Genomic DNA, 57,671 nt, shown 5'->3' with positions numbered 1-57,671 from the left:
TATTCCTGGCAGCAGCGCTGCCCGCAGCGATCCGGCTGACGACGATCCGGATGGCAGAGATACCGCTGAAGTTCCGTCAGGGACTGCTTTTGACCCTTCTGATGCTGATTACATACGCTCACATTTCAAAACTGTGGAGTATAACCGTTCCGAACAGGAGAAACGCCTTGCCAAAGCCCAGCGTGACCTCGCAGCCCTGGGCAAGGTAAACCCGCTGGCTACCGAAGAATACGATGCCCTGCAGACGCGGCACCAGTACCTGAGCCAGCAGCGCAACGATGTTGTTTCCTCCCGTAATGACGTGATGAAACTCATCAGGAGCCTCGATGCAACAATGATCGAAGTTTTCAAGGAGGCGTTTGAAGATACGGCCCGAGCATTTGAAAAAGTGTTTGCCACACTTTTCCCGGGAGGTACAGGGCGTTTAAGGCTTGATGATCCGGAAGACCTCCTGGCTACCGGGGTAATAGTTGAGGCAAGTCCTGCAGGCAAACGGGTCAAACAGCTGACACTGCTGTCCGGAGGGGAACGTTCCCTGACCGCCCTGGCGCTCCTGTTTGCCATCTTTACTGCACGTCCGAGCCCGTTTTACATACTGGATGAAGTCGAGGCCGCCCTTGATGACATCAATCTGACACGGCTGCTCAATGCGCTTAACGATCTGCGTATGCGTTCGCAGCTGATCATCATTACCCATCAGCAGAGGACGATGAGCATTGCGGATGTCCTGTACGGTGTGACTATGCGTTCGGACGGTGTTACTGCGGTAGTTTCACAGAAACTGAAACAGGGCAGTATGCAGCTTGACGGTCCTGCGGACAGCTGATATCCGTTCTTATCTGTCTCTGGATCTCCGTCCTGCTACACGGGTATCAGCGGATACGGATACACGGGAACGCAGTTACCCCTTTTTAGTATTTTTACTGTTTTTGTTTTTATTATTTGCAAAAATAGAACGGATATCGAAATGCCGGATTTTCTGCATCATAGTAAGCAGGGAATATGTCACTTTCCGGATCGGGAAATCGCGTTCAGGTGAAACAGGGGTGATATTTTCGGTGAATTTCGTTTTGAATTCATTCAATCCCATCAGGCTCGGCGCAAAGTCACTGCCAATACCCATAAGGTCGTATTCGGTGATACCCTGTTTGCCCAGCTCGCAGCATTCGGCAAAGAGAAGCCTGTCAGTCACATGCATTTTCCGCGCATCTGAACGCATTGCAGCATAGTATCTTACGGCATGCGTACCGCTGACGGTAATGATGGACCATGCTACCACGGCACCGTCAGCACGCGCTGCAAAGACCCGGCAATGCGCGGGACCCAGGCTTGTTATCATATCAGCATAGTTCTTCATAGGTGCGGGGGCAAAACCATCCCGTGAACCCGTATCTTTCATAACTTCGTAGTAAAGTGTGAAATCTGCAATTGCCAAATCTGTTTCATCTGTGCATACCGCTTCACATTCGCGCAGCGATTTCCTCACGTCACGGCGTCCGCGCCGTTTCATACGTGAAAGGATCTCGTCTTCGCCTCCCGTAACATCAATAATAACAGTCTGATCGTAAGGGACGGTCGAAAGGACAGCATGGCTTTCGGGCAGCTGCCTGCTGGATGCCATGCGCACAAAAACAATATCCGGTGCATGGCGGCGTACAAACTGTGTTACAGCATGGAGGACAGCAGATTCTTGTGCAGCCGCGTCAGTGCTGTCCCTGTTCGCTCCTGCCGCATCCTGTGCAGTCCCGCCGAGGAGGACCGGTCCGTGCGCTGCCCTCAGGAAATGGTATCCGTGGGTAGAATACCTGACAAGGCTTATAAGGGCTACAACAGTATGTCCGTCATTGACAGTAAGGAAATGCCATGGTGATCGCCCTTCGATCGTATCCTGATATCGTGCCCACTCTTCAGTCTGTTCAATAGGCAGGGTAATCCCATTATCTGATGCGGTTTTCCGGAATTGCGCACCTGTGACGGGCGATACTGTAAACATAAGCCTCCTCTGTGTTCGTCAGGACAACTGGTCAATTATACTGCCAGGGTATTATTACAGGCTGTATCTGTACGGTTCACTGTCTGCCGGCAGTATTCTTCTGCGTGTCATTCCGCTGGTTCCAGCGTGAATGGAGGCGCATGGCCGTGTTCCATATCCCGGCGAGCGGGTTGAGTGCGCAGTCGAAGGTCCCGATCCAATATGTAGGCTCATTGACCCACAGAAGCTTGAAGTCGCTTATCCCGTCATTAAGCAGGCCGTTGAGGTCGTATAACCTGCTTCCGCGCTGCTGCGCATCTGTTATAGCCGCCCATTTAAGGGCATAGTTGGCACGCAGTTTTTTGCCTTTATCGCTTACGGCTCCCCATAGCTCAAAAGCGGTACCGGCACTGGCAGCATTCCACAGGAACGCCTCGGTTTTCCCTTCTGCCTGCGCCACAAAGATACTGCTGATGCCGTCAAGGCAGTCGAAAGCATGATAATAGAACTCGTCTGAATGCAAGGCAAAACCGTCGTGGCGCGCGGTATCGTGGTACAGTTTCATAATATCGGGCAGGTCGCTGCGCGTAGCCGGCCTGCAGGATACGCCTTCACGCCCGGCTTTGCGTATGTACTGCCGTGCTTTTTTAGAGTGGATGCCGCGCAGGATATCCTCCTGTGTGCCCGTAAGCGGTATTACGGCGGTTTTGGAGATAAGGACGGTAGGGGAAGGGGACCAGCGGTGCGAAAGGGAAGCCTCTGTTACAGCAGGATCGATTTTTACGCTGACTGCATGGGTGTTTTCCGCGCACCATGAGGCGCAGGCGTCTGCAACAGTGCTGAGCGGTACTGATGGGGAGGTTATAGGCCCACGGGGGATATAGCACATATTGCGGAACGGCCATGGAAGCCTCCGGATAAGTATTTGTGCGGCGCCGATCGCGGATCCTCCCTCGGAGACGGATATCCTGCGGACAGCCCACGGCCCTGTCTCTGATTTAAGCTCTCCCCACTGCCATGACTGCAGGGGATGCCCTTCAAGGCTTCCCCATAAGCTGTCCCACGTATGGCGGTCCGTTATTTCAGTTATCTCTGTCATTTCTCACCTGGCTGTGTTGCGCTGTACTGTATCTGTCAGGATACTCTGGATACCTGGGAATTGCCCGGCAGCCCTTAAAATCCTGTAGAAGTAGGTTTGGGGTAATACCGGCGGAACTTGCGCCACTGGCTTATAGAGGATTCGCAATGGTATATGCGGCGCCTGATTGAATTATCGTTTGGATTGACAACAGGGTCTATACGCCTGCGGTTCCTGATGAGGCCGGCGACTTCGTCGGCAGTTTGCGCATCAGTAATATACCGTTTCAGAAGGCGGTCAGGGATCACAGTGTACAGGACCTTGCCTCGCGCAATACGAGGAGCCCTGCCGGTCCTGGCAGTGCTTTCAGCTTTTCCAGGCGCAGGCTTTTTCTGCTGCAGTGCGCCAAGCCGCTGGACTGTATGGGATGGATCCGCAGAAGAGGGGATAAGGTCACGGATAAGCTCTTCCATAGGGTTTATTCCTGCCCCCACACAGTAGAAGCTGTTGCGTCCGATGCGGGGGTTGACTTCCAGGAAATAAAAGGTCCCGGTATGCGGATCCCGCTTTACATCAAAGTTGGCGAAACCTGTGTAGCCTGTTGACTCCAGGAACCTCTGGGCGGGACCCAATATTTCTGCGACAGGCTGTGTGACCATAGCGCAGGGGTTGCCCAAGGTTGCCGGGTGGTGCTCTTCAAGGAGGACCCGGGCGGAAGCCATAAATGTTACCTGTCCCTCAGTATTGGAATATGCGGTGATTGAGTACATGTAGGTATCATCGCCTTCAATAAGCTGCTGGACAGTGAACTTGCCGCGGTAGCCTGCCGTACGCAGGGCATCCCACAGGCTGTCCAGTTCATCCTGGGTGTCGATGCGGTACACTTTCTGGCGGCCTTCAAACTGGATCTGCTCATACTGTGCGCTTTGCGCAGGTTTGGCAATAAGGGGGAAATGCAGGGTATCGGGTACAGGTTGCGGTTTCCAGCTGCTGCTGCCGGCTTTAGAAAAATCTTCATAGAATGATTCAGGGACGGACATGCCGTTGCTGCGTGCAAGCTGTTCAAAAGATTCCTTATCATTGAGTTTCTCAATAAGATCAAGCTGCGGTACGGGCAGTGTATAGAACTGCTCAAGGCGGCTGCGGTTTTCGGCAATTGTCTGGATACGCCACTCAGTATTGGCCAGAAGGATAAGGGTGCGTCCGGCGTCCTCTCTTTTCAGTTTTTCCCCAAGGGAACACAGCTCCTCTATAAGCGGCTGCGCTTCCGAGGCATTTGCGCAATAGTGGCGGGTCAGGATCGCTGAATCGCGGATCGGCAGGGGGTCGTATTGGGTAACAAGGACAGGTTTAACGCCGTAAGCATCATTGAATTCCCTTGCTATCGCATATGCGCCAATATCGCCACCAAGGATTACCGGGAGGAAATCAGCCATGGAGGAGCCCTTTCATTACGGCATCGTCGCCTTCATAAGGGACGTGCTTATTAAACTGTTTGATCCATCGTTCGTTGCCCTTGCCTATAGCGAGGATGACCGTAGTCTGGCCAGAGGCCTTATGTGCATCGCTGACCGCCGCCCGCAGGGCTTCCTCGCGGTCAATAATAATGCTGTGCTCTACATCTGTATTGGTGATATAGCGCTCCATTTCCTCACAGATATCCTGCACTTTTTCGGTATCTGTATCCTCTGTGGTAAAGATGAAACGGAATATCCTGTCTTGGGCAGCTTCGACAATCTCTCTGCGGCGGTCATAGGCCTTGTTCCCCGCTGAGCCGGTAATGAGGATGATCCGGGGGCTGAGAGATCCGTACGTTTTATCAACGTAATCCAGAAGCGCTGCTGTGCTGACGCCGTTATGCGCATAATCAACTATCCCTACTGTACCGTCAGGGGACGTAAAGGTTTCCATACGTCCGGCAATAGTAACCTTTTCCATTGCATGCAGCGCATTTTGCACAGGAGGGGAGCTGAGGTCCATGCCTGCTGCCCGGACGATGGCTACTGCAGCTGCGGCGTTAGCATAGTTGAAATCCCCTGCAATGCTGAGAATAAAAGACCCTAAAGGCGTGGTACCGGCATTGATCAGGAATGACTGGCCGTCGGATGAAGGATAAGCATATACATCCTTGCTGTTTGCAGAAACAGGCGGCCGGCAAAGCCTGAAACGGGAAAGCTGTGTGCTGCAGCGCAGGGCATCCTCTTCCACCAGCCCGGCATGGTCCAGATCCGCATTGATCACGATATGCGAGCTGTTTGCGGTAATTTGCCTTTTACAATAGAAATAGTCTTCAAAAGTCGGATGCTCAATAGGGCTTATGTGGTCCGGGGAAATATTGAGGAAAGCGCCTGCATCGAAGTGGAGGCCATAGACCCGGTCTACTTTATAGGCCTGGGAGGAAACCTCCATAACAAGGTATTCCATGCCGTTATCGGCTGCTTCACACATAAGGCGGAAAAGGTCAAGCGACTCAGGCGTTGTCAGATCAGATTCCGCAAAAGTATGCCCGTCGGTACAGTTGTCCACCGACGACAGGAGCGCAGCCTTACCCTGGGAATAAGCGTTAAGTATGGAATGGGTGAAATATGCGGTAGTTGTTTTGCCTTTAGTACCCGTGATCCCAATAACCGTGAGCCTGCGGGAAGGATATCCGAAAAAAGCGGCTGACAGCAGGGCCATCGATTTTTTTACATCGTTGACAATGATCCCCGCAGCCCCGGTCGATCCGCTGAAATCTTCCTGGGCAACATAGCAGGGAAGCCCTGAGCTGTTTGCCTCCGTGAGGTAAGAGGCTTCAAACCGGCCCTTGCAGAAGAGCAGGGTCTGGCTGCCGACATCCCGTGAATCATAGGAGATATCGGTAAATACCATATCCCGATACTTCGTGCCCAGGGCATCAGCTGAACGGGCCCATTGCCCATCTGCAATAATCTCTCTGAGCTGACCGTGGGAATCAAGTATGCCGATCGCCTGGGCAAGGCTCAGCGTATGGGAAGACGGGGTAGGGGAAAAGGTATCGGGCGAGGATCCTGCAGCCGTTGTCATAGTAGCCTCAAATTATAGTAAACAGTTATTCTCAACACCATCTACTCTATTTTATTACTGAGACGAGTGGCGGGTCTGCCGGTACATCAGCGGGCGGGATGGTTAAGGCGTGCTATAAAATTATCCATAGACGGCATAGCGAACGGTGAGCATATGAAACAGAAGATGACCCTCCAGGAAACATTAGCCCGGCACACGCATACGCATGAAGAAGACTGGTACCCTGTGTTTAAGGCGCGGTATGGGATGGAAGTAGTGTTCCGTGCGCTGCATGATGTTGTCGGCAGCGGGGATGTCCTCACACAGCTCTATACCTGCATAACAGCTGTTGATCCTATCATTGCCGCGGGCCTGGAACCCAAATACGGGGATATTGATTTCGACAGCCTCTCCCTGGCGGCCCCGCTTCCCATCGGCAATAATACACGGGCTGTAGTTTTTCAGCATACTTTCGGTATTATCGCCCAGGATTCCATGGAGAGGGCTGTAAAAGGCCTTCGCGGGAAAGGGGAAGAAGGTAGTGGAGAAGACAGCGGCAGCAGTTTCACCCTTGTTATGGAGGACTGCGCGCACTGCGCAGGCAGGATGGCGCGGAGCGAAGATGGCGTACCTCTGGCAGACATCACTGTATTCTCTTTTGGCGTTGAAAAAATGCTTGATACCCGTTTCGGAGGCGCTGTCTGGGTAAACCCCCGGCTTGGCAGGATGCGCAGCGACGTAGACAGGGAAATCAGGCTGCGGCTGGGAAGCCTTGGGAAAATAGGCATGCGCCTTAACTGTGTTACCAGGGCATATGTTAATCAGAACCGCATCTTGGGCCGTCTTGGTGCTGCGGGAACCTCCCTGCGTACATGGATGGCTGCTGCAGGGCTGTATGAACCCCCTATAAGCGGTGAGGAAATGCGCGGCAGGCTGCCATATAAGCCGATGCGCCCATCTGAGTGGATGAACAGCAAGGCTGCCGCCCAGATCAGCATGCTGCCGTCAAGTGAAAGTGCGCGCAGTGCAATCGTAGATATTTACAGGGATATGCTGGGCAATAGGGATGGTATCAGGATCCCCGGCCGTGTCCTTGCGGCTGGAAAAGCCTTGCCGTTGCTGCGTTTCCCAATTTTTCTGGACAGCACCCGAAAGGCTGAGGCTGCGCTTCAGGCGGTAAGACGAACAGGTGCCCTTGCAGAAAGATGGTACAGGCCCGAACTTTTCCCCGGTGCTGAGGACGCGTCTATCTACCGTATCCCTGAAAACAGGTCTGGTGTGAAGACCAGTACAAAATGCAGCGCACAGGTTGTATGCCTGCCTACCCAGCTTAGTGCCGGGCGTGCCCGGAATGCCTGCCGGGCCGTGCTTTCCGTACTCAGCGCTGTACAGGGAACCACGAATCCCGAACAGGCGGACGCCCCAGGGATTCCAGATAGGCGTTGAACTGTTCTTTCCAGGTTCCATGGGCGTTGCGCTGCCAATCCATAAGCCCTGCAACAGTAATAACCCCGGCCTGCGGGTATGCTGCGCATATAGGCTCTATAAGGTCTACTGCTGCAACCGTATCAGCAGTGGCATCGTGGAAAGACCCGTGAGGCTGCACGCCGTAATAATATGTGGTGTCGGTGAGGGTCCGCCTGCCGCTGCGTTTGGAAACCGCACGGTCAATAACCAGAGGGTCTGCAACGATCAGCTCCCGCTGTGTCCCTGTTAAGAAATTATCGGTATCAGCGTCATTGATCTCAGTAACAATAGGCGCCCGACCGATGCGCCTGAGGTCGCCGTTGAGCATATCGACATCAAAAGGGGCGTTGTAGGCGAGAAGGGGGATATTCTTCAGCTGGGCCTGGACGATAGTGCCTGCAATTTCAAGGATAGCTGTTTTCTGATCAGCACCATGCGCCTCAAGGAAATCGTCGGTGAATCCGTTAACTTTGGAGGCCAGCGGGTTCATCGGTATCCCCGGCGCTATGATCCATTCTGCCACAGTGTCGCCGGCATAGCCCGTCTGCGGGTCGCGCAGAACCAGGCTTGCAGAAACTATAGCATCTTTTCCGGCATAAGTCCCCGTAGTCTCTGTATCGAAACCCAGAAGCAGGGAGTCTTTCAGCGGAGTATCCGGGCTCTGGATTTCCAGTGTTTTCAGGCGTTCCAAAATTGCTGTAGACATATTTGTATGGTACCTGAGGCAGACGAAAACATCTCTGCAGAAACCAGACATGCGGAGGATGTGGGAAACCCAAAAGTGTGGAAGAATAAAGGGGTGGCACATACTTCAGAAACGATATCAGACAGCGGCCAGGACGGTACAGCTGGCAGCAGGCAGTCTTTTCAGGAGCTGGCAGCCCCGCTTATCGACGGGCTGTACCGGTATGCTATGAAATTGACGAACAGCCCTGAAGATGCCCAGGACCTTGTACAGGATACTTTTGAACGCGGTTTCAAGCATTTTGATTCTTTCAGGCAGGGGACGAATTTTGCTGCATGGATGACAACTATTGAGCGCAACCTTTTTTTCAACCAGTATCAGAAGGCAAAGCGCAGTCCCAAGCGTGCCAATGATGAAACAGGCGAATATAATGACTGGGACATATATTCTGCCTCTGAGCATACGGGGGAAGGTCTGAAATCCGCCGAACAGACGTATATCGATGCCTACGCTCCCCAGGAGATAATGGAGGCTCTGAATAAATTATCCCCCGAACGCAGGGATGTGTTCATTGCAGCTGCTATTGACGGGAAAAGCTACCAGGAAGTCGCAGACGAATTCGGTATTAAAATAGGCACTGTGATGAGCCGGCTGAACCGCGCGCGTACGCAGCTGAAAAAAGAACTGGAATCGTATGCTATGGAAAGAGGATATTCCAAAGTGCATCTCGCCAGAGCGAAGCAGAAGGGGGAGGGGACCAGCAACGGATAGTTTTCACTGACTGAGAAGTATCGGAGAGTATGGGAAGAATAGCGGGCAGCAAAGGTTGACCGTGTAGTAATAAGATTTGGATATATCAGACCGGCAGCGGGATAAGGAACGGTTACGATGACAGTTTATGTACGCAACAGGCGCAAGGTGAAAGTAAAGCAGGGATTCCAGTCCCGCGTAGGATGTGTGCAGCGTGTGCGCGCCCATATTGACAGCTCCCAGTTTTCTTACGAACAGGGTGCTGTTGTACGCCATGCGGTACGCAGTACCACCATCCGCAGCACGGCTGATGTTGCATACATACCTGTGGTATCAGTAATAGAGGAAGTTACATGCGGCTGTTCAGACTGTTTCGGCCCGGAAGACCTGTCAGACATGGCTGAAGCTGCGATGCTCGACTGTATAAAACGGGTGCTTCGCCCGCATACCGTTCCGGAAAGTGTCCATGACTGTTTGTCCCGATGCCTTGAGGAATTATGCTCGGGCAATTGCTGACAGCCTGATAAGGTGTAAGTAACTGTTTTAGATCCAGGGGGATTCCCCCTCCTTGAAAACTGGTTTATCTCCTGCTGCATAGGGATCGTACCGTTCTGAGTTGCAGCCGTATTCCTGAAGGTACGAAATTTTCAGGTCTTTATCCCATACAACGAGCGATACACCGTCAAACCCCTGTTTGGGTCCGCCCTGCATTGTGCACTCGAAAGTCCAGAGCACAATACTTTTGTCGGAATCATGAAAGAACCTCTGGATATCCCATGCCAGAACCGTGCCGCGGCTGTTCCATTCAGAAAACCAGTGCCTGATCTTTTCCAGCCCATGGTATTCGGGGCCCCAGCTTTCTATATATGTTGCATTATGCGTAAACAGGCTGCCGATTCCCGCATCATTTTTCTGAAGCCACATATCGAACCAGCTTCGGATCATTCCTTCTTTGTATTGTGGTTCATTGCCCATTGTTCTGCCTCCTTGTGCGGGACTGTACCTGCTATAAGTGTATCCCTGTACAAGGGCATGTTCTTGCTGTATGTATCAAGGATTGTTATGATCTTTCCCTTTTGTTTTAATGATGCTAAAATTTTCCTGCTATCTGAGTATGGCAGTTCATATTCGTTGTGCCCCAGTATTCTCATCCTGCCCTTTTTGTTGTACAGTAATTTTATACATTCGAATTCTCAAAAGCTATATTAGCTCCGTCAGGCATGTTATGAGTGCGGTGATCGTAAGCTTTTTTTATTTCGCCAATAAGTGTTGAACCGATATCACGGGATATCCAATCGACGCTAAGCATAGTATTCTTTTCTTATTAAAAGGTATAGGTATTGAAGTTTACCAGTTATTTGTTACCATGTGCCTGACTTGATAAGAAGGATTTTTGAGCTCTGAAGCGAAGAACTCAGGATAGTATTTTACAGTGTCACCCGGGCTGATCCAGCGGAGGAATTCCCGATGCCCGTTGTCAGCTGAGCTTGTGCAGACAGGATTGAAACTGTCCGGTACTGCCATATAGAAAAAGAAACCGATCTCGTAGTATTTTTTGCCGCTGTTTGATCCCCAGTCACAGACAAAACGGTTCTCATAGATAAACCCTAATCTGTCTACCTTCAGTTTGTATCCTGTTTCCTCATACACTTCGCGGAGCACAGCTTCCTCAGCAGTCTCACCGAACTTAATCCTGCCGCCTACAGAGTACAGATAATCTGAGCCGGTATTACCAGCCATAAGGAATTGAGGACCTTTCATAAGTATTGCACCGACGCGGATATTGACCATCCCGCTGCCTGCGGGAAGGGTAAGGTCTGGTGCGGAAACCATAATGATGCTCCTTTGTGTTATCAGGGGGGAGAAAAAAGAAAGGTATTAGATAAAAAATGCCCTGTATATCACGTACAGGGCATTAAACATTATTGATTTTTAAGCATTTGGCCTTTTGCCGTGGTTCGCTGCCTTTTTACGGCGCTCACGACGCATACGTCCGCGCTTGCCCATAATAACTCCTTTATACGTTTCAATACCTAGGGTATTATTCCACACTCATACGACTTAAACGCATAGTGCCGGCTGCCTGCGATTGTGCAGTGTATTTGCTTTATGCCCTGCGGGCGCTGTAGTGGATTGTGGTGCTTACCTCTTCCCCTGGGGCAATGGATATAAGGCCGATACCGCTGCGGAACGCATTAGCGTATGCGGTCTGTGGTTCCACGGCTACCCCCTGGGGGCGCGTGCTTTCGGGGAAACCTGTACCGGTGCATACCTGGAAGGAGGTTACAGTTCTGTCGCCGCTCAGCTCAACTGTAATGCCATCCGGGCGGGTGAATACTGCAGTGGCCAGCCCGTCCGCATTGTGCCTGACGTCTGTCCATGCATCATCAAAAGGCCGCCCTTCCAGGGTCGGGCCGTTCCTCAGATCGTATTGTGTGCCGTCAACATTTTCGGTCCCGGTAGGAAGGAGCCTGCCGTCAGCAGTGACATGCGTATCGGCAGGGATAGCCAGACGGCACTGTGCATTGGCTGCATCAATGGCATCGCCATGGGCGTCCGACCCATTAGCCAGCCACGGATGCATGGCGCATGCCCACGGGGCGTTTTTAGCGTCAGCATTATGGGCAGTTACAGTAACATGCAGCCCTTCAGCATCTGCAGTATAAACTGCGCGGACTCTCAGATCGAAAGGATAGCCGCTGAGATAGGGCGTCCGCCAGCTTTGTGTGATGCTGGTTTCTGTAACACTGTCGAGATCCCACATAGCACGGTATCCATAGCCATGTATAGCATTGTTCCGCCCATGCTCATCAATGGGAAGCTCATACCGGACCCCCTCAAAAGTATACTGGCCGTCTTCAATACGGTTGGGGTAGGGGATAAGCAGCTGCCCTGCGCAGCTGTGCGGGATATCATCAGCCGGTGAGGGGGTTACGATATCTATCCCTTCCCATGTCAGAGATTTCAGCGCCGAACCCTGCTGAAAGACAACAGCCCGGTAGCTGCCTGATTCAATAATATACTCATTCCCGCGATGGTGCTGGTGCCGCGGGCGGATAATATCCATAGCGTACTCCGTTGTAATCCTGATAAATGATGATAGTCCTTTTAGTGTTCCGGGGCATCATCCCCTCTAAAAAATCCCCGGCCTGTTTCCGTGTAAGCCGGGGATTTTCACTTTTCCTGCAGCAGCCGGTAAAAGCTGCCGGTATATTCCTGCTACTGTGCCAGTTCTGCGAAGTAGAGGAGGGTACGGATCATATTGCAGGTGAAGCCGTACTCATTATCGTAGAAAGCTACTGTCTGTACCAGCTGATGGTCCTCAGTAGTGTTGACAACAGTCTGGGTCGGGTCAAACACGCCGCCGTGGGTATCGCCGATGATATCGGAGGATACGATCCCGTCAGCATTATAGCCGTAATACTCGCAGTTTTCGTATGCTTCCTTGAACTTTGCGTTGATCTCGTCTGCAGTAGTGCGCTTTTCAAGTTCAACAGTCAGCTCTGTTATGGAACCGTCAGGGACCTGCACGCGCTGGGCATGCCCCTGGAGCTTGCCGTCAACGGAAGGTACCACCTTGCCGATAGCCTTTGCAGCACCGGTGCTGTGCGGGATGGTATTCACAGCAGCAGCACGGTTGTTGCGCTCCTTGGAATAGCGCGGGCCGTCAAGGATCATCTGTGTACCGGTATAGGCGTGGATAGTGGTCATGAAGCCGATCTTCACACCCCAATTGTCGTCAAGGGTCTTGATCATGGCTGCCAGGGAGTTCGTGGTGCAGGAGCCTGCAGACACGATGCTGTCGGATGCCTTGAGGATATCATGGTTGACGCCGTATACGACTGTCGGTGTGGTCTCATCTTTAGCAGGGGCAGAAATAAGGACTTTCTTTGCTCCGGCATCCAGATGCGCCTGGCTCTTCTCGGCAGAAGTATAGAAACCGGTGCATTCAAGGACATACTCGACACCGTTATTGGCGACCCACGGGATATTAGATGCATCTTTTTCGGCATAAACAGGGTATTCTTTCCCTTCAACTATGAGGGCGGTATCGGTTGAAGAAACCTTGACCGGAGTACCGTCAGCGTGGCGGAATGGGCCCTGGCTGCTATCATATTTCAGAAGGTAAGCAAGCATGGAAGGCGTAGTCAGATCGTTGATTGCTGCGACTTCAATGTCATTAGCTTCACCGCCTTTTTCCTGAAGCTCAAAAATGCGGCGGAATGCAAGGCGTCCGATACGGCCGAAACCGTTAATACCAATTTTTACTGTCATATATTTACTTCCTTAGGAAAATACCTCACTGGGCCTGCCAGCGGGATAGGCTTTATTGCCAACGGCTCTATTGTATCTGCGAGACTGTACTGAATCAAGGCGCGCGGGTGGCGAATGTGCCGAGAGAAAAGCCCTGCACGGGCATTCGCGTACAGGGCTTTGTGTTGTGAATTCCGGGGATACGTATATCCGGCAGCGGAGCCTACAGGAGATCAAGGAGCTGGGGATCCGCCAATGCGATAACAGCGGCCCGAGCATCTTTAGCTGTACGCGCATCAAGTGCATAGGCAGCCATCTGCTGGCAGGTAGACAGATCATGCATATGCAGGGCAGCCCGAACGGCATTCACTTTGGTTGCAGCCATGGAAAGCGAGTTGACACCGAGCCCGGTAAGTACCAGGGCCATAAGCGGATCACCCCCTGCCTCGCCGCAGACGCCTACAGGCTTTCCTGTAGCTGCCCCGCCTTCGCAGGCAAATTTGATCATGCGCAGGACTGCGGGCTGCCAGGGCGACAGAAGGCCTGCCAGCTCCCCGTTGAGGCGGTCTGAAGCCATAGTATACTGCGCAAGGTCATTAGTGCCTATAGAGCAGAAATCGACTTCAGACAGGATCTGCGAGGAACGGATTGCAGCTGCAGGGACTTCGACCATAACGCCTATTTTCGGCAGGCCGAATCCGCGGGCTTTCTCCGCGAACCATTCCGCCTCATCAACAGTTGACACCATAGACGCCATGACCCAGAGGTCACCGTGCGTTTTCTGATAAGCGTTCGCCAGCGCCTGCAGCTGGGTATCAAGCAGGTCAGTCCGGCGCATCCCCAGGCGCAGGCCGCGTATCCCTAATGCAGGGTTCTCTTCCTTGTCCTGGTTCGCGAAGGCCAGAGGCTTGTCGGCACCGGCATCAAGCGTGCGCACAACAACATGCCGCCCTCCAAAAGCTTCAAGTACCGCGGTATAAATATCTGTCTGCTCTTCAAGGGCAGGGGCCTCTTCGCGCCCGAGGAAAAGAAATTCTGTGCGGAACAGGCCGGAACCTTCAAGGTCGAATGCGGCTGCGCGTTCTGCATCCCCCTCCTTCCCGATATTGGCGTAAAGCGCCACATGGTGGCCGTCGCGGGTTGCACCTTCCCCTGATGACCCTGCCAGTGCTGCAGCCCGGCGGCGGGAACGTTCCTCAAGCTCTGCAATTTCAGTTTCTGTAGGGGAGACGACCACTTCACCGACACCGCCGTCAAGCGCAACCGTGCCGCCGTCATGGACATGCTCTGTAAGCCCACTTATCTTGACGACGCATGGGATGCCAAGCTGTGCTGCGAGTATGGCTGTATGGCTGGTAGGCCCGCCTTCCTCAGTCAGTATGCCCATGACGAGTTTTGGATCAAGGGTGGCGGCTTCAGCTGGCGCAAGGTCATATGCTGCAATTATTACTGGTTCGGTAATATCAGGCACCCCCGGTGCCGGCAGGCCGCGCAGCCGTGCAATAGTACGGTCCCTGACATCATGCAGGTCAGTGACCCTCTCTGCCATGTATCCTCCGAGTTTTTTCAGCAGCACCGCATAATCTTCGACAGCACTGCAAACTGCGTGGGTGGGCCCTTCCCCTTTTTTGAGTTTTTTATCGACCGATTTGATCAGCCCCTTGTCAGCGGCCAGCTGGGCAGTTGCTGCAAGGACTGCTTTGGGTTTTTCATCGGTTGCCAGGTCACGGCGGTTTCTCAGGTCCTCTGCTACAGCCTGCATAGCTTCGCGTATCCTGGCGCTGCCTGCTTCCCAGTCAGTGCATGGACCCTCGTCCGGATCTGCCTCCGGAGCCGGCATAACGAATGCCACGCGGCCGTGGGATGTCCCTGCATATACGCCGATACCGTTCAATATCTGGTGTCCATCAGACATACAAATCCTTATCCTTTCTGTACTTATACTTATTCCTGACAGTACTTATACTTTGCTTTCCGTTGCCCGGCCCGTACCCAGGCCTTATTCTGCATCCAGGTCACGGGCGAGCAGCTGCGCCAGTTCATCCATTTCAACGCCTTTGGAATCGTCATCGCAGGTGATGGTTACTTCATCACCGCCTTTGACCCCTAAAGTCATTATTTCAAGCGCCGATGCGGCATCTGCCTCTTCACCGTTGAAATGCATTGTAACGTCAATGCCTTTGTCGTCAACCGTTTCGGCGACTAAAGCTGCCGGACGGGCATGAAGGCCTACAGATGCGCCTATTGTTGCTGTACGTGAAATCATGGTATTGTCCTTTCGGTATGGTTTTTATAGGCACTGCAGAGGCTTTTCAAGCCCTCTGCAGAATTTTGTAATTTATTTTTATAGCTTGTGGCTGTACTGTTCTGACAGTACCGGCCCTGACAGTGTTTTCCGATGGTAGCGTCTGTCTGGTCTGCGGTCAGGTACCGTCCGGCTTTTCTGCTGATCCTTTCCCTTCGGCTTCCTGGGCTGCCTGCTTGCGGACCCTGGCAATATGCAGGGTCAGGTATGCAATTTCATCATCCGTTATCGGCCCGTTGAGCCGCAGCTCAAGAAGGGATGCAGTAGTCCTTGCACATTTATATTCATCAGGGTAAGAATCCTGTATTGCTTTCGAGATGGCAAGGGGCTCATTGGTCAGCTGTTTGTTCTGATAGCTGCGGACAAACAGGTACCTTAAATGTGTGATGAAACGCCCTATGCTTACCGTGCTCTGGTCAACACTGATAGCGAATTCATTCTCGATTATTTTCACTATCTGCTGGATAACGCCTGTCATCTGGTAGGTATATGACAGGTCCCCTGTAGAGAACCCCGCATTCACCAGATGCAGTGCAAATGCTACGGCTTCAGCCCCGGGGAGGGCATTATCCAGATGGGCATTAAGATAGCTGAGCAGTGCAGTTGCCTGTGAATATTCGTCAGGGTAGAGGGTTTTGACTTCTGCAATGAGGGGATATTCAACAGGCGTACCGGATTTCAGACGGTTCAGCGCCCCCACAACATGGTCGGCCAATGCCACCGTAAGTATGGGGTTAAGGGCACTCCCTTTCACGGAACTGCCGTTACTTTTAGCGATCCCGCACTCCACCAGCGCGTCGGCAACAAGGATAACGATTTCAGGGGGTATCCCTGCGAGCATCGTGGCAACATGGTCGGGGTCCCTTCCATCCGCAGGGATGAATTTTCTGCCTACCCTGGACTCATCTACATGCTGCCCGGGCTTAGCTTGGAAGCCAATACCGCGTCCGGTAATAATGACTTCCTCACTGCCGTCCCGGACGAGGACCACGTTGTTATTGAAAACCCGCAGGATATCCATGTAACCCTTCCTTAATGGGCAACGTCGATAACGTCGGTACCGGGTTCAGCATCAATATCGGTATGGGGAGTAACTGATGCCATTTTCCTGGTATTCGTTACCGTCATAATCGTTGTGGTACTGTATCCGGCTGATTTTACCGTACTGTAATCCACGTCGGCGAGCTTGTCACCTGCATTGACGCGGTTGCCTTTGGACACAGCCACTGTAAAGCCCCGTCCGTCAAGTTTGACGGTATCAATGCCGATATGGACAAGGATTTCAGTGCCGCCGTCGGTTTTGATGCCGTAAGCGTGGCCGGTTTTTGCGACAGTTTTCAGGATGCCGTCGGCAGGCGCGTAAACTGCACCGTCTGCCTCATCCGGGACGATCCCCACACCGTCCCCGAGCGCATGGGAGGCAAATACCTTATCGCCGGTATCTTCCAGCGGTATTGTATGCCCGCGCAGTGGGGATACAATGTGTTCAGCGGATCCGGAGGCAGCGGTACCAGAACCGCTGGCTTCCTGCGGCACGGACACCGGTGCTGCGGAACCGTGTGCAGGAGCAGATGCCTTGCTTTGCAGCGTTATCGGGCTGCCGGATGTTTGTGCTTTTACTGCGGCTTTCTGCTCAGCGGTACGGTAATCGAAGATGAGGATCATGGCCATGGCGGTGAAGAATGCCACGGCAACGGAGATCGCGTAGACCCACATCTGGCTGAATACCGGGATGGTAAGGAGCGAGGTGAAAGCGAAAACATTCGTTGTGACACCGTGTACGGCCTGCCCTTTGACTATTGAAGGGAAAAGCCAGCCAAGCACTGCTATGGTGACGCCGCCGGCTCCGCACCCAATAAGCATGCGTGAATATATCTTCTTGAAACGCAGATGGATGCCGTACAGCGAAGGTTCGGAAACACCGCCGAGCAGGCCTGCCGCCAGCGCGCCGGCAGCAGTCTCCCGCATGCGTGTATCCTTGTCGCGTATAGACAGGATAAGGACACCGCAGGTAGCCCCGAAGCAGGCGAAGTTCCATGTACCCATAGGTCCCTGGATAAAATCGTAAGTCAGTGTATTAATGTTGGCGAGCATAAGCGCGTTAAGAGGCCAGTGGAGCCCAAGCGGCACAAGGAACGGATAAATGAGCGGTATGGCTATGGCGAATACGAATGGTGCATGCAGGTTGAGCCATCCGAGGACAACGCCCAGGCCGTTGCCGACCCAGATACCCAGTGGGCCGAGCAGGAATGCTGTTACAGGGATCATGATCAGCATCGACAGGAAGGGGACGAAAACGAGCTGCACACTGCTGGGGATGATCTTCTGCAGGCCTTTATAGACAAGCGCAAGTACTGCTACCATGAACAGCGGCACGAAGACATTGGAAGAATAATCATTTAGCTGCAGGGGTATGCCGAATACTATGGTAGAACATGTTTGTGTCCCCACGGAATTTGCAGTACAGTGCAGTGCCGCTTTTGCAGCATTCAGGCCGTCGGAATTGCCGAATATTCCGGCATACCCGTCAGGATTTGACAGTGCCAGGTATTGCGGCGTCATTACCGCAGCCATGATTGCTGTCCCGACCCAGGGGTCGACTTTCAGCTTTTTAGCGCCGTTGTAAGCGATCATAAGGGGAAGGAAGTAGAAGACGCCTTTCCACATGGCCTGGATGAAAACCAGTGTCGGGTTGGCGGTGTCATTGGGGATGACTTTGCATGCTATCAGTACATTGACTATTGCAATGATGAGTGAAGCGCCGAGCAGTACTCCGATGATGGGGCGGAAGGAATCTGAGAGGAAATCGAAAAAGGCGTCCACATAACGGTTCTTCCCCTTCACCTTTGCGCGTTCCTGTGCTTTAACGTCCGCATTGGACAGCCCGGCATCACTGTCTGTGCCGACGGCATCATCATCTTCCCCCATCTTGACGGAAGCCATGGAAGGCAGGGATTCGATATCGTTGTAAACAGACTCGACGCCCCCTCCTATAACGACCTGGTAATTATGCGCACCCTGGGATACTCCAGCGAGCACGCCGTCAATAGCTTCAATCTTATCTGTGTCAACGCGGGAAGCATCTTTCAGAGTGAACCTCAGCCTTGTTGCACAGTGGGTCAGGGATGTGATATTGCCTGGGCCGCCTATCTCATCGATTATAGCCTGGGCGGTTTCTTTGTTACCCATATAGTACCTTTCTCGTCAACGAGTGGTCATTGGTATAGATGCCGGGATGCCGCCCTGCGGTGCCTGCCACTGCAGTGTGCAATAAAAAAGACCTGGGAACGCATGTTAAACAGCATGCGTTCCCAGGTCTTGCCTCGTCAGAGTAACAACCCTGTCATCAATGCTTTCATACTATTGGGTTTTTATGAAAATGGCAAATTACCCGTATATTTACGGCGATTCTTTCTTATGTCTGCAGCATAGATAACTTCCTTCCCTTTCCGTGATTGCCGCCCACAGGCGTAAGCTTATGGGCGGCAACCGCATGCAGGCCAGCGGTATAATTGTAGAAAAGGGCCGTATTGGACCGGGCAGGATCAAGGAGGTGCTGATGCTGACTGTTGCTGTCGTTGAAGATGACACTGCTGCTGCTGAGCGGCTTGAAGCGTGCCTGGATGAATACAGCCAGTCCCGTGGTATCCAGTTCAATACTGTCCTGTTCCAGGATCCGGTCCGTTTCCTTAACCCATACTCGGCACAGTATGACATCGTATTCATGGATATTGAGATGCCGTCCATGGACGGGCTGGAGGCAGCAAAACAGCTGCGCCGGCTGGACCAAGGCGTGGTGCTGGTTTTTGTAACCAACCTTGCACAGTACGCTTCCCGTGGTTACGAAGTAAATGCATTGGATTATATTATCAAGCCGTTCACGTATTCGGATTTTGCGCGCAAGATAAGCCGGGCGGTCAAAGTATGTGAACAGGATTCGCGCAGCGTGGTCATTTCCCAGCGCGGACGGGCGCAGCGGGTACTTCTGCGCAATATCATGTATGTTGAAGTCCGTGGGCATGATCTCCAGTATCATCTGGAAAACCGTACGGTAAATTCTGTGGGCACTATGCAGGAAGCGGAGGAGAGGCTTACTGGATTAGGTTTTATCCGCTCCGGGAGGAAATTCCTGGTCAATTCACGGCATATCAGTGCTGTTGAAAATAATACGGTTGTTTTGTCTGACGGGCACCGGCTTCCTGTGGGCAGGGCTTACAGAAAAAGTTTTGTTGCCCAGCTCGCAAAAATTTTAGGTACCGGCTATGGCTCCTGATCTGCTCCTGGCATTTTTCAACTCTTCAGGGTTTGTTTTTGAGCTCCTGTTTTCTATAGCGCTGTTCACGTCGCAGGTAAGGCGCAGGCGGTATTTTGCTGTAAAAGCCCTGCTTTGTGTAATTGTTATGGTGGCTGTCGCCATAATGTGGGATATTGCAGTCCCCGATGCTTCATGGGCAGCAATGGCCAGGTGCCTTGTTTTCTATCTCTGTTTCTATGCAGGTATCCGGATATGCCTGTATTCGGATCTCAGGAAAACCCTGCTTTATCTGGTCGCCGGTGTCACCGCCCAGCATCTGGTTTACTGCGGAGCCCAGCTGCTGGCTTTCTGTATCGTGCACGGTGCAGGGGGCAGACCGTCTCTGGCCCGATATTCCAGTGTTATCTATGCAGCAGCATTGATTCCGTTTTTTATCTGTGTATATTTTCTGTTTGCGTGCAGGATACGGAGGATGCCTTTTGATGATATTGAAGTGAGCACCCGCATCCTGCTCCTTGTAATTGGCGTTTTTCTCAGTGTTACTGTATTCGCGAGTATTTATAACGGGTATACATCCGGTGAGGGCATACCGGGGCCGGTTTTTGTTACTTTTATTATGACCCGCATGATTACCTGTATTTTCCTTCTTGAGCTTTTGGCTCAAATGGTGGACCGTTTTGCTGCCGTACGGCAGAGTGCTGTTCTCCAGCAGCTGCTCAGCCAGCAGAAAAAACGGCTTGCTGCTGACAGGGAAACAATCGATCTTATCAATATCAAGACCCATGATCTGAAAAAGCAGCTGAGCATGCTCAACGGCAGGATTCCCGGTGATGAGATCAATGGGCTCAGGGACCTTGTAACGATTTACGATTCAACTATCCGTACGGGCAATGATGCGCTGGATGTGCTGCTGACGAACAAGTCCCTGATATGCAGGGAACGTTCCATCCAGCTGGAACGTATGATCGACGGGTCCCAGCTGTCTTTTATGAAACCGCAGGACATATACTCGCTGTTTGGGAATGCTGTGGATAATGCGGTCGAAGCGGTGACGCAGATCAGGGATGCATCCCTGCGGTATATCCGCATGACTGTCCGGGAGAGTAAAGGCATGGTCATTTTCCATATTGAAAACCCCTATACGCAGGAACTGGAGTATGAGGATAGCGGCGAGCATGCTTCGCAGCTGGCGGGCGGCAATCCTGAGAAAAGCCGGGGGCTTCGTGCCGGCAGCCTTGTAACGAGCAAGGCGGATAAGCAGTATCATGGGTTTGGTGTCAAATCTATTGGCCTTGTTGCCCAGCAGTATGGAGGCGCAGTTTCCATTGATACTGACGGAGGGATTTTTTCCCTGGATGTTATGATCCCCTCCCGCCATTAGCCGTACTGAATCTCACGGATCAGGGATGCAGTGAACAGGTATGGCAAAGGGCACGTATGCTGTATGCTTGCATAGTATGAGCAATACAGCAAAGAACCGGTTATATGCATTGACCTGTATAGCCTGCGTGGCATGGCTGGTGCAAAGTATCTATGAATATGTGAAGCAGGGGACCCTCACCAGCTATGGAAGCATTATTTTTATCGTCTGCCTTCTTGCCGTTATCACATATACGGGTATCAATGCCCTGCGCGGCTTTGTAAGGAGTGCTGCCCGGACAGGAGGCGATACTGATGCTGAAGAAAGGCCTGTAGAAGGCAGTGCCGGCAAGGCTGATAAGAGCTTTGCGGATTCTTCTTCGGATACTGGTGATACTTTTACAGAGGGCGTTTCTTCCGCTGCCGGTACACCAGCAGCTGGATAATAACAGACCTCCTATGGCCCGTACAGCTGCAGCAGAAGGTACAGCCTCTGCTGCTGTCTGCGGTTCCTGCAGGCCGGTACCCCTGTTTATTTGTTTTTTCGCGGCCTGCGCACAGGCTGATGTTCTTCCTGAGGCTGGAAGTAGGGGAACCGCTTGACAGCCCGGGAATGGACTGCAGGGATAGCGCCTAAGATGAACCCTGCAAGGAGCGCCCCAATCAGTACCCATGAAGCGATATTCTGATTGGTGAAAATAAGGATGATCACGCCGCCCATTGACACAGTCCCCAGGATAGTGGACAGCCGCTGATGGCTTTGCGTCATCTTCCTGGTATCCATCGGCAGGAAACCGAAAACAAGTCCGGCAGACAGGCCGGCAACCCCTAGGATAACGGTGATGATAATAGTTGCGGTACTCATAATGTGTCACACTTTCTGTTTCTGTTTATATGTTTGCAGTACCTTTCCGGACTCAGGCACCTGCCCCTGCGCGATAAAAGATATGCCGGGCATCTAACCCTGTACTGAGGCTTCGGCATATCTGTCTATCAGTCTCCGGTTAACAGGTGCCTGCCCTTTAAGCCCGTCTTTCTGCTCTGCAGTAAGGCCATTGAAGTCGCTGACGCCGGCTATTCTGGCAATCACTTCCTGATAGGTGGTCTCTGAAGTTTTATAAACACCTGTTATGCGTCCGTGCCGCATAATTGCTATACGGTCGGAAACCGCAAAGACATCCGGAAGTGTATGGCATATAAAAACGACTGATTTCCCTCCGGCCCTCAGGCTTCTGATGTGATTGAGAGTTTCGGCCGTTTGTATAACACTCAGGGATGCGGTAGGTTCATCCAGGAGGACGAGCGACGGGTCATTCAGCAGCATCCTCGCCAGTGCCACAGTCTGCCGCTGTCCGGCGGACAGGGCGGAAATAGGGGAGTAGACAGATATTGAGGAGTTCATGGCATTGAGTACCTTCCTTGCTTCCAGGTGCATCCGCTCATCCTGGCGGATGTTCATCTGTGCTGATATTTCAGTGCCAAGGAATATATTTGCAGCCACATCAAGGTTATCGCAGAATTCTACGTCCTGGAACATGGAAGCTATCCCCATGTCTATAGCATCGTGGATGGAGGGTATACGTGCTGCTTCGCCTTTCCATGTAATAGTCCCGCTGTCCGGCTGAACCAGCCCGGACAGTACTTTGATCAGCGTTGATTTACCCGCGCCGTTGTCTCCGACGATGGCAAGCACTTCATGTTTTTCAATGGTAAACGAAACATCTTTCAGCGCCTGCGAAAACCCGAGGGTAACATTCAGATGCCGGACATCTGCCAACGGTGTCTTATCTATCATGCGGGCCTTCTTTCCTCGCTGTGCCGCTATTAACGTCTTGCGCGGCAATCGAATCAAGTTTTATCCGGGAAATGCTGCTGGCAGATTCCAGCCCTAACAGTACTGCACCGCGCTCAGGCCGGGTAAGTGAAGGGTCTGCCAGGATGATTTTTATGGGTGTCAATACTTCAGGGAAAAGCAGCCGCTGGACGGACTCCTGGAATGAATCAAAAAATGAATCGCGGGCTGCAGCGAGCTTCCCTCCAAGTATGATAACTTCCGGATCTACGCTTATGCACAGATCGGCTACTGCAGTACCGATGCGTAACGCAGCATCCGATATGACCCTCCTACATCCGGCATCCCCGCTGTTTGCCTGCTCTATGAGGTCGTCAAGTGTTGTGATATTCCCATGTGTGACAGCCAGCAGTGATACGAGCCGCTGTTCATTGACGACAGTGTTCAGGCATCCCCGGTTGCCGCAGCTGCATACACCCCCAAGGGGATCAACCTGTATATGCCCGATCTCGCCGGCCATACCTGTTGCCCCGCGCATGATTTGGCCGTTCACAACTATTCCCGAACCGATGCCGTCGCCTGCATTGATAAAGACAAAATCCGCCTCCCTTTCTTCGGGGCTGCTCAGCCGCAGCTGCGCCAGGGCTGCAAGGTTAGCGTCATTGTCGATTGTTGTTTTTACATGGAATATTGAGGAGTAATATCCCGGGATATCTACATCTTCCCAGCCGGGGAGGATCCCTGAAACGCTTATTTTCTGGAGTTTATAATCAACCGGGGCTGATAAGCCTACACCGATGCCTATGAGTTCATCTGCTGAAGCATCAATTGATGTCAGGGTTTCTTTAAGCAGGACAGCGGAACGCTCAAGGGTAGAATCAGCCTGATGGCGGGCGCCAAGAGGCAGGGAATGCTGGGCCAGAAGGGTATTGGCAGAATCGGTTATACACAGGTTCAGTGAGCGTACGCCTATGCAGAACCCGGCTGCTATGCCTTCGCGCCGGCTGATGCTTACTAAAGATGCCCTCCGGCCTGACCTTATTGATGATGAGGTTTCAAAAACGCCGTCATCAACAAGCTGCCGGACGAGGTTTGATACTGTTGCTGTTGACAGCCCTGTATTTTCAGCCAGTTCAACTTGTGTAAGGGATCCGAACTTCTGGATGGTATCGAAAAGCAGCGCCTTATTGGCTTCACGAAGTGAAGACTGCGAGCCGGTAAACGGATTCCTCATAACACCAGTATAATGCAGATTGCAGAAGTATGCACCATGTCCATATAGAAAGCAGCATGATCGGTTAAGAATATAAATAGTGCAGGGTTGCGCTGCTGAGCAGTTATTATTCCCTGAAACCGCTATTTCAGAAAGACTCCAGTAAACGTTAAGAATTTATGATAAAAAGAAAAACGACACGAAACTTGATTATTGAATTGACTTCTTAAATTCAATAAATTAGGATAGTGATAGCAGAAAATTTCTGCACCTATGGATCGTATCCATAGATAACCTGGTATTCCTCAAAGGAGAAGGATAACCATGAAAATTACAAAGAAGCTGGTTGCGCTTATTGCAGGTGTGGCAATGCTTGGGGCTATGGGGGCCTGCGGAGGTTCCCGCAGCGGCGCCGGCGCCGGCAGCACAACGAAACTCGAAAAAGGCGCTACTATCGGTATCTCAATGCCGACTAAAAGCGAGGAAAGATGGAATAAGGACGGTAACGGGCTTAAAGCAAAGCTTGAAAAAGCAGGTTACAAAGTCATCCTTTCTTTTGCAGATGATAAGCCTGCCCAGCAGAATGCCGATATTGAGAATATGGTCAACAACAATGCCAAGATTGTTGTTGTTGCGTCGAAAGACGGCACTGCAGTCGGCCCGGCCGTCGAAAAGGCCAAGGATGCAGGTGCTACAGTTATTGCTTATGATCGCCTGATCATGAATACCAACGCTGTCGATTACTATGCAACTTTCCAGCTCGAACAGGTAGGCGTCCTGGAAGCCAGATATATCATCGATAAGCTCGGGCTTGAAAAGGGAGCTACAGGTCCTTTTAATGTGGAGCTTTTCACGGGTTCTCCCGATGACAATAATGCCAAGTATTTCTTCAAAGGTGCGTGGGATCTGCTGAAACCGTATTTTGAAAAGGGGATACTTGTTTCCCCGTCAAAGCACGGAGGCGGCGTGACCAGCAAATTCACGGTCGGTGACTGGCAGAAGATCTCCGTACAGAGCTGGAAAGCGGAACAGGCGCAGAAAGATATGGAATCAATCCTTGACTCAACGTATTCCCATGGGGAGAAGCTTTCCGCAGTTCTTTCCCCCTATGATGGGATCAGCCAGGGCATTATCAATGCAATAGAATCGAAGCGGCCGGATATGGTGCCGGGCACTGATACTTGGCCGGTTATTACAGGCCAGGATGCTATGGAGCTAGCAATTTCGAATATCGCAAAACAGAAGCAGGCCGAAACGGTGTTCAAGAATGTCAATAAGCTTTCTGATGCCGTATATGACATGATCCTGCAGATCGCAGACGGCAAGGAAGTTACCGGGCTGAACGGCAAGTTCAATAACGGCAAGAAAGATGTACGGTCCAAGCTCCTTGACCCGCAGAATATCACTAAGGATAATCTCAGTGATCTTGTCAAGGCAGGATATGTTACCCAGTCGAAGTTTGACCAGCTGACGGGCAAATGACCTTACCAGGGCAGGGCAGGGGCTGCGGAGTTTTCTGCAGCCCGGGCTCCTGCCCGGCTTATCTAAACCGTATAAATAGAAATATATACGACTATTTAAGAAGCCAGGCAGCATGGCACATGCCGCGATGCGCATGTACCGCTGCACTTCAGATAATGGGGGATTATTATGGCTAATTGTGGGGAAGTGTGATATGTCTGGAACAGATACCCTCCTTCAGATGAAAAATATCACCAAAACATTCGGTCCGGTGAAGGCGCTGACTGATGTCAATCTTGATGTCAAGCGCGGCGAGATACATGCTGTCTGCGGAGAAAACGGTGCCGGGAAATCGACCCTTATGAATGTGCTGTCAGGCGTATATCCTCACGGTACTTATTCGGGCGACATCATTTTTGACGGACAGGCCTGCGAGTTCAGGAATATCAAGGCATCTGAAGAACTTGGGATAGTAATAATACATCAGGAGCTTGCATTAAGCCCGTTCCTGTCGATTGCAGAAAATATCTTTATGGGCAATGAACAGGGTTCTCGCGGTGTGGTCGACTGGAATGCGACACGTTCGCGTGCGCAGGCCCTGCTTAGCCGCGTTGGGCTTGATGAAGACCCTTCACGGCTGATAATGGATATCGGCGTTGGCAAGCAGCAGCTGGTAGAGATCGCTAAAGCACTGTCCAAAGATGTCAAGCTCCTGATCCTTGACGAACCGACTGCGGCGCTTAATGATGAGGACTCGGCGCACCTTCTTCAGCTTATGCGGGAACTGCGCGATGACCATGGCGTAACGAGCATCATTATTACACATAAGCTTAATGAGATCGCTGCGATTGCCGATAATGTCACCGTTATCCGTGATGGGTCCACGGTGGGCAGCATGCATGTAACCGCTGATAATCCTCTCGACCAGGATGAGCTGATCAGGCTTATGGTGGGCCGTCCGCTGCACAACCTGTATCCCAGGCATGAGCCGCATATTGGCCAGGAAGTGCTGGCTGTGAAAGACTGGACAGTCCATCATGCGCTTGATACCGGCCGCATTGTTGTAGACCATGCCAATATTAGCGTCCGTAAAGGTGAGATTGTTGGGCTTGCAGGGCTTATGGGTGCGGGGAGGACTGAGTTTGCCATGAGCGTATTCGGCCATTCCTATGGCTCGGGGATATCCGGGGAAGTGTTTATCCACGGCAGGCCGGTAACGATGAAAACTCCGGAAAGCGCTATCAGTGCGGGGCTGGCATATGCTACGGAAGACAGGAAAGCCTATGGGCTTAACCTTCTTCAGAACATACGCGAGAATGCATCGCTGGCGTCCCTGCGCGAACTGTCAAAATTCGGTGTGATCGACTCCAATGTGGAACGCAAGGAAGTAGAACATTACAGAGGTGCTTTCAATATCAAATCAACAAGTATTGAAGTTCCTGTATCAACGCTTTCCGGCGGAAACCAGCAGAAAGTCGTCCTGTCGAAATGGGTCCTTTCAGATCCGGATATCCTTATACTGGATGAACCGACACGCGGCATAGATGTTGGTGCTAAATTTGAAATATATGAGATCATTGAAGGCCTTGCTGATTCAGGGAAGGCGATCATATTCATTTCTTCAGAGCTTCCTGAGCTTATTGGCGTGTGCGACAGGATATACACGGTAAGCCAGGGAGTGGTCACTGCAAATATTGAGAGGAAAGATTTCTCTCAGGAATACCTTATGAAATTTATGACAAAAGAAAAGGAAAGGAAAGGGGTTTCCCAATGAGCTCCGCAAATGTCAGTGTGGAAAAGAAGGGCAATACATCGCAGCCCGATAGGGGAGGCCGGAAGCATCCGCAGAGAAGGCAGGAGTCGCTTGTAGCATCGATTACAGGCAATCTGCGCCAGTACGGTATTGTCGGCGCCCTTGTTGTTATTGTCATTGCCTTCCAGATCCTTACGGGAGGCGTACTCCTCAAGCCTAACTCGTTCGTATCCCTTATCCAGCAGAATGCTTATGTGATCATACTTGCTATCGGCATGGTGATGGTTATTATTGCCACGCAGATCGATCTGAGCGTGGGGTCGCTTGTTGCCTTTATCGGCGGGGTGTGTGCCATCCTGATGCAGCATATGGGTATGAACTGGATCCTCGCGATTATCATAAGCCTTCTCGTGGGACTGGTAATCGGTGTCTGGCAGGGGTTCTGGATAGCCTTCGTGGGGATCCCGGGATTCATCACGACGCTGGCCGGCATGCTCATGTTCCGCGGCCTGGCAACGGTGATCGTTGGCGAGTCTGTGCCTATTACATCAGACTCTTTCCGTGGGATCGCACGGAACTATCTGCCGAATATCCTCGGGTTCTGGGGCGGGTTCGATGGGCTTACTATCGTCCTGGGGATCCTGTGCTTCGCCCTGTTCGTGTGGAGCCAGCTGCGCAACCGTAAGAAAGTTATCAAAGTGGGGCTTATCCCTGAAGCGATGAGCCTGACGGTCATCAAAATCGTCGTCGCTGCCCTGGTGATAGGGTTCGTAACATATCTGCTGGCATCCTCGGGCAACAGCACTGAAGGCGGGACGCCGATCATGCTTGTTATCGTTGCTGTCCTTGTAGTGGTATACCAGTTCATCCTGAGTAGGACGGTTTTCGGCCGGCATGTCTATGCCCGGGGCGGGAACCGCAGGGCTGCGGAACTGTCCGGTGTCAACACCAAGATGGTTGATTTTATCCTGTATATCCATATGGGCTTCCTTTCTGCCGTAGCCGCTATTGCGATGCTGTCCCGCCTGGCGTCTGCTACTGCGCAGGCAGGTATGGAATTTGAGATGGATGCTATTGCGGCATGCTTCATCGGCGGTACGGCTGTTACCGGCGGTATCGGCACTATACCCGGTGCCGTGATTGGTGCGCTGGTTATGGGTGTTATCAACCAGGGCCTGTCGATCATGGGTGTTGATACGGCTATTGTAAAAACGATCAAAGGCCTTGTCCTGCTCCTCGCAGTTGCCTTCGATCTGCTGAGCAAGAGGAAGAAGGCATAAACAGATAACAGATAAAATATAAAGGCTCTCCTTGAATAAGATTCCGCAATAGGCACAGGTGCACTTCCTTCTGCAGGATGTGCCTGTGCAGGGGCTGCTGTCGGCTGACAGCAGCCCTTTTTTGATGAGAGGGAGCGGCGGAAAAGGGTGTTGCCCGTGCGTGGGGGGGGGGGTCGGGCCATCGATCGCTGGTGGTAAAACACGCAGATACAAAAAATAAAATGTGGAAAACCGCCGAAAATAATTTTGTATCTGCGTGTTTTACCACCAGACTGGGAAATGCAGCAAAAAATGGCTGCGGAAAACTGCCGGCACTGGGCGAGGTATGGATGTGATTCTCGAAAAATGCTAATGGGCCAGATGGCTGGAAACAGCTGTACTCACAGTGCCAAGCGATTTTGCAGGGTCACGCTGTGTAACAACAGTCGGATAGGGGGCTTCGCTGGGATATGTAATAAGCAGCGTCCCGGAAGAAACCTCTATAGAAGACTTGGTATCGCCGACAAATTCGTTACGGGATCCGAAATCGTTGATGCTCTTCACAGTTGCATGGTCCAGCCCGTATTTCAGGCCGGTTACAGATACATCTGTGCATACATCGCTGTATGCGAAAATAGAAACCATCCTGCGCGGAGCCACATAACCGTGAGGGAATTCCATCCTGGCATCGCATATTGCTGTTACTATCGTATGGTCGCCATGGAGGAAAGCGATACCGCCGGACTGTGCAATCAGCGCAAGTATGGTCATGCTGGAGATCGTATGGTCGATCTGCCTGCCGAGTGCCCCGTAAATATCAAACTGGTGCAGGCCTTTATCCCATGCATATTTTACCGCTGCTGAGAGGTCTGTATCATCTTTCTGCGACGGCAGGGTAATAATATCTGTATCTTCTGCCAGTGACCCCGCTGCCGCCGGATTTGCCAGGGAATCATTATCGCCGATAAGGGCATGAGGGGTGGCCCCTGCCGCCAGCGCATAATCAAGCCCTCCGTCTGCAGCTATAACATACGAAGTTTTGTCGAGATAAGGTATTTCCTCGTAGTATTCGCCTGCTGCGAAAATCGCACAGCGCGTGAACACCGGGGAAGATATCCCGCGGTATCCGTGCGGACCACCTGCAGTGGACGGAGAACCGGTCAGTTGTGCCATATATTCAGTATAAAAGGCTTTCAGTATATTCATATGATCATGATCTGCTGCCGATACTGTACAGTTATACCATGCGCACAATTACTTCGGTATTCTTTGATATTGACGGGACTCTGACAAGCTTTGCAACGAATGATGTCCCGCGGTCTGCCCGTGATGCAGTTGAGATATGCAGGCAGAAGGGTATCAAAACAGCGCTTGCAACAGGGCGTTCGCCTCAGGAGCTCCAGGCAGTACAGCGTACGCTTGATATGGATTTTGACGGCTGTGTCTGCATGACAGGCCAGATAGCATACGACGGGAAAGGCACTTACAGGGATGAATATCTGAAACACGAAGAAATAGAGCTGTTCATCGGCTATCTCCAGGACCATCCTAATATCAGCGTGCATTTTTCTGAAAAGGATTACGGATATTTTAACCGTATCGGTGCTGAGGTTACGAAACTGTACAAGGATCTTGGGGGGACCGTCGATAAGGCGGTAATTGATGATCCGATGCGTGCCCTGGATCACAATATTTACCAGTTCAGCATGTTTGTGCCGCTTGATGTCGAAAAGGAGCTGGATACGATGTTTACCCATATCCGTCCTGTCCGGTGGCATCCTGATTTTGCTGATTTTATCCCTGCGGATGGCGGCAAAGATAAGGGGATACAGGCCATGCTTGACGCATGGGGCCTCGGCCGGGAAGGCTGCGTCGTATTTGGGGATGGCGGCAATGATATTGATATGCTTGACTATGCAGGTATCGGCGTAGCAATGGGGAATGCGCATTCCTCTGTTAAATCGCATGCCGATTATGTCACCCAGAGTGTCGATGATGACGGGGTGTACAAGGCACTTAAACATTTCGGCATAGTGTAGGCTGTCTTTGCCCAGGTTTCGCAGGGTTTTGCCTGTGTGCTATACCTGTATGGTATTATTTTGTGGTAAGTAGGATTCAGGTCCCATTGACGGCTATGCGGGCAGTTTCGCCCACCCCGTCTGAGACGACGGGGATACATAAAAACGGAAATGAGCAGTAATAGGGTGCCGGGATATTCCCGCACAGGATTCCAGGAGGTGTGTGATGGCCGAGATACAGAGCGCTCAGGATCTGGCAGGCAATGCAGAGTTAGGCAGCAGTGGCCAGACTGATATGCTGCAGCCGGATACGCATAGTATGCGGGAGGCATGGCGGAGCGATAAAAAGGACCCTTCCCGCACGCTTGTTGAACTGCAGCACGTGGAAAAACATTACGGCTCACTGCATGTCCTGAAAGATATCAATCTTAAAGTCACCAAAGGCGAGGTGCTTGTGGTCCTCGGCCCGTCAGGCTCCGGTAAATCTACTATGTGCCGTACCATTAACAGGCTTGAAACTGTTGATTCCGGTTCCATCCTTATTGACGGTGAGCCGCTTCCGCAGGAGGGTAAGGCCCTCGCTGACCTGCGTGCTGAAGTCGGTATGGTTTTCCAGCAGTTCAACCTGTTTGCGAATAAGAACATCCTTGATAATGTAACGCTCGCCCCTATCAAAGTGCGCCATATGAAGAAAGGTGAAGCGCAGGATGAGGCGATGGAGCTTCTGGCGCGTGTAGGTGTTGATTCGCAGGCCGGTAAAATGCCTTCTCAGCTGTCCGGCGGGCAGCAGCAGCGCGTAGCTATCGCCCGTGCCCTTGCCATGCATCCGAAAGTCATGCTGTTCGATGAGCCGACTTCAGCGCTTGACCCTGAAATGGTCAATGAAGTCCTGGATGTTATGGTAAGCCTTGCTTCTGAAGGGATGACCATGATCTGCGTTACCCATGAGATGGGTTTTGCCCGTAAAGCTGCAGACCGTATTATTTTTATGGCTGATGGGAAGATCCTCGAATCCGGGACCCCCGACCAGTTCTTCGGCAACCCTCAGACAGCCCGTGCACAAGACTTTCTGTCTAAGATCCTTGAGCATTAAGCAGGAAGAAGGTAGTTTTATGATGTGTGGAAATACGGTTGTCCCCGGTGCCGGTGCCTGTGCCGGGCACAGTATGCGCCGCAGCCCGGGGTACGGTAGCAGGGCCGGCAGCGGCAGTACCCGCCGCAGGCGGATCGCAGCACAGATTGCGGCACTGTTTATTGCCATGGCAAGCATAGTATCCCTGGCTGCGTGCGGCAGCACGTCCAGCAGCAGCCATGTGATAAAGATCGGTATCAAGTTCGACCAGCCTGGGGTTGGATACAAGAAAAGGGATTCATACTCCGGTTTTGATGTTGAGGTAGGCCGCTATATCGCGCACAAGCTTGGATATAAGGATTACGAGATCGTATGGGTTGAAGCGCCTTCAAAACAGCGCGAGACTATGCTCCAGAACGGTGATGTCGATATGATCATAGCATCTTATTCCATTACTTCTGACCGTAAAAAGACTATTGATTTCGCCGGCCCGTATCTGGTTGCCGGGCAGGACCTCCTTGTCCGCAAAGACAACACATCTATCCGTGGCCCTCAGGACCTTAACGGGAAACGTCTGTGTTCTGTGACCGGTTCAACATCTGCAACTGTGATCAAAAAACGCTACGCGAGCAAAGTCCAGCTTATGGAACAGCCAAGCTATGCCGAATGCGCTACAGCCCTGTTTTCAGGTATCGTAGATGCAGTCACAACAGATGACATTATCCTCGCCGGGCTGGCTTCCAATGCCCGGGGAAGACTGAAACTGGTCGGGAAGCCCTTTACCCAGGAATACTACGGCATCGGTATACAGAAGAATAAGAACTCCAAAGTTTTCGCGCAAAAGATAGATGCTGCGGTCAATGATATGGTCAAAACCGGTACATGGATGCGGGCAATCAAAAATTCCACTGCAGGTTCAGGATATTCACCGGACCCTCAGTATAACCCGCCGGTCGCCAGGGAAGGTGAATAGCAGATGAGGGATTTTTTCACAGGATTTGTCCAGCTTTTCCAGGAATATAATATCCCTGCGGCGTTCTGGGTCAATATCCAGATCACGCTATGGTCAGCGCTTTTCTCAATGGTTGCTGGAGTGATACTCGTTATGATGCGTATCAGCCCAATATCGTCATTGAGGGGGCTGTCTGCGGCATACACTGAATTCTTCAAAAATATGCCGCTCACTATCATTATGGTGTTCATGGTCCTGGGTTTCTTCGGCCAGCTAAAGCTGAAGTTTTCTGATAACTTTACTGTCAACTTCTTCTGGCTTGCTGTCGTCGGGCTGAGCGCGTATACGGCTGCATTCGTCTCAGAGTCGTTAAGGAGCGGTATCAATACCGTCCCTCTGGGGCAGGCTGAAGCATCCCGTGCTTTGGGGCTCACTTTTATGCAGTCTGCGTCTTCGGTCATCCTTCCGCAGGCCCTGCGCGGATCAGTAGCGCCTCTGGGCAATACGCTTATTGCCCTCCTCAAGAATTCAACGGTTGCGGCAGCGGCATCAGTGACAACAGAGACATCATCATTAATGAGTGAAATGCTTGAGTTCCATCCCAGCCGGATACTCCAGATATTCCTTGTTTTCGCTGTCGGATACCTTATCCTTATCATTCCGATAGGCCTGGTTACAACATACCTGTCCAACAGATTGGCGGTGCGCCGATGAACAATTCCCAGAATTCCCGCGATACGTCATCGCAGCTCCTTTTTGATGCCCCGGGGCCTAAGGGGCGCCGCAGGATCCGCGTTATCAATGCTATTGGTGCGGTACTCATAGCAGCCCTTATTGTGTTCGTCCTTATGAGGCTCCACAATCCTCCTGACGGGGAAAACCAGCTTAGCTGGGAACTGTGGAAGCCTGCACTGGACGGTGAGGCATGGGCCGATTTCTACCTGCCCGGGCTTGTGCAGACGCTGAGCGCATCAGCGGTAGCAATTATAGGGTCTGTGGTTTTCGGCCTTATCTTTGGGGTAGGCAGGCTTATCCCTAATATGCTTGTACGCGCAGTATCAGGGATCGTAGTTGAGTTCTGCCGGGCCGTGCCTGTCCTCCTGATGATGATTTTCATGTGGCGCTGGTTCGCAGCTGCTAATATCCCATCATCAAGCTACTGGGCTGTGACGCTTTCTCTGGTGCTGTATAACGGCTCCGTTGTTGCTGAGCTTGTACGTTCCGGCGTCGGCAGCCTTCCGGGAGGACAGCGCGAAGCGGCCCTGGCGCTGGGGCTTACCAGGACGCGATCCCTTATGACTATCGAAGTCCCGCAGGCGTTATATGCAATGCTCCCTGCGGCGATTACCCAGCTTGTTGTTGTCCTTAAGGATACGGCATTGGGTTCTATCATCCTGTATACGGACCTGCTCCAGCAGTCCAGGCGGCTGGGTTCTATGTATTTCAATATCCTCCAGGCATTGACTATCGCTGCGGTCCTGTATTTCATCATGTGCTTCATTGTTTCCAGGATCTCCGAGTGGCTGCCTGCGCATATTGCAAGCCGTACATCGGGCTCAACGATCCCTGACCCTACGGCGCCTATTGCTATCAATGACCCTTCTAACGTCGTGCGCGTTAAAGTTGCGCGTACGCCGCGCCCGTTTGGCGGTGCACAGCCGGAGCTTCCGGACAGCTATGGTGCTTCAGGCGTCACTCCGCACGGCTGGCGGGGCGATTACCGCGGTTATCTCCATGATGATGAGGAGCAGTACCTCCATGGGCGCGGGCGCTACGGCGACCCTTCGTCTGTGGAAAAGCTGGCTGATATGATCACTCAGGAGATCCGCGTACATACCCCGAAGAAAAAGAGGCCGGTAAGCAAAAAGAGGCCGTCCCGGAAACATCGCTGGCTTCGCAGTTCCATGCGCCGGGTAGATGAATCCCGTTATATCGGGCCTTTGCCTGAGCAGGGCGCCGTCCCGAATGATACGCAAGGTACCAAAGATGGGGATGCTGAGAATACTGGCGGTATTAAAGGCACTGCAGGCACACATAGTCCGGATGGCACCAATACTCCAGGAACGGGCGGCGAGTAAAGCAAATATTCTGTATATGCATATATGTCAAGGGGTATGGTAATCTGTTTAAGGCTTGAGAAATCAAGAAAGTGGATCTCCCACCTGGAAGCTTTCCGCAGCTTCGGGTAAGGCTTATGCCTTGTGGCAGTAATATGCCATATATGTTGCGTGGATCGCAGCAGTTTGCGTATGTCCGGGTGATTCATACGGAACAATATGAAATGGAGTCATCATCAGCGAACAGCGTATAAATGATGAGATTCGTGCTTCTGAAGTGCGTCTCATTGGACCGCAGGGTGAACAGGTCGGTATTGTTAAAACAACGATAGCGCTCAATCTTGCCCGCGAAGCAAACCTTGACCTTGTCGAGGTTTCTCCGCATGCCAAACCGCCGGTAGCAAAGCTTATTGATTACGGCAAATTCAAGTATAACGAGAAGATCAAGGCCCGTGAGGCCCGCCGCAACCAGAGCACAGCTGAGGTAAAAGAAACACGTTTCCGTCTGAAAATTGATGATCATGATTTCGAAGTGAAAAAAAACCAGGTCGCTCGCTTCCTTGAGGGGGGCGATAAGGTCAAAGTCAGTATTATGCTGCGCGGACGCGAGCAGTCGCGCCCTGTTGGCGGTATTGAACTGATGCAGCGTCTTGCGGGCGAGGTAGAGGAATCAGGCACAGTTGAATCTGCTCCCCGCCGTGATGGACGGAATATCATTATGGTGCTTGCGCCTAAAGGTAAGAAAGTCCATAAGCAGTCTGAACAGCGCCGCCGCGGTGCCGGTTTGCGTGAAGAACGCCAGGCCCGTCAGCAGGCCCGTCTGACTGCTAAAAAGGAGGCTCAGAAGGCTGCGGCTGAAGAAGCCCATAAAACCCTTGAGTCTTTGGGCATCGAACCGGTACAGGTACATGCTTCCTCATCCGGCAGGGCAGCATCAGGCGGCAGCAAGCCGCGTGGGACTGGCAGGGCTAGGGCTTCCAGGGAAGGCAGATCCACAGCAGGTTCTTCGAAAACTGCCGGGGAAAACGCTTCCAGGAAGACAGCTTCGAAATCATCTGCAACAGCAAAAGCTTCTGCGAAGAAGACCTCTTCCCGCACTGCAGTGAAGGCAGCGAAGAAGGCATCACCTAAGGAGGGCAATAATGCCAAAGATGAAAAGTAATTCCGCGCTTTCCAAACGTGTCCGCAGGACGCGCACAGGCAAGCTCGTGCATAATGGCAGCGCTATGCGCCATAATCTGGAAAACAAGTCTGCCCGCAGACGCCGCCGTATGTCTGATAATAAGGTACTTGCCAAGGCGCAGACCAAGAAACTCAGCGCCATGCTCAACCGGTAGCGGGCAGCTGCAAGGGCTTAAACAGGCATAACAGGGAAAATATAATAATCTAGACGTCAGGAAAGACGAGGAAATAATTATGGCACGTGTAAAACGCGCAGTGAATGCACATAAGAAGCGTCGTACAGTACTTGAACGTGCGTCCGGCTATCGCGGCCAGCGCTCACGCCTTTACCGCAAGGCTAAGGAACAGCTCCTGCACTCCTTTAACTACAACTTCCGTGACCGCAAGGCGCGCAAAGGGGATTTCCGCAAACTGTGGATCACCCGTATCAATGTAGCTGTCCGTGCGGAAGGAATGACATATAACCGTTTTATCCAGGGGCTTCACCTGGCAGGCATTGAGCTTGACCGCCGTGCCCTGGCCGATATAGCTGTCAATGACTACGATACTTTTGCAGCTATTGTCAAAGAGGCTAAAAAGGCACTTCCGAAAGATGTCAATGCTCCGGTAAAGTAGGACGTCTCGGTAATTTTAGATGATCAATGGGGGAACAGCACTTATGCTGTTCCCCCATTTTCATATGCGGCAGCATCCATTCCCCGTGAAATAGGTCCTTTTTTATTTCTGGTATTCGTTCCTGGTGGTAAAACACGCAGATACAAAAAATGTTTTGCTGGTTTCCCGCAGTTTTCATTTTTTGTATCTGCGTGTTTTAACACCGGAGGGTGTACGCAGTACGGCCATCATTGGTTAAAAATAGGGTGGGGGATGATTAGCCAGCTGTTCCTTTCATAAAAACTTACACAAATATTTGTGCAGATTTATCATAATCGAGCTGATTCAGGAGTACCATAGAAGGTACTACCATAGGGAGTACTACCATAGGAAGTACAGTATGCTAGAGCCGGCAGGCTTAGTGGCATGAAAGTCTCATTGAATGGCGGCATGCCCCAATGGTGGTTCGCCTTCAAAAATAGAAAGGAAACCGATGAGTGATCCGGTTCAGTCAGATAATAAACACGTTGTTGTAGCTTTGGGCGAGCTCTTGTGGGATATGCTTCCCAGCGGCAAGCGGGCAGGCGGCGCCCCTACTAATTTTTGTTACCATGCGATGAAAAACGGTGCCGATGGGTACGCTGTAAGTGCGCTTGGTGAGGATTCCCTTGGCGACGAACTCGAAGGCGAGATCAAAAAGGCCGGGATCAAGCATGTTATCAAGCGTAACGCATACCCGACAGGTACTGTGGAAGTCCATCTCAACGAGGGGATCCCGACGTATGACATCGTTAAAGATGTTGCCTGGGACCATATCCCCTTCACTAAGGACATGGTCGATCTGATCAGGCGGGCTGACGCAGTGTGCTATGGCACGCTGGCATGCCGCGGGCAGGAGTCCCATGATACTATTATGCGTCTTCTTGACTGTGTGAGGCCAGGTACGATGAAGTATTTTGACATTAATCTCCGCGGGGATTTCTATTCAAAGATACTTATTGAAGAGCAGCTTGAATCTGCAACGGTTTTTAAGATCAACGACGAAGAGATCTCGCAGCTGCAGACGATGTTCAGCATTCCCGGGACGGTTGAGGAAGTTGCGAAATGGTTCCTCAAGGAGTATGGCCTGGATTATGTTATCCTCACTGCAGGAGGCGAATATTCCCAGGTATTTGCGGCTGACGGGAGGGAATCAAAAGTTGCGACCCCTCATGTGGAAGTCGCTGATACCGTTGGTGCAGGGGATTCCTTCTCCGGAGTGTTCTGTATTGAGATACTCAAAGGTACCCCGCTTCATGAAGCGCATAAGCGTGCTGTTAATGTGGCTGCTTTTGTCTGCACTAAAGCCGGCGCATGGCCAGAATACCCGGAGGAGTTACCTGATTACGTCGTTGAGCAGGGGCTTGAGTAGCCATCGCGCCAAAAAGTTCCAGAAACAGTAATAGTATACTTTTTTAGAGGAAGGTTTCTTATGACAGAAACGCAGAAAAGAACAACTGCAGCAGTAGTTATCCCTATTTTTATCACGTTCTTTACTATGGGGTTCGTGGATTTTGTGGGGACTGCCGCAAACCAGCTGAAAGATGACCTTGGGCTGTCAGCAGGCCAGGTGAGCCTGTTCACAACTATGGTGTTCTTCTGGTTCTTCATTTTTGCTATTCCCAGCAGCTATTGCATGAACCGTTATGGACGGCGCACTACGGTACTTCTTTCCGTTGCAGTTACTATTGCTGCCTGTATTTTCCCCATTATCGCGTATGCTATCCCGGAGGTCTCTTCAGCGGTCAAGCTGATACTGATGGTTATTTCCTTTATCCTTCTGGGGATCGGGAACGCTATCATGCAGGTTTCCCTCAACCCGCTGATCGCAAACCTGGTTTCTCCAGACAGGTATTCCAGTACGCTTACATCAGGCCAGTTCGTCAAGGCGATCGCATCCTTCTCAGCACCGCTGATTGCATCATGGCTCGGCAGTGCCCTCCATATGTGGTGGCTGACATATGTCCTGTTCCTGGTAATCTCCGTTGTTGCTTATCTTTCATTGCTGGCGGATAAGGTTGAGGAGAAAAAAACAGATGCGCCGAATATGTCGTTCGGGAAAGTCCTGGGGCTTCTTAAAGACAAGATCATCCTCCTATGCTTCATTGGTATTATGTGCCATGTCGGTATGGACGCCGGCGTCAACACCTATGCTCCACGGTTCCTGATCGGTACGCACGCAGGTATGGGAGCAAACCAGGCAGCGTACACAACGAGCCTGTATTTTGTTTTCCGTACCATCGGCCTTGCAGCGGGGATGTATGCTCTGACAAAGCTGTCCAACAGGATCTCTATCATAATCTGCTCCAGTATTGTCGGGCTTTCTGTAGTGGCATTCATTGCATATACGGTTATCCCGGGTGCAGGTGACTGGATCCTCTGGGCAGCTCTTGCGCTGATTGGGTTCGGCAATTCCAATATGTTCGCGATAATGTATTCGATCGCAGGGCTCCATATGCCGGAACGCCAGAATGAGATATCGGGACTTATGATCATGGGCCTGATTGGCGGTGCGATCCTTCCTCCAATCATGGGCGGCGTCTCTGACGCTATAGGAGGGCAGCTTGGTTCTGCGCTTGTCCTTATAGTCCCGGCATGCTACTTCATTTTCCTGGCGTGCAGGCCAAAGCTGCTGTTAGCACAGGGAAAGGCAGCTGCTTAGCCACAGTGGGATAGCCGGGGCAGGCTTGCTGAGTGCTTATACAGAGTTTATAAGTTATAGGCTGCTTGTTGGCAGTATAAGTTAAAAACCGCATTGCAGGACGGTTTCTGTCCCCGCAGGATTAGCTGCTGGGGCAGCCTGTCGCCTGCATGCAGTTTTTGTATGTTTTGGCACAATACGGCATACAATATAACTATTATGACTGCAGGCATCACTACGGATATGGATTTCCCGGAAGGTTTCGCGGGTACAGCCGGACTGTTCCTTGGATATATCTCTATTGAGCGTGGCCTTGCAGCGGCCACCGTCAAGGCTTATGAGTCTGATCTCAGGCGTTACACGGTATGGCTGGGGGAGGAGGGGATACTGTCTCCGCAGAAAATATCGGAGAAGAATGTTGAACAGTTTGTCGCACAGCTTTCGCAGGAGGGGGAATCCCAGCGTTCAATAGCACGCCGGCTGGCTTCCATCCATGAATATCACCGGTACCTGGTATCCAGAGGTGAGGTGCCGGCCGATGTGTCTCAGGGGATCAGGCCTCCCAAAGCAGCATCATCGCTGCCGGACGTCCTCACTGTTGATGAAGTCGCACGTATGCTTGAGAAAACGGCAAATGACAGGGATACGGATCCTGTTGTCCTGCGTGACAGGGCACTCCTGGAATTCCTCTATGCTACGGGTGCGCGTGTTTCTGAGGCCGTCGGTGCCGATATCACTGACCTTGACCTTGAATCACGGTATGTAAGGCTGACAGGGAAAGGCTCCAAGCAGCGTATAGTCCCTGTAGGGTCATTTGCCTGCAGGGCTTTGCAGCGGTACCTTGACGGCCCGAGGGCGCAGCTGCAGGCGAAAGCGAAGAAAAAACAGGAGATGCGCGCAATATTCCTCAATAAACGGGGCGCACGCCTGTCACGACAGTCTGTGTGGGAAATAGTCCAGTCCGCTGCACAGCGTGCCCATATTACTAAGGAAGTCCACCCGCATACGCTCAGGCATTCGTGTGCTACGCATCTTATCCAGGGCGGGGCTGATGTCCGTACTGTACAGGAGCTTCTAGGCCATGCCTCTGTCACGACAACCCAGCTGTATACGCATATATCCCCCCAGGCCCTTATTGAAAGCTATATCAGCGCCCATCCCCGCGCACGGTAGTGTATGAATAATGGCCAATCCCCACAGCTGCATATAAGCCCGGATTCCGTTAACTGCAGCTGTATCCATATAAAAAATGGGGCAATAAGCCGTTAAGCTTATTACCCCATCATGTCAGGTTACCTGTGCCCTTCCTGAAGCTGTCCTGCCTGTTTTACTTCTCCCAACCTATGTTCTCTACGAGAGTGGTCTGGTATCCGGCAGGGCCGTAATTAGCCAGGCCCTTGCTGTAAACACCCATAACAGGGCCATTAGCATACGGGAACTGCCCATAGAGCGCCAGCGCCTTCTTTTCGGCCTTGTTTGCCTGCTTGATCTGGTCGGAGACTTTATCAAGTGATGTAGTCTTCTTGAGTTCTTCATCGACTGACTTCTCGCCTACGAAGGAGTAATTGGACTCAGAATCAGACCCGAAAAGCTGGTATCCGCTGTTGAAGCCATCGGGGGTTGTGCTTGACCAGCCTATTTCCACGATATCCCAGCTTCCGCTGGTAATAGTTTTGGAGAAGTCGGAAGAAGGCTTGTTGTCAATGGACACTTTCAGCCCTGATGCTTTTGCCATTTTCTGGACAGCAAGGCCAAGGGCCTTTGTTTTAGGATCATCGCCAAAAGTAGTGTAGCTGAATGCAAGAGCCTTTCCATCCTTAGCATAATAGCCGTCGGATCCCAGCTTATAGCCGGCCTTTTCGAGTGTTGCCTTAGCGTTCTTCACATTGAATGCAGATTCCTTCGGCATATTGTCCTCGTAGCCTGCCTGGTTCTGATACACAAGCTCTGACCCGGGGACAGTCTCATCCCAGTCCACACCGGAGAATGCAATCTTCGCAAGCTCCTTGCGGTTGATGCTCTGGACGAATGCTTTACGCACCGCTATATCCTTCAGGGTAGCGTTCTTCGTATTGATTTCGAAAACGCGCACCCGGGAAGCCCAGCCGCGGCGGATCGTCGCCCCTGCAACACTTTTCACAGTACGGATATCATCTGCAGAACTCAGCCCTGCCGCGTTGATTTCCCCATTTTTGAAGGCATTGATCTCAGCTTGGTCGGAGAGCACCTTGTAGGTGACTGTCGTCATCTTCGGTTTATCTCCCCACCACTTCGGGTTTGGAGTGAAAGTTATCTGCGAATCACTTCTGGATTTAATAATGTAGGGGCCGGCGCCGAAATCGGTGTCATGAGGGTTGTTTACCCAGCCGTTTGTATACGTCGCTACATTTGCAGCCTTCGGGTGGAGGATATCAATGAATGAATAGGCAGGATAGTAGGGGGTCTTCATGGTGATTACGGCCTGCTTTGCCGAGGTGCCCTGCTTGACGCTTTCCACCTGTTCCCAGCCCGTTGTAGATGCAGGTGTATAATCCTGGTTCTGCCCGCTCTGCACGGTGTAATATGCCTGGACGGCAGTCCAGTCGATATCAGTGCCGTCGTTCCACTTTGCCTTAGGGTTGAAGTTCAGCGTGATGGTCTGTTTTCCGTTGACTGTTGCCACGTTGTAATCGGTAAGGTAATTCTTGTTCGGGGTTACTTTTGAGCCATCCGCATTGTATATCCACAGCTTAGGCATGTAGTAGCTCCACATAGTCTGCATATATGAGGTATTCCCGTTAACGCTCAGATTGTTCCAGTCCGGACCAAGCTCAACAGTGGAGTAGGTGATTGTCCCATTATCTTTAAGCTGGTCGCGGGATTTGGGATTATTATAGACACCTGTTTTATCTGGCATTGGGAGCTTGCCGGAATAGGTGACCGGTATACCTGATGCAGGCTGGGTCTTGTATTGCCCGGAATTAGTGCCGCCTGAATTCCCGCACGCAGCCAGAGCAAGTATGGCGGCCGTTGATGCTGCAACAGCACCGCATTTGACGAGTACAGATGTTTTCCTCATTGCCCGTTCCTTCCATTATGTATAACATTTATGCATACGTATTACTACGGATAAGCGTATCGTTATCCTTTAGTCAACGTCGCAGTAGTTGGTATTCTATATATAAGAACGAATTTGTAAATATCAAAATATAGATTTCGGTTATTTTCTTGTATAAAAATCAGATAAATATTAATCTATTTTGTATATAAATCGATATTATTTCTGAGATTTTCGCATATGATCTGTGTGACCTGGGCGGGACAGAGCAAACCGTACATTGCTTTAATAGATTGGAAAATAAGGGGAAAACGGTTTCTGAAGAGATGATATGGATGACGATAGCTGATCAATGAATAATTTTAAGGATGTTATAAATTGTACTTATAAAGAGTTATAGTATTTGCACGAAATATAATTCCATATTTTGAGACAATGTATAAAGCAGTATGCCGAAACGGATTGAGATTGATACTCTGATCCCCCCCCCCCCCCCAACCAGTGGAAAATGCCCGGGACTGAAGCTTGACAGAAGAGGAAATAAAAAGGCGGGCAGCAAACTTGCTGCCCGCCTTAAGCCGGAACAGTCTTATAGCAAAACTGTCCTTTAGCTTATGGGAAGTTACTTCATCCAGCCCACATCTTCACGGAGGACTGTCAGGTAACGTGCAGGGCCTACGTTAGCAAGCCCTTTCTTATACACACCCATGGTCGGGCCGCTCCATATGGGGAGCTGCCCGTACAGTGCAAGAGCCTTTTTCTCAGCTTTATTGAAGGCACTGAGCTGCTTGCTTGGATCGCTAATAGTAGGCACCTCTTCAAAAGCTGAGTCGATAGAAGCATTACCGGCATGGGAAACATTGCTTTCCGACTGGCTCCCATAAATCTGCTTGCCTCCCACGTACCCGTAAGGGCTTCCCGACTGCCAACTCATGGCTATGATTTCCCAGTTGCCGCTGTTGAGTACAGTGGAAAACTCTGAAGAGCCTTTGATATCAATATTCAGCTTGATACCCGCATTCTTCATCATCTTCTGAACAGCCAGGGCAATTGCTTTTGTTGTCGCAGAATCAGAGAAATCGGTATACGTAATGGACAGGTCTTTACCGTTCTTCTGATAATACCCATTGGATCCCATTGTGTATCCGGCACCTTCAAGTGTTTTCTTAGCGTTTGCAGTGCTGAAACCGGAATCTTTAGGCATATTGTTTTCGTAGCCCTTTCGGTAAGGAGCTACAAGCAGGGACCCCGGAGTGTTTTCAGTCCAGTCAAGCCCGGCATAAACGATCTTCACGAGCTGGCTGCGGTCCAGCGCCTGGTTGAATGCCTTGCGTACAGCGATATCCTTAAGGCTGTCTTTTGTGGTATTCAGCTGGTATGCAGCTGTAGAAGATCCAAAACCTCTGCGGATCTGTGCATCTTTGATAGTGTGGACTGTAGCAAGCTTATCCTTAGACCCTACACTGGCGGCATCGATCTCGCCGTTTTTGAATGCATTGATCTCAGCCTGGTTTTCCAGTATCTTGTAAGTCACTGTTGTCAGCTTAGGTTTGTTGCCCCACCACTTTGGATTGGGCTTAAAAACTACCTGGGAATCAGAACGCGAATCGACAATGTAAGGCCCTGCACCCCACTCGTTATGAGGGTTATCGATCCAGCCCTTGGTGAAAGTATCCACACTTGCAGCCTTCGGGTGGTAGATGTCAACAAAAGTATTAGCCGGGTAATATGGCTTAGCCATCGTGATCACGGCCTGTTTCGCAGATGTGCCCTGCTTGACGCTCTCTACCTGATCCCATCCATCTGTGCTTGATGGAGTGTAGCCGTTCTCTGTGCGTACCTTCCACGCAGCCTCAACTGCAGTCCAGTCGATATCAGTGCCGTCATTCCATTTTGCTTTAGGGCTGAACGTTATGGTGATGGTCTGTTTGCCATCTACGGTCTTTTCATCGTATGAGGTGATATAGTTCGAGTTTGGCGTCAGCTTTGAACCATCGGCATTCGATATCCACAGCTCGGGCATGTAGTAGCGCCACAGAGTATTTATATCTACCGTATTGCCGTTGACACTGAAATAGTTCCAGTCCGGTCCCGCCGAGGAAAGGGAAAAAGTTGCTGAACCGCCGTCCTTCAGTTTCTCACGGGGCTGCGGATTGTTGTAGATACCATTGGCTTCAGGCATAGGGAGCTTGCCTGTGTAAGTGCTTGGAGTCCCGTCAGCAGGCTGAGTTGCATACGAACCGGTACCTGAATTGCTGTTCCCGCATGCAGCCAGAGCAGCAATCATAACTACAGAAGTAGCAACAGCACCTATCCGTGAGATTATTAAATTTTTCTTCATATAATTCATTCCTTCTAGAAAATGATATTACGTCTGAGACATGGCGCAAAAACAGATGGGACTGCAATTGCTGCATGAGACTTGACCTCTTAAGTATACATAATTAATGCAACAACATGGAATACAGGATATATTAAAAAATATAATTATTCGGTATGAAAATTATAAGGATCATTATAAGATCGTTGATATCCTTAGGTTTTCCGTTCCCCGCCTGCACGGGTCAATCAGTTAAATTTATAACGATATGATGGATAAATGTATAACAAGTATTTATAAGACAGGGCTGGCGCATCCCCTGCCCGGGGATGCGCCAGCTTCTGCAGATATTTGATGAATCGAGCCTGCCCTGCTGTGGGGACTACGCCTCTGTATGCTTTTGTGCCAGCCCCAGAGTACTGCTGAAAGATTCAACTTTACGGAGGTTGCCGTCCTCGAAAACATACCGTTCGCGGCTGCGTTCAATAACAGGGTCCGGGATAGGGATGGCCGACAGGAGGGCTTTGGTATACGGATGCTGAGGGTTGCTGAATACATCCTCTGTTTCGCCCTGTTCAACGATCACACCATGGTACATAACAGCAACCCTGTCCGAGATGTGGCGGATGACTGCCAGGTCATGGGCAACGAAAAGGTAAGCGATCTTCAGCTGTGCCTGCAGATCCTCAAGAAGGTTGATAACACCTGCTTGGATGGATACATCAAGCGAGGCAATCGGTTCATCAAGCAGCAACAGCTTTGGGTTTGTTGCCAGGGCACGGGCAATAGCGATGCGCTGGCGCTGCCCGCCGGAGAACTGGGTAGGGAACCGGTCCACATAATCAGGGTTGATCCCTACCATAGTCATCAGCTTGCCGATACGGCTGTTGATATCCTTCTTATTCCAGTGCTGCGCATTAAGCGGTTCTGCAAGGACATCGTATACAGTCATACGTGAGTCAAGCGAACTCAGCGGATCCTGGAAAATTACCTGCACCTCTTTACGAAGGTCTTTGCGTTCTTTGCGCTTAAGGGTAGAAATATCCTTGCCCATAATAGTTATAGAGCCCTCTTCAGGCTTCTTCAGCTCTACGATCTGGGTAAGCGTGGTAGATTTTCCCGATCCTGATTCGCCGACAAGCGCAAGGGTCTCGCCCTCATGGATGTCAAAAGTGGAGTGGTCAACTGCGGCGAGTTTGCCGATGACCCGTCCGAAAGACCCTCCGCTGGTAATAGGGAACGTCTTGGTAAGGTCTTTGACAGACAGGACTACAGGGCGTTCGTTGCGCGGGACATCTGCCCATTTCGCCGGAAGGTCTTCGGGCGCGGGGAACACCTCTTTATATGTAAGATGCTCATTATGGATCTTTTCGATCTTGTGGCATGAAACGAGGTGTCCGGTACCCTCCTCGGCAAGCCTGAGTTCAGGCTCGGTCTGATGGCACTCTTCTGTTGCCAGCGGGCAGCGGGGGGAGAAGGGGCATCCCGCAGGTATGGCTACAAGTGAAGGAGGGTTCCCGTTAATAGGTACAAGACGCTGGCTGGCCGGCATATGCGGTTTGGGGACCGCGCCCAGAAGGCCCATGGTGTATGGCATCGTAGGGTTGGCGAAAATCTTGTCAACGCTTGCACGTTCAACAGCCTTGCCTGCATACATAACGAGGATATCATCTGCAGTGCCGGCAACAACACCAAGATCATGGGTTATAAGGACAACTGCTGCATTGGTTTCACGCTGCGCAACAGCAAGCAGGTCCAGCACCTGCGCCTGGATGGTCACATCAAGGGCTGTAGTAGGTTCATCGGCAATGATCACATCGGGGTTATTAGCAATAGCGATAGCAATCATAACGCGCTGGCGCATACCCCCTGAAAATTCATGCGGGAACGACAGCATGCGTTTCTCCTGGTCATCAATGCCGACAAGCCCGAGGAGTTCTATACAGCGGTCATGCACGGCTTCCTTCGGCATGTCAGGATGATGGATGAGCAAAGCTTCTGCAAGCTGGTCGCCAATAGAAAACATAGGGCTCAGTGCGCTCAGGGGATCCTGGAATATCATGGAAATACGTTCGCCGCGGATCTCCGACATCTCCTGGTCAGTCCTGCCGACCAGCTCTTCCCCGTCAAGCGTTATGGATCCGCTGATGCTGGCATTTTCATCCAGAAGGCCTATAAGGGAAAGGGCTGTGACAGACTTTCCTGAACCGGATTCACCTACGATGCCAAGCGTGCGTCCGCGCCATAAGTCAAAATTAAGTCCCCGTACGGCCCTTACAGCCCCAGCTTCGGAAGCAAAGGATACATTGAGATCGCGTATCTGCATAACAGGGTCACCCTGGGGCGCACCTTTAGGGCCTTCAGCCTCGCGGTACTCGTATTCGAGGGTATCATCGCGGACTATTTCGATCTCATCCGTTTTGCGGAACCCTTCATTGTCAGTCTCCGCATCGATTCCTGAGGGATCCGGATTTATCTCAGTTGCATGTGTCATTGGTATTCACTCCTAAGCCTTAATTACTTTATTTCAATTTCAGACCGATACCTGTCCGGAAGCACCAGAGCGGGGGTCTACCGCATCGCGCAGGGCATCCGAGATCATCATCAGGGTAACGCACAATACTATCAGTGTTAACGATGGGAAACCGACGATCCATGGGGATGTCTGGATAGTCGCCTGTCCGCCTGAAAGAAGGGTACCCAGCGACGTATCAGGCAGCTTGATACCCAGGCCGAGGAAGCTCAAGCCTGTTTCAGACCCGATGGAGCTGATGATCCCCAGGATAAAATTGAGGATAATGATAGAGGCAAGGTTAGGGATAAGATGCCGGATAATAACCGTGAAGGAGTTGACCCCCATGTACTTCGCTGCTTTGACGTAATCGCGTTCGCGAAGGGACAGGGCAACGGTCCGTATAGTACGGGCGAGCCCGATCCAACCAAAAGCCGACATGCCGACAACAAGCCACAGCCAGCCTGCAGACGCATTTGCAGCGCGGACGATAAGGGCGATCAGGAGGAAGCTTGGGATGACCATAAGCGTATCCAGTATCCACATGCCGATTTTTTCAAAGGTACCCCGGAAATATGCGATAGCACAGCCAAAAATAGCAGCAATAACAGTGGTGGCAAGGGCGGACAGCACACCGATAGTCAGGGACCGTCCCAAGCCATGGCACAGCGCAGCAAACATGTCGACACCCGTGGAATCGGTACCGAGCCAGTGGTCAGCGCTCGGAGGTGAAGCTAATGCTGCGAAGTCGGGATCATCGTAGGCATATCTGGCGATTTTGTTTCCAAAAAGGGCGAGGAGGATAAGAAGCACGAAAACTGTAACACCAATAATAGCCCGGGGCTGCCGGAAGAACCGGCGGGCAATAAGTCGCCAGTATCCAATGTGTTTGACTGTACTGCCGCCGTTTTCTGCTTCAATGGCCTGCTCAGCCTTGATCTCTTCGAGGGCATTGACTACCTGCCGGTTGTCGGCTACTTCATCCAGAGAAGCCTGTGCCTCCTGGCCGGAAGGCTGGGTATTCTCAGCCATGGGTTCGTTCCCATCTTTTATAGTATCTGCCATAATTCCTCCTGTCACCTAGCTCATCTGTATCCGGGGGTCGAGAAGCGCAGCCACGATATCCGCAAGGAGTGCCCCGGCCAGTGTGGTTACACCGGCAAAAGCCATATATGCTACCGAGCCGTAGATATCGTTGTTATTCAGCGCATTGATAAAATATTTGCCCATACCTTCTATGCCGAACATCGTTTCAGTAAGTGTGGCCCCTGTAAACACGCCTGCAATAGAGTATGCGATACCCATTGCCGTGGGGATGAATGAAGCCCTCAGTGCATGCTTGCGGATAGCCTGCTTGCGTGTTAGGCCCTTCATACGTGCAGTACGCACGTAATCGGCCCTGATCTCATCAAGGAGATAGGTACGCTGGGAAACGTGGTATCCCACGGAGCCGACGATTGTCAGTACCAGCGTCGGGATAAAGATATGCTGGCAGAAATCTATGAACCATTCGAACGGGTTGTTGCCTGTGTAGGAGGACAGTCCGGTCACGTAAAAAAGGGTATGGCCGGCCCACGTATTGATATTGATGAAGAAAAAGATAAGGAGCAGCGCAAGGACAGGGACAGGGATGCACATCAGTACAGATGCAAGGCCGGTAAATACTGTATCCTGCCATTTATACTGCCGCATTGCAGTATAGACGCCTATTGCAATACCGATAATAATACTGAGCACTGTTGCGAGGGTGACCAGTTCAACGGAAGCAAGGATACGGGGGGCCATAATGCTGTTGATCCGCTGCCCGCTTGGGCTCTGCCCCCAGTCCCAGCGGGTAATGACACCTGTCAGCCAGCGCCAGTACCGTACGAAGATATTGGTCTTGTCGTTAAGGTTTGCATTGTTGAGGGAGGTTTCAATGGATTGCTGGGGAGGGCGCGGTGTACGGCTTTCATAATTGGACCGCGGGTGCATAAACCAGCTTGCGAGGAAAAAGGTCATGGACACAGCCACAAAAAGCATGACGATGTATCTGCCCAGCCTTTTCACAATAAACTTGAACATATTCCATTCCTCAATTTCAAAGGTCCCGCAGTAGTGTTCCGCCGGCCGGCCGCCGGTCAGAATACCTGAAAAAGCGCCGCAGGGCCTTTTAACCTATCTGAGTTTTTAAAGTATGTTCATAATACAATGACCGTGAGTCTTAAAACGGTGAAAATATACAATGATAATGAATATTTTATGTTACGATGATGTATAAACCGCTAAATACCAATAATACAATGTATAATATTAATAAATAATTGATGGAATAAGGCAAGCGTGTCGGAAAACGGTAGAACAGCCTTAGCCATTGCTGGACTGACAGTATCCATGTATACAGCTCAGAAAACTATGTGAACAGACAGTGAAAACAAAAGACAAGAGTTATTGGTACAGTTACAGTATGCCTATAGATATGCTTGGACGCGACTACAACACTTTTCCCGCGCCCGACAGCTTGAAACAGCACGGGCCTGCAAGGGTCGTGGCTATGTGCAATCAGAAAGGCGGAGTAGGTAAAACGACCAGCTCTGTTAATATAGCGGGCGCACTTAGCCAGTATGGGCGCAAAGTCCTTATTGTAGATTTCGATCCTCAGGGGGCGGCAACGGTCGCTTTGGGGATCAACGCGAACCAGATTGAAAATACAATATATACGGCACTGTTTGATCCGGATATGGATGTCCACGATGTAGTAGTCAGTACCCGTTTCCCTAACCTCGATATTATCCCTGCCAATATTGACCTGTCTGCTGCCGAAGTGCAGCTGGTGACTGAAGTCGGACGTGAACAGGTGCTGGCAGGGACTTTGCGGAAGCTGAAGAATGAATACGATGTGATCATTATTGACTGCCAGCCATCGCTGGGGCTGCTTACAGTCAATGCCCTGACCGCAGCAGATGGTGTTATTATCCCCGTGGCTGCTGAGTTCTTTGCGCTGCGCGGGGTAGCCCTGCTGATGCAGTCTATAGAGAAAGTACGCAGCAGGATCAACCCCGACCTGGAGATCTATGGTGTGCTCATAACGATGTATACCAATACTATCCATTCGCAGGAAGTCGTACAGCGTATCTATGAAGCATTCCAGGAAAAAGTTTTCCATTCCGTTGTGTCGCGGTCAATCAAACTGCCTGATGCGACTGTAGCCGCTGCACCTATCACCATGTTCGCCCCTGAGCATCGGACAGCGAAAGAGTACCGTGAAGTTGCCCGTGAGATAATTGCTGAGGGGATCGTTGCGTAACCTGTATTTGCATAACTGTTTGGAAATATATGTATCTTCCGTGATCCGTCTCATATTTTGAGATGATCCTGGGTGGATATGAGCTGTCGAAACTGCCGGGCAGACATGATTATTTTAGCGTTGGAGGACCGTGGCCTTAGAAGAAACTGGGATATCTTCCGGATTTACTGTAAGCCTTGATGCTTATCAGGGGCCGTTTGATGCGCTGCTGAGCCTGCTCGCACAGAAAAAACTGGAGCTGTCAGAAATATCGCTTGCATTGATAACAGAAGACTTCCTCTCCTACGTTTCCAAACTTGATATGGCCTTAGATGCTGACCAGGTAAGCTCATTCATTGATATAGCTTCGATCCTTGTGGAGGCCAAAAGCGCGAGCCTTCTGCCGGGAAGCAGTGATAACGGCCCGTTTGACCAGAGCATGGAAGCCCTGCGTGAAAGGGATCTCCTGTTCGCCAGGCTTCTCCAGTACAGGGCTTTTAAGCAGGCCGGCGAAGATTTCCGTGTCTCTATCGCAGCAAATTCAGGGCGTTTTATGCATCCTGGATATATGGACAGTACGATCGCCGCAATGCTTCCGCAGCTTGCATGGTCTGTGACGCCCCAGGCGCTGGCGCAGATCGCTGCTGAGGCGATTGCCAATGCTCCGCTCAAGGAAGTGCGCGTTGACCAGCTGCATGTGCCGATGGTCTCCTTAAGGGCCCAGGCTGCCATAGTCCGTGACAGGCTGCGTTCTGCAGGGGACAAAACAGATGTGACTTTTGATGAGCTTATCGCCGATGCACAGGAAACAATAGAAATAGTTGCGCGGTTCCTGGCCCTTCTTGCCTTCTTCAAGCAGGGAGTACTGCAGTTCAGGCAGTCAGGACCATTTGAGAGCCTGCACGTGCGATGGATCGCCGATAACGATACGGAAACAATTGTGAATGCTGTTGCCATGAGCGAGGAGGACTTTGCATGAGCGATGCAGATATGCCTGCGGCAGAGGCTGCACCAGGTTCCCTCAGGCCCTGTATGGAGGCCATACTGATGGTTGCAGATAACCCGGTCAGTTCTGAGCAGATGGCGCGCGCCCTTGATATTTCTGAGGCGCGTGCTGACGAGATACTGCGCGGCCTCGCGCAGAGCTACGATGATGAAGGCAGGGGGTTCGAGCTGCTTATGACGTCCCGGGGATGGCAGCTTGCGAACCGGCCGGAGTTTGAGAATGCTGTTTCAGCTTTCGTCACTGATGGGCAGACAGCACGGCTGTCGCAGGCTGCGCTGGAAACGCTTGCTATAGTTGCTTATAAACAGCCCATAACAAGGGCTCAGATAACAGCGATACGCGGGGTCAGCTCGGACGGGGTGATCCGTTCCCTTACCGTGCGCGGGCTTATCCGGGAACACGGGGAGGATGAGGAATCACGCGCAGCCCTGCTCGTTACATCCGGGCTTTTCCTTGATAAAATGGGTATCCGGTCCCTTTCCGAACTGCCTTCGCTGGCGCCTTTCCTTCCGCAGACGGTCAGCGAATCAGTAAGTGCAGCCGAACAGGAGAGAGGCAGTTCAGTTTAGAAGAAAAGCTATGCCTGTCAGGTGCCGACTGTATCCTTTTCTTTGGTTTTGAGCTTGGCGCATGCCATACAGAATACACCAGATAACTGTAAGCACGATATAGGAATAAACAGGTAAGTAGCAGGTAAGGGAAATATGGTAACTCGTTCTGATATCCGTAATGTTGCAATCGTTGCCCACGTTGACCATGGCAAAACGACTCTCGTTAATGCCATGCTTCAGCAGGCGCACGTTTTTTCAGAACGGGAGGAAGTCCCCGACCGGGTTATGGATTCCGGTGATATTGAGCGTGAAAAAGGTATCACCATTTTGGCCAAGAATACGGCCATCAGATACACAGGGCCCCTGGCGGCAAAAGTGGGGCAGCCTGACGGCATCACTATCAACGTTGTTGATACTCCGGGGCATGCGGATTTCGGCGGGGAAGTGGAACGCGGTATCTCCATGGTAGATGGCGTCCTCCTGCTTGTAGATGCTTCTGAAGGCCCTCTGCCCCAGACCCGCTTCGTCCTTCGCAAGGCGCTGGAAGCTAAGCTCCCCGTGATCCTGGTCATCAATAAGACAGACAGGCCCGACTCAAGGATATCTGAAGTTGTCAGCGAGACTACTGATCTCCTGCTTGGCCTTGCCCAGGACGTTGTAGAAGAAGGCGTAGACCTTGATATCGATTCCCTGCTTGATCTGCCTGTCCTGTACTGTGCGGCTAAAGCGGGCATTGCGTCCGGCGAACAGCCTGCAGACGGCAGTATCCCTGCCGGCGACAGCCTGGAACCGTTATTCGAGTCGGTTATTGAAAATATACCTGCGCCTGAATATACCGAAGGGGCGCCTTTACAGGCACATGTGACCAATATAGATTCATCGGATTACCTGGGCCGTCTTGGGCTGGTACGCATATACAATGGGACTCTTGAAAAGGGCAGGAGTTATGGGCTTTCCCGTGTTGACGGTTCTATAGAGAATTTCCGTTTAACCGAGATCCTGCGTACGAACGGGCTTGACCGCGAGCCTGCCGAAGAAGCAGGGCCGGGGGATATCGTTGCTGTCGCGGGCGTAACAGATATCATGATCGGCGAAACTATAGTCGATCCGGAAAACCCTCAGCCAATGCCCCTTATCCACGTAGATGAGCCTGCTATCTCCATGACATTTGGGACGAATAATTCGCCTCTTGCCGGGACTGAGGGCAAAGACCATAAACTGACAGCGCGTATGATCAAAGACCGGCTTGACCGCGAGCTTATCGGTAACGTATCCATCCAGGTGTGCCCTACAGACCGCCCGGATGCGTGGGAGGTGCGCGGACGCGGTGAACTGGCTCTTGCTGTACTTGCTGAAGAGATGCGCCGTGAAGGGTATGAGCTTACTGTCGGGCGTCCGCAGGTCGTCACGAAAACGGTTGACGGCAAAGTCAATGAACCGTTTGAGAATACGACTATTGATGTGCCTGAAGAGTATATGGGGGCTGTAACGCAGCTTATGGCGTCACGCAAAGGGCGCATGGAAGCTATGTCGAACCATGGCTCCGGATGGGTGCGCATGCAGTTCACAGTCCCGTCACGCGGGCTTATCGGGTTCCGTACCCAGCTGCTGTCCAGTACGCGCGGGACCGGTATCGCTTCTTCGATCTCAGCGGGATACCAGCCATGGGCGGGCGAGATCAGTATCCGCCAGAACGGCTCTATGGTCTCAGACAGGCAGGGCAAGGCAAGCCCTTATGCAATGCAGCGCCTGCAGGCGCGCGGCAATTTCTTCGTTGAACCGCAGAGCCCTGTGTATGAGGGACAGGTAGTAGGGGTGTGCAGTAAGCCCGGTGATATGGATATCAATGTTACCCTGGAAAAGCACATGACGAATATGCGTTCTGCAACGGCAGATGTCCTGGAGACTTTGACACCTCCGATCCAGATGAGCCTTGAGGAATCTCTGGATTTTGCGAATGAAGACGAATGCGTTGAAGTGACCCCTGAATCTGTCCGTGTGCGCAAAATTATCCTTGACCGCGAGCAGTGGTATAAATGGAATGCGCAAAAGCGCCGCCAGTCTAAAAACAGCAGCAACTGATAAAATGGAATAACTGACAGGCCGGCAGTAAAAGAGCCGGCATTGGGAAGTATTGGAATATCAGATGGAACGTCTTACAGGACCTGTAATGCCGGAGCCTGAGGGTAAGCCCTCAGAGCAGGGACGGTATGCTGTTTTTCCGGATGGTACTGTTACTGCTGCCGGCCATGACCTTCCAATGACCTATCAGTGGCCGGTATGGCTGCGGCTTCTTGCAGCATGCGTTACCGGTGCGGCCGTTGCATGTATCGGCACAGTATCGCACCGCATGGGTGCTGCGAACAGCATCCCTTACGGTGCTGTGCTGTCCCTTCTTATAGTTACAGCTTCGGCATGGTCAGCGCGTGCGCGCTCAGGGTATGCCGGGCTCATCCTCCATTTCATATTCGCCTGCGGTACAGCATGGGGGCTTGCAATCCTGCAGAAAACATCTTCGGCACTGGTTGCCGTAGCCAGCCCTGCGTTTGTTACATATGCGTCCCAGCACGTGTGGCAATGGTGGCTGTACGGGATCATTATTGTACAGGTTATCCTTGCGTTTTTCCCTGCACGCTGGTTTACTGTCGGGGTGTCCAGGGCTGTCCGCCGGGGGATGCAGGGATCAGAGCCTTCCCGGGGCGTCCGCTGACAGATGCCGCCTTTCAGGTACAGGCTTCATACGCACTATTGTCCGCGCCGGTATAACGATATCTTCAGCAGGCCTGCTCCCATTCGCTGAAGCATCGCGATGCAGGTTCAGCTCAGTTCCGTCCCAGCTGACGGCATGCCCGATAAAATCCCTGTATTGCCGGCGGCCGCTGTGTTCATCGATGCCGTCAGCAATGCGTACAACGATCCTGGAGCCGGAAGGTATATAGGAAGGAAGCATATCCTCATTGTATAGTGCTGCCATACGGAACTCAATAATCAACAAGCTGGATCCGCTTATATCAGCTTAGAGCCATATCTGCTTCCGCCCGTTGATATCTGCGCCGCACTGCCAGTTGTTTTATCCGAAGCGCTCAGCGTATCTGTCCGGGATCAGCACAGGTACCGCAATTGGGAGCATTTGCAAATTAATATGCTATGGGAGTCAGGGCATTTACAGGCCGCGGTAAAATCAGCACAAAGGATGTAATGCGCGGACTGCAGGCAGGGGGACTGATATGTGGTATGAGCCGATACTGGGCAAATATACAGGCTATCTGGCCAGGAACAGGGGGCTGAGTGCTAATACTGTCAAGTCGTACCGCAAGGATACTGAACAGTGCCTCCATTTCCTTTTCCTCCATGGGATAACGGATATAAAGGCTGTCAGCAGCGATGGGCTGCGTATGTGGATGGCATATGAATCAAGGAATGTTGCCAGATCATCCCTGGCGCGCAAAATAGTTTCTGTACGCGGGTTTTTTGAGTACCTTTATACCCATGGGCTGCTGCAGTCAAACCCTGCACAGGACCTGGGGACTCCTAAACTTCCGAAAACGCTTCCCGCAGTATTGACGAAGAAACAGGCTGATGAGCTTATGAAAGTATCGGGGGAGGAACCGTCTGCAGGCCGCGCAGGGAACAGCCAGGCGCAGGCGGCCGGCAGTGGCCGCAGCAGGGAGGGGGAAAGTCCGAGCAGAGCTGATGATCCGAAAGCTGGGGCACTTTTCCTTCGCAATGATGCCATTATCGAACTCCTGTATGCCACAGGGATCCGGGTCGCAGAACTTGCAGGCCTTGATCTGACTGATATTGATTTCTCTTCCCGTACCCTCCGCGTCACAGGCAAGGGGAACAAGCAGCGGGTGGTTCCTTTCGGAGTGCCTGCCTGCAGGGCCCTGGACAGATGGCTCGCTGAAGGGCGCAGGCTGCTTGCAGCACGCCGTCAGGCAGGGAACGCACGATCTGCCGGATCCGGGGACAGGCATAAAGCCGACGGCAAGGGTTCTGTCCAGGATGCCGGTGAAGCTGTATTCCTCGGCGAACGGGGCGGGAGGATCAATCAGCGTCAGGTAAGGGATATAGTCCATAAGCTTGCGCATCAGGCCGGTGTCCCTGATATCAGCCCGCATGCCCTGCGCCATTCAGCTGCAACACATCTTCTCGACGGCGGGGCTGACCTGCGTGAAGTCCAGGAAATGCTGGGCCATTCTTCTCTTGCGACTACACAGCGTTATACCCATGTTTCCATGGAACAGCTGACACGCAAATACGAACAGGCATTCCCGCGGGCATGATCATGATAAAAGGCCATTGGGCGGCACGGTGCGGCCCCTTTGTTGGAGCAGACCTATATCCTTGTAGGGTATAGGAATGGAGCCATTACAGGTATAGGCGAAATTGCAGGGGGCATATCAGATGGCTGTTCACAGGCGTATAAAGCGTTGGCATGCGGGCATTGCATCCTTATGTGCAGCGGTTTTATGCATTGGCCTGGGCGGATGCGGGAACAGTACCGCTGCAGTGCCGTCACCGCCAGGAGGCGCCCGGAATACTGATCTTTCTAAAATTATCACTGCTTATAATACATGGCCTGTAGACGCCATAACTCCGGGCAAGGCACAAGACGGCTCAAGCACCCGGATAACAGATCTCCTGTTCGCCGGCCTTGTATCCAATGACAGCAGCGGGAAGTGGCATTATGATGCCGCAGTATCTATTGAGCCTAACGACGATTATACGCAGTTTACAGTCACCCTCCGTCCGGATATGGCTTTCAGCGACGGCACAAATGTGACCTCTGAATCTTTTACAAAAGCATGGAGCTACGAGGCAAATATCCGCCACCATCAGCCTAACGCAGGGTATCTGTCGCTGATCAGCGGGTATGATGATTTGAGGAGAAGCGATATTGCTGATGACGCGCAGCTTTCCGGCCTGAATATTATCGATGATACGACTTTTACTATTGAACTCAGCAAACCCTGCCTGACTTTTATCAGCATGCTTGCGCACAGGGCTTTCTATCCGCTTCCGCAGTCGTTCTATGCCGATCCGTCAGGCTTCGAAAAGGCCCCTGTCGGTAACGGCCCCTATCGGCTGTGGTATTGGGATCCGTTGGGGCACCCTCAGAGTATGACGCTTATCCCTCATCTGAACTATCATTCTGTAAATTCTGCACGGAATGACGGCATCAGATTCATTTTCTATTCGGACAGCCGGAAGGCGTACAGAGATCTGCAGGACGGGAAGCTTGATGTCCTTGATACCGTCCCCGGAAATAAATACAAGACGTTTGCGTCTGATAAGAAGGCCATCGCGGTTAACGGGTCGGGTTCGCGTATCCAGATGCTTATGGTCTCGCAGGATTATCCCCATTTCGGATTTGATGATGAAGGGCTTCTGCGCAGGCAGGCTATATCCCGCGCATTGAAGCGTACATCACTGATCTCTGACACTATGCCAAACCTGGCTTTGCCTGCAACAGATTTCCTGAGCCCTGGGATTGCAGCGTATACCGACAGCTTAAGCGGCAGCGAGGTTTTTACATACAGTAAGGCTCAGGCCAGGGCTTTATGGGCTAAGGCAGACAGCATCAGGCCGTGGGGCAGCGATGATGCTATACGCATCTCGTATGATGCGCAGGCAGATAATAAGGCTCTGTATGATTCCATCGCCCGGCAGCTTAAGGACGTGCTCGGCGTAAAAGTGGAGCTTGCTGCTGTCCCCTCAACAGGGGAGTTTTATGGGAAAATCAAGAGGAGGGAAATATCGGGGTTCGCGGGAATTACATGGAACCCCAGCTTCCT

General features: G+C 51.7%; 53 protein-coding genes and 1 pseudogene (2 of these 54 running past the window's edge). 28 read left to right on the top strand and 26 right to left on the bottom strand.

Going from position 1 to position 57,671, the window contains the following annotated elements; translation table 11 throughout:
* Window positions 1-826, top strand: partial view of an AAA family ATPase gene (locus ABKA16_RS03915; RefSeq protein ID WP_380998493.1) — the end only. The gene continues 2,954 nt to the left of window position 1, outside the view; only the last 826 of its 3,780 coding nucleotides appear in the window; the start codon falls outside the window, past its left edge; the stop codon is at window positions 824-826.
* A gap of 75 nt (window positions 827-901) precedes the next feature.
* Here the strand turns inward: ABKA16_RS03915 and ABKA16_RS03910 are convergent, their stop codons facing one another.
* The 4 genes from ABKA16_RS03910 to ABKA16_RS03895 form a co-directional block, all read right to left on the bottom strand.
* On the bottom strand, window positions 902-1,993 hold the full coding sequence (locus ABKA16_RS03910) for a lipid II:glycine glycyltransferase FemX (RefSeq protein ID WP_380998495.1): 1,092 nt from the start codon (window positions 1,991-1,993) through the stop codon (window positions 902-904).
* 76 nt (window positions 1,994-2,069) lie between these two features.
* Window positions 2,070-3,071 (bottom strand): lipid II:glycine glycyltransferase FemX, encoded by a 1,002-nt coding sequence (locus ABKA16_RS03905; RefSeq protein ID WP_380998498.1) that lies wholly within the window; start codon window positions 3,069-3,071, stop codon window positions 2,070-2,072.
* A gap of 74 nt (window positions 3,072-3,145) precedes the next feature.
* Window positions 3,146-4,486: a hypothetical protein gene (locus tag ABKA16_RS03900; RefSeq protein WP_380998501.1), complete on the bottom strand. Its 1,341-nt coding sequence runs from the start codon at window positions 4,484-4,486 to the stop codon at window positions 3,146-3,148.
* A complete protein-coding gene (locus ABKA16_RS03895; RefSeq protein ID WP_380998503.1) occupies window positions 4,479-6,095 on the bottom strand; it encodes a Mur ligase family protein in 1,617 nt (538 codons plus the stop codon). The genes ABKA16_RS03900 and ABKA16_RS03895 overlap by 8 nt, the downstream gene beginning before the upstream one ends.
* 153 nt (window positions 6,096-6,248) lie before the next feature.
* Here ABKA16_RS03895 and ABKA16_RS03890 point away from each other — a divergent pair, with 153 nt between their 5' ends.
* Window positions 6,249-7,520 carry a DegT/DnrJ/EryC1/StrS family aminotransferase gene (locus tag ABKA16_RS03890; RefSeq protein ID WP_380998506.1) on the top strand — a complete coding sequence of 424 codons (1,272 nt, stop codon included), beginning with the start codon at window positions 6,249-6,251 and terminating at the stop codon, window positions 7,518-7,520.
* On the opposite strand, the gene ABKA16_RS03885 is transcribed toward ABKA16_RS03890, so the two are convergent.
* Window positions 7,453-8,247 (bottom strand): exonuclease domain-containing protein, encoded by a 795-nt coding sequence (locus tag ABKA16_RS03885; protein WP_380998509.1) that lies wholly within the window; start codon window positions 8,245-8,247, stop codon window positions 7,453-7,455. The two genes, ABKA16_RS03890 and ABKA16_RS03885, sit on opposite strands and share 68 nt — an antisense overlap.
* 6 nt (window positions 8,248-8,253) lie before the next feature.
* Here ABKA16_RS03885 and ABKA16_RS03880 point away from each other — a divergent pair, with 6 nt between their 5' ends.
* Both ABKA16_RS03880 and ABKA16_RS03875 read left to right on the top strand, forming a co-directional pair.
* Entirely contained in the window at window positions 8,254-8,997 is a 744-nt protein-coding gene (locus ABKA16_RS03880; protein ID WP_380998512.1) for a sigma-70 family RNA polymerase sigma factor, read from the top strand.
* A 117-nt stretch (window positions 8,998-9,114) separates the two neighbouring features.
* Complete coding sequence (locus ABKA16_RS03875; RefSeq protein ID WP_380998515.1) at window positions 9,115-9,492, top strand: hypothetical protein; 378 nt, start codon at window positions 9,115-9,117, stop codon at window positions 9,490-9,492.
* Between the two features lie 27 nt (window positions 9,493-9,519).
* Here the strand turns inward: ABKA16_RS03875 and ABKA16_RS03870 are convergent, their stop codons facing one another.
* From ABKA16_RS03870 to ABKA16_RS03820, 11 genes are all read right to left on the bottom strand, one after another.
* Entirely contained in the window at window positions 9,520-9,921 is a 402-nt protein-coding gene (locus ABKA16_RS03870; RefSeq protein ID WP_380998518.1) for a nuclear transport factor 2 family protein, read from the bottom strand.
* Entirely contained in the window at window positions 9,918-10,127 is a 210-nt protein-coding gene (locus tag ABKA16_RS03865; protein WP_380998521.1) for a hypothetical protein, read from the bottom strand. Before ABKA16_RS03865 ends, ABKA16_RS03870 begins: the two co-directional genes overlap by 4 nt.
* Before the next feature lie 26 nt (window positions 10,128-10,153).
* Window positions 10,154-10,285 (bottom strand): hypothetical protein, encoded by a 132-nt coding sequence (locus tag ABKA16_RS03860; RefSeq protein ID WP_380998524.1) that lies wholly within the window; start codon window positions 10,283-10,285, stop codon window positions 10,154-10,156.
* A 38-nt stretch (window positions 10,286-10,323) separates the two neighbouring features.
* Window positions 10,324-10,809: an NUDIX hydrolase gene (locus tag ABKA16_RS03855; protein ID WP_380998527.1), complete on the bottom strand. Its 486-nt coding sequence runs from the start codon at window positions 10,807-10,809 to the stop codon at window positions 10,324-10,326.
* A gap of 99 nt (window positions 10,810-10,908) precedes the next feature.
* A complete protein-coding gene (locus ABKA16_RS03850; RefSeq protein ID WP_372656330.1) occupies window positions 10,909-10,983 on the bottom strand; it encodes a 50S ribosomal protein bL37 in 75 nt (24 codons plus the stop codon).
* A gap of 100 nt (window positions 10,984-11,083) precedes the next feature.
* The gene (locus tag ABKA16_RS03845) at window positions 11,084-12,043 is read right to left on the bottom strand and encodes an aldose 1-epimerase family protein (protein ID WP_380998529.1); all 960 of its coding nucleotides are present in this window, start codon (window positions 12,041-12,043) and stop codon (window positions 11,084-11,086) included.
* Between the two features lie 152 nt (window positions 12,044-12,195).
* Window positions 12,196-13,251: a type I glyceraldehyde-3-phosphate dehydrogenase gene (gene gap / locus ABKA16_RS03840; protein WP_380998532.1), complete on the bottom strand. Its 1,056-nt coding sequence runs from the start codon at window positions 13,249-13,251 to the stop codon at window positions 12,196-12,198.
* Between the two features lie 202 nt (window positions 13,252-13,453).
* On the bottom strand, window positions 13,454-15,145 hold the full coding sequence (gene ptsP, locus ABKA16_RS03835) for a phosphoenolpyruvate--protein phosphotransferase (RefSeq protein ID WP_380998535.1): 1,692 nt from the start codon (window positions 15,143-15,145) through the stop codon (window positions 13,454-13,456).
* Between the two features lie 84 nt (window positions 15,146-15,229).
* On the bottom strand, window positions 15,230-15,496 hold the full coding sequence (locus ABKA16_RS03830; protein ID WP_380998538.1) for an HPr family phosphocarrier protein: 267 nt from the start codon (window positions 15,494-15,496) through the stop codon (window positions 15,230-15,232).
* A 157-nt stretch (window positions 15,497-15,653) separates the two neighbouring features.
* Window positions 15,654-16,556 carry a PRD domain-containing protein gene (locus ABKA16_RS03825; RefSeq protein WP_007147128.1) on the bottom strand — a complete coding sequence of 301 codons (903 nt, stop codon included), beginning with the start codon at window positions 16,554-16,556 and terminating at the stop codon, window positions 15,654-15,656.
* A gap of 11 nt (window positions 16,557-16,567) precedes the next feature.
* Entirely contained in the window at window positions 16,568-18,724 is a 2,157-nt protein-coding gene (locus ABKA16_RS03820; protein ID WP_380998542.1) for a glucose PTS transporter subunit IIA, read from the bottom strand.
* Between the two features lie 289 nt (window positions 18,725-19,013).
* Between ABKA16_RS03820 and ABKA16_RS03815 the strand changes: the two genes are divergently transcribed.
* The 3 genes from ABKA16_RS03815 to ABKA16_RS03805 all read left to right on the top strand — a co-directional run bounded on the left by ABKA16_RS03815 (window position 19,014) and on the right by ABKA16_RS03805 (window position 21,595).
* A complete protein-coding gene (locus tag ABKA16_RS03815; protein WP_434156643.1) occupies window positions 19,014-19,808 on the top strand; it encodes a LytR/AlgR family response regulator transcription factor in 795 nt (264 codons plus the stop codon).
* On the top strand, window positions 19,798-21,171 hold the full coding sequence (locus tag ABKA16_RS03810; RefSeq protein ID WP_380998545.1) for an ATP-binding protein: 1,374 nt from the start codon (window positions 19,798-19,800) through the stop codon (window positions 21,169-21,171). The genes ABKA16_RS03815 and ABKA16_RS03810 overlap by 11 nt, the downstream gene beginning before the upstream one ends.
* A gap of 76 nt (window positions 21,172-21,247) precedes the next feature.
* Entirely contained in the window at window positions 21,248-21,595 is a 348-nt protein-coding gene (locus tag ABKA16_RS03805) for a hypothetical protein (protein ID WP_380998548.1), read from the top strand.
* An 86-nt stretch (window positions 21,596-21,681) separates the two neighbouring features.
* On the opposite strand, the gene ABKA16_RS03800 is transcribed toward ABKA16_RS03805, so the two are convergent.
* The 3 genes from ABKA16_RS03800 to ABKA16_RS03790 form a co-directional block, all read right to left on the bottom strand.
* Window positions 21,682-22,014 carry a hypothetical protein gene (locus ABKA16_RS03800; RefSeq protein ID WP_380998551.1) on the bottom strand — a complete coding sequence of 111 codons (333 nt, stop codon included), beginning with the start codon at window positions 22,012-22,014 and terminating at the stop codon, window positions 21,682-21,684.
* Between the two features lie 93 nt (window positions 22,015-22,107).
* Window positions 22,108-22,944, bottom strand: coding sequence for an ATP-binding cassette domain-containing protein (locus ABKA16_RS03795; RefSeq protein WP_380998553.1), 837 nt, complete (start codon window positions 22,942-22,944; stop codon window positions 22,108-22,110).
* Complete coding sequence (locus tag ABKA16_RS03790; RefSeq protein ID WP_380998555.1) at window positions 22,934-24,175, bottom strand: ROK family transcriptional regulator; 1,242 nt, start codon at window positions 24,173-24,175, stop codon at window positions 22,934-22,936. Before ABKA16_RS03790 ends, ABKA16_RS03795 begins: the two co-directional genes overlap by 11 nt.
* Window positions 24,176-24,478: 303 nt before the next feature.
* Between ABKA16_RS03790 and ABKA16_RS03785 the strand changes: the two genes are divergently transcribed.
* The 3 genes from ABKA16_RS03785 to mmsB all read left to right on the top strand — a co-directional run bounded on the left by ABKA16_RS03785 (window position 24,479) and on the right by mmsB (window position 28,648).
* Window positions 24,479-25,636, top strand: a complete 1,158-nt coding sequence (locus tag ABKA16_RS03785; protein WP_380998558.1) for a substrate-binding domain-containing protein — start codon at window positions 24,479-24,481, stop codon at window positions 25,634-25,636.
* 193 nt (window positions 25,637-25,829) lie between these two features.
* Complete coding sequence (locus ABKA16_RS03780; RefSeq protein ID WP_007147137.1) at window positions 25,830-27,389, top strand: sugar ABC transporter ATP-binding protein; 1,560 nt, start codon at window positions 25,830-25,832, stop codon at window positions 27,387-27,389.
* Complete coding sequence (gene mmsB, locus ABKA16_RS03775) at window positions 27,386-28,648, top strand: multiple monosaccharide ABC transporter permease (protein WP_380998562.1); 1,263 nt, start codon at window positions 27,386-27,388, stop codon at window positions 28,646-28,648. The genes ABKA16_RS03780 and mmsB overlap by 4 nt, the downstream gene beginning before the upstream one ends.
* A gap of 348 nt (window positions 28,649-28,996) precedes the next feature.
* On the opposite strand, the gene ABKA16_RS03770 is transcribed toward mmsB, so the two are convergent.
* Window positions 28,997-29,800: a thiamine diphosphokinase gene (locus ABKA16_RS03770; protein ID WP_380998565.1), complete on the bottom strand. Its 804-nt coding sequence runs from the start codon at window positions 29,798-29,800 to the stop codon at window positions 28,997-28,999.
* Window positions 29,801-29,871: 71 nt separating this feature from the next.
* Between ABKA16_RS03770 and ABKA16_RS03765 the strand changes: the two genes are divergently transcribed.
* The 11 genes and pseudogenes from ABKA16_RS03765 to xerD all read left to right on the top strand — a co-directional run bounded on the left by ABKA16_RS03765 (window position 29,872) and on the right by xerD (window position 40,355).
* On the top strand, window positions 29,872-30,666 hold the full coding sequence (locus tag ABKA16_RS03765) for a Cof-type HAD-IIB family hydrolase (RefSeq protein ID WP_380998568.1): 795 nt from the start codon (window positions 29,872-29,874) through the stop codon (window positions 30,664-30,666).
* Window positions 30,667-30,964: 298 nt separating this feature from the next.
* Window positions 30,965-31,738, top strand: coding sequence for an amino acid ABC transporter ATP-binding protein (locus ABKA16_RS03760; protein WP_381000110.1), 774 nt, complete (start codon window positions 30,965-30,967; stop codon window positions 31,736-31,738).
* 166 nt (window positions 31,739-31,904) lie between these two features.
* On the top strand, window positions 31,905-32,690 hold the full coding sequence (locus ABKA16_RS03755; RefSeq protein ID WP_381000112.1) for a glutamate ABC transporter substrate-binding protein: 786 nt from the start codon (window positions 31,905-31,907) through the stop codon (window positions 32,688-32,690).
* Window positions 32,691-32,693: 3 nt separating this feature from the next.
* Window positions 32,694-33,383 carry an amino acid ABC transporter permease gene (locus tag ABKA16_RS03750; protein ID WP_380998571.1) on the top strand — a complete coding sequence of 230 codons (690 nt, stop codon included), beginning with the start codon at window positions 32,694-32,696 and terminating at the stop codon, window positions 33,381-33,383.
* Window positions 33,380-34,747 carry an amino acid ABC transporter permease gene (locus ABKA16_RS03745; RefSeq protein ID WP_380998574.1) on the top strand — a complete coding sequence of 456 codons (1,368 nt, stop codon included), beginning with the start codon at window positions 33,380-33,382 and terminating at the stop codon, window positions 34,745-34,747. The genes ABKA16_RS03750 and ABKA16_RS03745 overlap by 4 nt, the downstream gene beginning before the upstream one ends.
* A gap of 211 nt (window positions 34,748-34,958) precedes the next feature.
* Window positions 34,959-35,609, top strand: a pseudogene (gene infC / locus ABKA16_RS03740) (translation initiation factor IF-3); the annotation flags it as partial.
* Between the two features lie 259 nt (window positions 35,610-35,868).
* Complete coding sequence (locus ABKA16_RS03735; protein WP_007147146.1) at window positions 35,869-36,063, top strand: large ribosomal subunit protein bL35; 195 nt, start codon at window positions 35,869-35,871, stop codon at window positions 36,061-36,063.
* A gap of 79 nt (window positions 36,064-36,142) precedes the next feature.
* Window positions 36,143-36,523: a 50S ribosomal protein L20 gene (rplT, locus tag ABKA16_RS03730; RefSeq protein WP_380998577.1), complete on the top strand. Its 381-nt coding sequence runs from the start codon at window positions 36,143-36,145 to the stop codon at window positions 36,521-36,523.
* Window positions 36,524-36,995: 472 nt separating this feature from the next.
* A complete protein-coding gene (locus ABKA16_RS03725) occupies window positions 36,996-37,913 on the top strand; it encodes a carbohydrate kinase family protein (protein WP_380998580.1) in 918 nt (305 codons plus the stop codon).
* A gap of 60 nt (window positions 37,914-37,973) precedes the next feature.
* Window positions 37,974-39,203 (top strand): MFS transporter, encoded by a 1,230-nt coding sequence (locus ABKA16_RS03720; protein ID WP_380998583.1) that lies wholly within the window; start codon window positions 37,974-37,976, stop codon window positions 39,201-39,203.
* Window positions 39,204-39,401: 198 nt separating this feature from the next.
* Complete coding sequence (xerD, locus tag ABKA16_RS03715) at window positions 39,402-40,355, top strand: site-specific tyrosine recombinase XerD (RefSeq protein ID WP_381000114.1); 954 nt, start codon at window positions 39,402-39,404, stop codon at window positions 40,353-40,355.
* Window positions 40,356-40,509: 154 nt separating this feature from the next.
* Here xerD and ABKA16_RS03710 read toward each other — a convergent pair whose 3' ends face one another.
* The 5 genes from ABKA16_RS03710 to ABKA16_RS03690 all read right to left on the bottom strand — a co-directional run bounded on the left by ABKA16_RS03710 (window position 40,510) and on the right by ABKA16_RS03690 (window position 49,115).
* The gene (locus ABKA16_RS03710) at window positions 40,510-42,240 is read right to left on the bottom strand and encodes an ABC transporter family substrate-binding protein (protein ID WP_380998585.1); all 1,731 of its coding nucleotides are present in this window, start codon (window positions 42,238-42,240) and stop codon (window positions 40,510-40,512) included.
* Window positions 42,241-42,841: 601 nt separating this feature from the next.
* Window positions 42,842-44,560 (bottom strand): ABC transporter family substrate-binding protein, encoded by a 1,719-nt coding sequence (locus ABKA16_RS03705; RefSeq protein WP_380998588.1) that lies wholly within the window; start codon window positions 44,558-44,560, stop codon window positions 42,842-42,844.
* 361 nt (window positions 44,561-44,921) lie between these two features.
* The gene (locus ABKA16_RS03700; RefSeq protein ID WP_380998590.1) at window positions 44,922-47,033 is read right to left on the bottom strand and encodes a dipeptide ABC transporter ATP-binding protein; all 2,112 of its coding nucleotides are present in this window, start codon (window positions 47,031-47,033) and stop codon (window positions 44,922-44,924) included.
* A gap of 39 nt (window positions 47,034-47,072) precedes the next feature.
* A complete protein-coding gene (locus tag ABKA16_RS03695) occupies window positions 47,073-48,116 on the bottom strand; it encodes an ABC transporter permease (protein WP_380998592.1) in 1,044 nt (347 codons plus the stop codon).
* Between the two features lie 15 nt (window positions 48,117-48,131).
* The gene (locus ABKA16_RS03690; RefSeq protein ID WP_007147155.1) at window positions 48,132-49,115 is read right to left on the bottom strand and encodes an ABC transporter permease; all 984 of its coding nucleotides are present in this window, start codon (window positions 49,113-49,115) and stop codon (window positions 48,132-48,134) included.
* 382 nt (window positions 49,116-49,497) lie between these two features.
* On the opposite strand from ABKA16_RS03690, the gene ABKA16_RS03685 reads away from it, so the two are divergent.
* The 5 genes from ABKA16_RS03685 to ABKA16_RS03665 all read left to right on the top strand — a co-directional run bounded on the left by ABKA16_RS03685 (window position 49,498) and on the right by ABKA16_RS03665 (window position 54,583).
* Window positions 49,498-50,337 carry a ParA family protein gene (locus tag ABKA16_RS03685; protein WP_380998595.1) on the top strand — a complete coding sequence of 280 codons (840 nt, stop codon included), beginning with the start codon at window positions 49,498-49,500 and terminating at the stop codon, window positions 50,335-50,337.
* 130 nt (window positions 50,338-50,467) lie between these two features.
* Window positions 50,468-51,295 (top strand): segregation and condensation protein A, encoded by an 828-nt coding sequence (locus ABKA16_RS03680; protein ID WP_380998598.1) that lies wholly within the window; start codon window positions 50,468-50,470, stop codon window positions 51,293-51,295.
* On the top strand, window positions 51,292-51,891 hold the full coding sequence (gene scpB, locus ABKA16_RS03675; RefSeq protein WP_380998601.1) for an SMC-Scp complex subunit ScpB: 600 nt from the start codon (window positions 51,292-51,294) through the stop codon (window positions 51,889-51,891). Before ABKA16_RS03680 ends, scpB begins: the two co-directional genes overlap by 4 nt.
* 135 nt (window positions 51,892-52,026) lie before the next feature.
* The gene (gene typA / locus ABKA16_RS03670; RefSeq protein ID WP_380998604.1) at window positions 52,027-53,955 is read left to right on the top strand and encodes a translational GTPase TypA; all 1,929 of its coding nucleotides are present in this window, start codon (window positions 52,027-52,029) and stop codon (window positions 53,953-53,955) included.
* Between the two features lie 64 nt (window positions 53,956-54,019).
* Complete coding sequence (locus ABKA16_RS03665; protein WP_380998607.1) at window positions 54,020-54,583, top strand: alcohol dehydrogenase; 564 nt, start codon at window positions 54,020-54,022, stop codon at window positions 54,581-54,583.
* Here the strand turns inward: ABKA16_RS03665 and ABKA16_RS03660 are convergent.
* Entirely contained in the window at window positions 54,557-54,847 is a 291-nt protein-coding gene (locus ABKA16_RS03660) for a DUF6725 family protein (RefSeq protein ID WP_380998610.1), read from the bottom strand. The genes ABKA16_RS03665 and ABKA16_RS03660 overlap by 27 nt on opposite strands.
* A 253-nt stretch (window positions 54,848-55,100) precedes the next feature.
* Here ABKA16_RS03660 and ABKA16_RS03655 point away from each other — a divergent pair, with 253 nt between their 5' ends.
* Both ABKA16_RS03655 and ABKA16_RS03650 read left to right on the top strand, forming a co-directional pair.
* Window positions 55,101-56,159 carry a tyrosine recombinase XerC gene (locus tag ABKA16_RS03655; protein WP_380998613.1) on the top strand — a complete coding sequence of 353 codons (1,059 nt, stop codon included), beginning with the start codon at window positions 55,101-55,103 and terminating at the stop codon, window positions 56,157-56,159.
* Between the two features lie 121 nt (window positions 56,160-56,280).
* Window positions 56,281-57,671, top strand: the 5' portion of a protein-coding gene (locus tag ABKA16_RS03650) for a peptide ABC transporter substrate-binding protein (protein ID WP_380998615.1). Its footprint extends 316 nt past the window's final position; the window shows 1,391 of its 1,707 coding nt (coding positions 1-1,391); it begins with the start codon at window positions 56,281-56,283; its stop codon lies off the right edge, out of view.

It is taken from the genome of Scardovia wiggsiae (genome assembly GCF_051045985.1).
GTDB lineage: Bacteria > Actinomycetota > Actinomycetes > Actinomycetales > Bifidobacteriaceae > Scardovia > Scardovia wiggsiae.
The sequence above is the reverse complement of the archived record's forward strand: the minus strand, read 5'-3'. Positions and strand labels throughout refer to the sequence as shown.

Coding starts and splice junctions, on each gene's coding strand:
- ABKA16_RS03910 (WP_380998495.1), bottom strand. CDS start 1,993: ATGTTTACAGTATCGCCCGTCACAGGTGCGCAATTCCGGAAAACCGCA.
- ABKA16_RS03905 (WP_380998498.1), bottom strand. CDS start 3,071: ATGACAGAGATAACTGAAATAACGGACCGCCATACGTGGGACAGCTTA.
- ABKA16_RS03900 (WP_380998501.1), bottom strand. CDS start 4,486: ATGGCTGATTTCCTCCCGGTAATCCTTGGTGGCGATATTGGCGCATAT.
- ABKA16_RS03895 (WP_380998503.1), bottom strand. CDS start 6,095: ATGACAACGGCTGCAGGATCCTCGCCCGATACCTTTTCCCCTACCCCG.
- ABKA16_RS03890 (WP_380998506.1), top strand. CDS start 6,249: ATGAAACAGAAGATGACCCTCCAGGAAACATTAGCCCGGCACACGCAT.
- ABKA16_RS03885 (WP_380998509.1), bottom strand. CDS start 8,247: ATGTCTACAGCAATTTTGGAACGCCTGAAAACACTGGAAATCCAGAGC.
- ABKA16_RS03880 (WP_380998512.1), top strand. CDS start 8,254: ATGGTACCTGAGGCAGACGAAAACATCTCTGCAGAAACCAGACATGCG.
- ABKA16_RS03875 (WP_380998515.1), top strand. CDS start 9,115: ATGACAGTTTATGTACGCAACAGGCGCAAGGTGAAAGTAAAGCAGGGA.
- ABKA16_RS03870 (WP_380998518.1), bottom strand. CDS start 9,921: ATGATCCGAAGCTGGTTCGATATGTGGCTTCAGAAAAATGATGCGGGA.
- ABKA16_RS03865 (WP_380998521.1), bottom strand. CDS start 10,127: ATGAGAATACTGGGGCACAACGAATATGAACTGCCATACTCAGATAGC.
- ABKA16_RS03860 (WP_380998524.1), bottom strand. CDS start 10,285: ATGCTTAGCGTCGATTGGATATCCCGTGATATCGGTTCAACACTTATT.
- ABKA16_RS03855 (WP_380998527.1), bottom strand. CDS start 10,809: ATGGTTTCCGCACCAGACCTTACCCTTCCCGCAGGCAGCGGGATGGTC.
- ABKA16_RS03845 (WP_380998529.1), bottom strand. CDS start 12,043: ATGGATATTATCCGCCCGCGGCACCAGCACCATCGCGGGAATGAGTAT.
- gap (WP_380998532.1), bottom strand. CDS start 13,251: ATGACAGTAAAAATTGGTATTAACGGTTTCGGCCGTATCGGACGCCTT.
- ptsP (WP_380998535.1), bottom strand. CDS start 15,145: ATGTCTGATGGACACCAGATATTGAACGGTATCGGCGTATATGCAGGG.
- ABKA16_RS03830 (WP_380998538.1), bottom strand. CDS start 15,496: ATGATTTCACGTACAGCAACAATAGGCGCATCTGTAGGCCTTCATGCC.
- ABKA16_RS03825 (WP_007147128.1), bottom strand. CDS start 16,556: ATGGATATCCTGCGGGTTTTCAATAACAACGTGGTCCTCGTCCGGGAC.
- ABKA16_RS03820 (WP_380998542.1), bottom strand. CDS start 18,724: ATGGGTAACAAAGAAACCGCCCAGGCTATAATCGATGAGATAGGCGGC.
- ABKA16_RS03815 (WP_434156643.1), top strand. CDS start 19,014: ATGGGCGGCAACCGCATGCAGGCCAGCGGTATAATTGTAGAAAAGGGC.
- ABKA16_RS03810 (WP_380998545.1), top strand. CDS start 19,798: ATGGCTCCTGATCTGCTCCTGGCATTTTTCAACTCTTCAGGGTTTGTT.
- ABKA16_RS03805 (WP_380998548.1), top strand. CDS start 21,248: ATGAGCAATACAGCAAAGAACCGGTTATATGCATTGACCTGTATAGCC.
- ABKA16_RS03800 (WP_380998551.1), bottom strand. CDS start 22,014: ATGAGTACCGCAACTATTATCATCACCGTTATCCTAGGGGTTGCCGGC.
- ABKA16_RS03795 (WP_380998553.1), bottom strand. CDS start 22,944: ATGATAGATAAGACACCGTTGGCAGATGTCCGGCATCTGAATGTTACC.
- ABKA16_RS03790 (WP_380998555.1), bottom strand. CDS start 24,175: ATGAGGAATCCGTTTACCGGCTCGCAGTCTTCACTTCGTGAAGCCAAT.
- ABKA16_RS03785 (WP_380998558.1), top strand. CDS start 24,479: ATGAAAATTACAAAGAAGCTGGTTGCGCTTATTGCAGGTGTGGCAATG.
- ABKA16_RS03780 (WP_007147137.1), top strand. CDS start 25,830: ATGTCTGGAACAGATACCCTCCTTCAGATGAAAAATATCACCAAAACA.
- mmsB (WP_380998562.1), top strand. CDS start 27,386: ATGAGCTCCGCAAATGTCAGTGTGGAAAAGAAGGGCAATACATCGCAG.
- ABKA16_RS03770 (WP_380998565.1), bottom strand. CDS start 29,800: ATGGCACAACTGACCGGTTCTCCGTCCACTGCAGGTGGTCCGCACGGA.
- ABKA16_RS03765 (WP_380998568.1), top strand. CDS start 29,872: ATGCGCACAATTACTTCGGTATTCTTTGATATTGACGGGACTCTGACA.
- ABKA16_RS03760 (WP_381000110.1), top strand. CDS start 30,965: ATGCGGGAGGCATGGCGGAGCGATAAAAAGGACCCTTCCCGCACGCTT.
- ABKA16_RS03755 (WP_381000112.1), top strand. CDS start 31,905: ATGGCAAGCATAGTATCCCTGGCTGCGTGCGGCAGCACGTCCAGCAGC.
- ABKA16_RS03750 (WP_380998571.1), top strand. CDS start 32,694: ATGAGGGATTTTTTCACAGGATTTGTCCAGCTTTTCCAGGAATATAAT.
- ABKA16_RS03745 (WP_380998574.1), top strand. CDS start 33,380: ATGAACAATTCCCAGAATTCCCGCGATACGTCATCGCAGCTCCTTTTT.
- ABKA16_RS03735 (WP_007147146.1), top strand. CDS start 35,869: ATGCCAAAGATGAAAAGTAATTCCGCGCTTTCCAAACGTGTCCGCAGG.
- rplT (WP_380998577.1), top strand. CDS start 36,143: ATGGCACGTGTAAAACGCGCAGTGAATGCACATAAGAAGCGTCGTACA.
- ABKA16_RS03725 (WP_380998580.1), top strand. CDS start 36,996: ATGAGTGATCCGGTTCAGTCAGATAATAAACACGTTGTTGTAGCTTTG.
- ABKA16_RS03720 (WP_380998583.1), top strand. CDS start 37,974: ATGACAGAAACGCAGAAAAGAACAACTGCAGCAGTAGTTATCCCTATT.
- xerD (WP_381000114.1), top strand. CDS start 39,402: ATGACTGCAGGCATCACTACGGATATGGATTTCCCGGAAGGTTTCGCG.
- ABKA16_RS03710 (WP_380998585.1), bottom strand. CDS start 42,240: ATGAGGAAAACATCTGTACTCGTCAAATGCGGTGCTGTTGCAGCATCA.
- ABKA16_RS03705 (WP_380998588.1), bottom strand. CDS start 44,560: ATGAAGAAAAATTTAATAATCTCACGGATAGGTGCTGTTGCTACTTCT.
- ABKA16_RS03700 (WP_380998590.1), bottom strand. CDS start 47,033: ATGACACATGCAACTGAGATAAATCCGGATCCCTCAGGAATCGATGCG.
- ABKA16_RS03695 (WP_380998592.1), bottom strand. CDS start 48,116: ATGGCAGATACTATAAAAGATGGGAACGAACCCATGGCTGAGAATACC.
- ABKA16_RS03690 (WP_007147155.1), bottom strand. CDS start 49,115: ATGTTCAAGTTTATTGTGAAAAGGCTGGGCAGATACATCGTCATGCTT.
- ABKA16_RS03685 (WP_380998595.1), top strand. CDS start 49,498: ATGCCTATAGATATGCTTGGACGCGACTACAACACTTTTCCCGCGCCC.
- scpB (WP_380998601.1), top strand. CDS start 51,292: ATGAGCGATGCAGATATGCCTGCGGCAGAGGCTGCACCAGGTTCCCTC.
- typA (WP_380998604.1), top strand. CDS start 52,027: ATGGTAACTCGTTCTGATATCCGTAATGTTGCAATCGTTGCCCACGTT.
- ABKA16_RS03665 (WP_380998607.1), top strand. CDS start 54,020: ATGGAACGTCTTACAGGACCTGTAATGCCGGAGCCTGAGGGTAAGCCC.
- ABKA16_RS03660 (WP_380998610.1), bottom strand. CDS start 54,847: ATGGCAGCACTATACAATGAGGATATGCTTCCTTCCTATATACCTTCC.
- ABKA16_RS03655 (WP_380998613.1), top strand. CDS start 55,101: ATGTGGTATGAGCCGATACTGGGCAAATATACAGGCTATCTGGCCAGG.